Here is a 57,671-nt window from a genome sequence, read left to right as displayed (position 1 = left end):
TTCGTCAGTCGCTAGAAAATGCAGGATTTCATAATACAGGTATCATGAGTTATAGTGCAAAATATGCTTCCTGTTTTTATGGTCCATTTAGGGATGCACTTGATTCAACTCCTGGATTTGGTGATAAAAAAACATATCAGATGGATCCGGCCAATAGAAAAGAAGCCATTAAAGAGGTTCTTTTAGATGTTCACGAAGGTGCTGATATTGTTATGGTTAAGCCTGCTCTGTCTTATCTGGATATTATTCGAGAAGTAAAAAATGCCACTAATATTCCGGTAAGCGCTTATCATGTGAGTGGTGAATATGCAATGATTAAAGCGGCTGCTCAAAAAGGCTGGCTGAATGAAGATCAAGCTATAATGGAAACTACTTTAAGCATAAAAAGAGCAGGTGCAGACCTAATAGCCTCCTATTTCTCTAAAGATATTATTCGCATTTTAAATAATCTATAAAATGAATTTGATTAGTAATAGGCAAAAGAGTGAGGATTTATTTTCTTATGCAAAACTTTCAATTCCAGGCGGGGTAAATTCTCCAGTACGTGCATTTAAAAGTGTAGGCGGGAATCCAGTTTTTATGGAAAAGGCAGAAGGAGCCTACATTTATGATGCTGATGGAAACAGTTACATAGATTATATAAATTCATGGGGTCCTATGATCTTAGGGCATAATCATCCAGTAGTAGTAGAGGCGGTAAAATCACAAGCCACAAAAGCGTTTTCCTTTGGTGCACCAACAGAAATGGAGACAAAGATGGCAGAATTAGTAAAGTCATTGGTGCAAAATGTTGAACTAATCCGTTTTGTCAGCAGTGGAACAGAAGCATGTATGAGTGCTTTACGTTTGGCAAGAGGATATACTGGAAAAAATAAGTTTATCAAGTTTGAAGGTTGCTATCATGGACACGCAGATCCCTTTTTGGTGAAAGCTGGAAGCGGAGTTGCAACATTTGACATACAAACGGTACCAGGCATTCCAGCGGGAGCAGCAATGGATACACTAACCGCAAAGTATAATGACCTGGACGGAGTTATTTCTTTATTTGAACAGAATAAAGATGAAATAGCGGCCGTTATCATAGAACCAGTAGCAGGTAATATGGGTTGTGTGTTACCGAAAGTAGGTTTCTTAGAAGGGTTGAGAAGTTTATGTACAGCTCACAATACAGTGCTCATTTTTGATGAAGTAATGACAGGTTTTAGATTAGCTGCTGGAGGTGCTCAGGAAAAATTAAATATAAAAGCCGACCTTATAACATTTGGTAAAATTATTGGAGGCGGACTTCCTGTTGGGGCATTTGGAGGGAAAAAAGAAATAATGGAATGTTTGGCTCCACTTGGAAAGGTTTACCAGGCGGGCACACTAAGTGGAAACCCTTTGGCTATGGCAGCAGGAATTGCAACGCTATCAATGTTAAAGAGTAACCCTTTGTGTTATAATCAACTTGAAGTCAAAACAATTCAATTAGCTAATGGAATACAAAATACCTTTTCAACAAAAGGAATCCCTGTAGTAGTAAACCAATTGGGGAGCATGATTAGTGTTTTCTTTTCTGAGCATCCAATAAACAACTTTGATGATGCATTAGCAACAGATATCCCTCTTTTTAATCGTTTCTTTCACCATATGCTCAATCAGGGTATCTATCTTCCACCTGCAGCATTTGAAACCTGGTTTGTCTCTACAGCAATCTCAGATTCAGAAATTGACCGAACTATCCTAGCCTTAAAATCATTTTAAATGAAAAAAGACCTTATTGAGTTATTAAATAAATACGACGTTCCGGTACCCAGATACACGAGTTACCCAACGGTACCTTACTGGAATAAACAAGCATTTAATACTGATAAATGGTTAGAAATAATCAAGAAAAGATTTGTAAATGAGCAAAATGAATTATCCCTTTATATTCATTTACCATTTTGTGAAGAGTTATGTACATATTGTGCCTGTAATAAAAGAATCACTAAGAACCATAGTACTGAAGCACCATATATTGAAGCTGTTTTAAAAGAATGGGAAATGTACTTGAACGTGTTCCCAGGCAACCCTATTATTCGTGAGATTCATCTTGGTGGGGGGACACCTACATTTTTTTCACCTGAACATTTGAAAAAATTAATTCAGGGGTTAGTCAAAGATTTTAAGATTTTCAAAGATCATGAATTCAGCATAGAAGTTCATCCTAATTACTCAACATTTGAGCATTTGCAAGCGCTTCGATCCGTTGGTTTCAATCGTATTAGCTTGGGTGTACAGGATTTTAATTATGATGTACAATATATAATCAACCGAATACAAACATTTGAAGAAACGAAAAGAGTAATTGATGAAGCTCGTCAATTGGGTTTTGAAAGTGTAAATCTTGATCTTATTTATGGCTTGCCTAAGCAAACACTTTCCTCAATTGAATATACGATAGAACAAACAAAATTATTAATGCCCGACAGAATAGCTTTTTATTCGTATGCACATGTTCCATGGAAATCTAAAGGACAACGCAGATATAGTGATGAAGATGTACCAGCTGCTGCAGAAAAAATTGCTATGTATAGCTTGGGGAATGCCATGTTGAGTGAAGCAGGTTTCAAAAGCATTGGTATGGATCATTTTGCATTGCCTTCTGACAAATTAGTAAAATCATATAACAATGGCAGCTTACACAGAAACTTTATGGGCTATACTACAACAAATAATAAATTATTAGTTGGCTTAGGCACCTCCAGTATAAGTGATAGTTGGGAAGCATTTGCCCAAAATGATAAAGAAGTTGAGTCTTATCAGGATAAAATTAATTCTGGTAATTGGGCTTTTGTTAGTGGTCATATTTTATCAGACTTAGATATTAAGATTCGCAAACTGATAATAGACATAATGTGTCAGGGGAATTTAGCATTAGATACTTCATTTTTTTCAGAACAGCACCTTTTTTATATACAGAAAAAATGGAATGAAATGGAAGAAGATGGATTAATCAACTGGAATGAATTAAGATTATTCGTACAACCAGAAGGAAGATTATTCATTAGAAATATCACATCAGTTATAGATCAATATCTATTTGAAGCAGGTATATCAAAAAATCAATTCAGTAAAGCTTTGTAATACAATGGGAAAGAAAATTTTATTGCTTGGAAATCTAGGATCCCCTAATACTCCTACTACAGAAGATGTTCGAAGATATCTAGATGAATTTCTGATGGATGAACGAGTAATCGATATTCCATTTCTATTAAGATATATTTTGGTTAAGGGAATAATTGTGCCTTTCCGAGCTCCGAAAAGTGCAAAGAAATATAAAACCATTTGGACAAAAGCAGGTTCACCATTGATAACAATAACCAATCAATTAGCTGCATTAGTTCAAGAAAAAACAAGCATGCCGGTTTATGTTTGTATGCGTTATGCTAATCCAACTCCAAAATTTTCCTTAGATGCCATTCAACGAGAACATCCTGATGCAGAAGAGGTGATTTTTCTCCCCTTATATCCACATTATGCCATGAGTAGCTATGAAACAGCTGTTGAGCACGTTAAAGCAAATCATGAGCAAGGGAGTTATTCTTTTAAGCTTTCAGTTATCAAGCCCTATTACAAAGATGAAAAATATATACATGCTTTAGCTGAATCCATTCGTCCATTCTTGAAAGAAAAATACGACCATATATTATTTAGTTATCATGGCATTCCGGTTCGACATCTCAAAAAAACGGATTCAACAAAAAAACATTGTATTACTTGTGATAATTGTTGTAATACAGCTTCAGAAGCACATGAAGTATGTTATCGTCATCAAGTAAAAGTTACAACTGAACTTGTAGCTCAAAAACTAGGCATAAAAGAAAACGAATTTAGTTTTTCATTTCAATCGCGCCTGGGTAGTGATAAGTGGCTACAGCCTTATACAGCTGAGCAGTTGAAGCAATTTCCCCAAAAAGGAATTAAAAATCTACTTGTTGTTTCACCCGCATTTGTAAGTGATTGTTTGGAGACACTAGAAGAAATACATGTTGAAGGCAAAGAAGAATTTGAAGAAAGTGGAGGAGAACATTTTGTAACTGTTCCTTGTCTCAATACCGATACATTATGGATTGAAGCTATTGATCATTTAATTAAAAAACATCTGTCATGAGCTTTTTTTATATAAAAGCTTTACATATAATTTTTGTAGTCACCTGGTTTAGTGGAATGTTTTATTTATGTAGGCTCTTTATTTATCAGCGTGAAGCAATAGGCAAATCTGAGATAGAAAAAAATATTCTGCTATCTCAATTTGAAATTATGACAAAGAGACTGTTATATGCCATAACATTACCCTCAGCAGTAATTACATTAGTACTTGGCACTTCGCTTCTTTCTTATTATCCTGTAATTCCTGGTTGGCTATGGATTAAAATTTCATTTGTTGTATTACTATTTATTTACCATTTATCGTTACATGTTATTTATAAAAAACATTCAAAAAGAATTTTCATTTATACAAGCCAGCAGTTACGGCTATGGAATGAAGTGCCGACTGTATTATTAATGTCAATAGTTATGCTAGTAGTTGTAAGAGAAAAGATGAGTTTGGTTTATGGGCTAATGGGAATTGTGGGATTAAGTTCAATAATAATTATCACAATTAAGATTTATAAAGTAATAAGAAATTAAACTTGCATAGTATAATTAATAGGACAATGCTATTTCTGCATTAGGTTCTCTTATAATAAGTTGCCAGAATCCATCTTTCCAATGAGGCTTAACAAGTTTATTATTCACTTTACAGATTGAAAAATTACTGGTTGGCAATCTAAATATTACACGCCATCCTGATTTTTTGCTTTTGAATTTATAGGTTAGCCTGTTATTTGTCTTGCTGAAAGAGAATGAAAATACATTACCTCCAACTGGTATATTTTCCAGAGAACCTTGGTTTAATGAATCTGGCAATACAGGAGCAATCCTTATCTCTTTTTTAAATGCCATTGGTTGTAGTCCGAAGAACTGCTTTACAATAGGCACACCATAAGCATAAACATTCCAGGCCTGCGTCATCATGCCATAATCGGGAGAAACTTCATACATGGACCCAGGCAGTGCATAACCAAATGTCTTATCTACTTTTTTCAAAAGCGCATAAGCTTCATTAGGCCTGCCGTAATTATTTTCGGCAATAATCTGAACGGCAGTGGGCAAAGTCATTACGGTACCGGTATAAGTGAAATCATTTTTTCCCACCGCTGCTGCATAGGAATATTCCTGTTCATCCCTTTTTACATTCTTATCAATACCTGTAACATACATGCCAAAGGGATTAGAAAACTGTTTGGCCGTATTCAAAGCTTTTATTGCGATTTCCCTTGGAGCAATCCCTGTTTCCAGAGGCGTGTTTACTACCCAATTATGATGCAATACAAAGCCTTTTGGCAGGTTACTCGTGTCTTGAATTGTCTGGCGCTGAAGTTTTTTCAAAGCATTTACCGCCCAATCATTCCCTAATGTATCTGCCCGAACAATTGCATCTGATATCAAATGCAGTGCTTGTGATTTTGTTGCAATAAAATCTGCATAGGACTGATCTTTCTCTACCCAAAACTGCGCATTGATTTTCTTTTTTATCAAATCCGCTTTTTGCTGATAGTCTTTTGCCAAATCGGTTTTTCTAAGAATTAAAGCCATCTGCGCCGCATCGGAAAATGCTTTCTGCGTATAAGTGGCAACATCTATCATTTCAGAAGTGAGACCGTGAATTTCCATCATGCCGGCTCCATCTGGTAATAAATTATGGTCTGCATCATTTTCGTTCAAAACCCAGTTCAAACCTTTTACTACTGCAGGAAAATATTTCACAAGAAAGGCCATATCGCCAGTCCAGCAAAATACTTCCCAAAGCAGGGAAATAAATTGAGGTGATTCGTTCACATTACCCGGATTGAATACGGCACCATTGGTTGACACTTCATGCACAATTCTTCCATTCCCATTTTGCTTCTGAGAAATGCGCTGTATTAAATCAATGGAACTATACACCAGGTCTTTCTGGCCCATAGCAATCAAAGCCTTTAATGTATAAGCCATATCACCGCCAAACCACCAGGGATAATCGGGTAGTCCGGCTACAATGCCTCTTCCCATTCCATCAACATCTGCTACTAACCAATCGCTATTGTACTTCAACCATTCAAAACTTCGCGTTAATGAAGCGTCATTTAACTGTAGTTTGGCAATCTCATTCATTTTGTGCAGGCGCTTTATTTTGTTTTCCAACAAAACATAAGCAGATCTTTGCAGTGTTTCATAAGCAGCGATGGCACGCTCTTTAGACTGTGCAGATCCTGCAATCACGAAAGGCAAAGAAACCGATTCATTGGGGGCAATGGTCAATTCGTAATTCGTTAAATTTATTGTTGTATTGACTTTTCCAACTACTTGTCTTTTTACTGGAACAGCAGAAATATTGGCAGCACTTCCGAATACCAGCCACCAGAGATTTAATGAATCCTTTACTATCCAGCGCTGTTGATTAACCTCATAAGTAGCCTGATCTTTTGAATTAAGCATACCGGTTCTCTCTCCCAGCCAAACAGGCATTAGGTTGGAAATAGCTTCAAATTCAAAATTCAAACGCTTGGCATTTTTACCTTTATTAGTGATTTTATATTCAATATACAAAGCTCCCAATTGATCAGGAACAAACTGAAAACGCTCCACAATAAGTTCTGAATCATCAATATTAAAAACGTGCTTATTACCAAAGGGATAATTTACAAACAAATTAGCCTTATTAAGAATTACGGATTTCTGACCCATGTATAAAGTAGCCGTAAAACCATCCATCAGTTTAATTGGATGATGCCAGATTCCACCCATTTCTCCCTTAACATGCCAGCCTAGGTCTGGGAAACTGCCATCCTGGTGCCCTATCATATACAATTTATCACCTGCCGTATTGTAAGGAGTTGATAAGAATGCAGGCCTCCCGGCCAGAGAAAATTGGGTTTCAAATAAAGAACTAATTGATTGTACAGCCGGGCTTTTTGCGTTAAGAATTAAACAGCAAAAACACATGGCACTGAATAACAGGATTGACTTTAGAACTGACATAAATAACAGAATTAAGAATACCGTTTAGACGGTATCTTATTAAAATTAATGGAAGTTAGTTTTACTTACTAATTATCTCATCATGAACATAAGAAATTCCGGCAAACTAATCCTGCTCATGCTTTTTACAGCATTAAGCAACCTGACCCTTTCTCAAAAAGGGGAAGTATATATTAGTGAGATGTATAAATACAGAATTCTAAGTGCAAAAGGAATTGTAATAGATGCACCTATGGTAAAGGATAAAGAAACAAAGAAAAAAGTTAGCAAAAGTTTACAGGATGGTTGGGGATATTCTGGATCAGAGGCAAAGAACCTCTTGAATGGGTTAGAAAAAGAATGCCAGCCAGAATGGATTCAGGATGGCATTAATGAAGAAGAGGAAAAAATTATTCAAACCCTAAATGGTTATAGCGTAAGAGCACTAACAGACGAATATCAGGTTTTACTATTTTTTCCATCAGTGAATGGTCATGTACCCGCTGAATATCAATTCAAGAAATCATTTTCTTTAGTGGTAGGGCATTACTATGTTGTTCTAAACAGTTACTATGCTACAATACAAGAAACTGCTGATACCAGTAAGCCAATAAAAAAATTACACGCTTATACAAATTATCCTGTTCAACTAAATAAATTAAACACTTATAAAGAATCAACTTCCTACTATGTTACAAGACCCCCTAATTGGCAATTAAAAGCAGCCAGAATGAAAAGACTTTTTCAAGTGGATTCAACTGGTATTTTAAGAACAGAAAATGCCAACCTCTGGCCGAAAGAATTAACCACTTTATCTTCTGAAAATTTAGCCAAACTAAAAGCCTATTACCTATTTAGTTTCTGGATTAATAAAACAGAGTATTTGTATATCAGAATACCAGGAAAGGAAAACGCATCCATTTTCCCGGAAATGGGATTCTTGCCCAACCATGATTTGTATTATACCATTGAAAATAATAACAATTATATTACCTGGTCAGGTGCAAAACCCCCAAAAGATTTTAGGATAAAGAATATTATAGACCTCATGCAAAAAGGCTTGGTTGCCTATGCCAATCACGACGATTTTAGAGATTTATATAAATCCGGAACAACCTGGGATGTAAATAAAGGCGGATCAATGATTCCTACTGAATTATATGTATTGGAACCAAAAGCAGCTGCACATGTAGTATTTAAAAAAAGCAAACTAAATACTTATCAATTAATGGCGCCGCTAGAAAAAAGTGCAGATCGATTTGATGCCGAACAAACTGCTTATCAATTGGCTTTACAAGTAGCAGCTGAAGCAAAACTCTTTTTGAAACCTAACGGCGAACCCATTGAATTTTACATGAGCGAGCCCAAATCGTTCACTGGTGGCATAATCTATGTGTTACAGTATAAAAACGATACTTTATTAGGCAATAATCAATATCAGGTATTTAGCATCCATAACGTTGACAATGTGGTTTGGTTAAACTATATTTTCAGAAATGAGATTTATGGCTACTGATTCTAACCAATAAAAACACAATCGTGTATATTGTTTCAAATTCCCAAAATGAAGTATGCTGAGTTCAACAGATAAGTGCAATTTTTAAACAAAAGGCAAAAAAGCTTTTGAGGGCTTTTTGCCTTTTGACCAAGTAGTGCGACCTTTTGGTTACTATGACAAAAAATTACACTCAACTTAGTTTGATACAAAGATATCAGATTGAATCGTTCATTACTTCTGGAATGAAACAAAATTGGATAGCGGAGCAACTTGGGGTAAATCCATCTACCATAAGTAGAGAGATCCGCAGGAATACTGCCCAACGCGGAAGGACAGCAGGAACGTATTTGGCGGCCAATGCACAACGCAGAACAGAACAAAGACATCAGCATAAACCCAAGCTGGTGAAGTTTGATTTGTCTATGAAAAAACAAGCTGTTCAATGGTTGTCTGTTGAAAAGTGGAGCCCTGAGTTGATTAGTGTTAAAGGCAAAGAGACAGGCAAATGTCCTTTGAGTATTGAATGGCTTTACCAATGGATTTGGCAATCGAAGCATGGTAATAAGGCGGCAGATAAACCCTACAAAAGAATATATCTGCACCTGAAACACGGTAGACGAAGAAGAAAGCGGGGCAATCAAAAAGATAGCCGTGGTATTATTCCTAACCGAGTGCCTATAGATAAGCGACCTAAAATCGTCAGCAAAAGAATTAGGCCAGGTGATATTGAAGTTGATTTTATGATGGGTAAGAACCATAAAGGTGCATTATTGGTTATGACAGATAGAGCTACTTTACATACTAGTCTTCACAAGCTTCGTAACAGGCGCAGTGAAACAGTGAGTAAAGTCATTATTAAAAAACTTGAGCAAGCAGCTTATCCAATGCATACAGTAACTTTTGATAATGATCTAGGATTTGCTAATCATACAGAAGTTGCAGAAGCGTTGAATGTTGACACCTATTTTACCAGACCTTATACCAGTCAAGATAAAGGAACGGTAGAAAATAGAATCGGACAGATCAGAAGGTTTTTCCCTAAAAAGCTGACCTTAGTATGGTATCAAATTATCAAATAAAACGTGTTGAACAATTATTGAATGATAGACCAGTTAGAAAATTTAATTACTTAACCCCTAATCAAGTGCTGCAACAAAAAATTGCACTTATTACTTGAACTTAGATATATACTATTTGTTGTTTTCTTTATTTCCTTAAAAGGACTGGCTCAATCACCTGTAAGTAAATTAGATAGTTTCTGGACTACGCTTCAACAGCATTGTGGCAAAGCTTATGAAGGAACCATTGTAAGTGGCGCTACTCCTGATTTCAGCAACAAAAAACTAACCATGCATGTAAAAGCCTGTGCAGAAAATAGCATCAGGATACCTTTTAACGTGGGAGATAACCGATCCAGAACCTGGGTGCTTACGCGCAGTAAGAATAATATAACACTAAAGCATGACCATCGACACGAAGATGGTTCTGAAGATAAAGTAACCCAATACGGTGGCACAAGCACCAATCAGGGATTTGAGCACATGCAGATCTTCCCTGCTGATATTCAAACACAAAAAACAATACCTGCAGCCGCTTCCAATGTATGGTGGATTACCATCAATGATAGCAGCTGCACTTATAACCTGCGAAGGATTGGGTCTGACAGACTATTCACTGTTTCCTTTAATCTAAAGCAACCTATAGAAGCGCCATTGGCTCCCTGGGGCTGGAAGGATTAATGCAATACCACAGTTCCACCCATATCTTCCAGCGCAACACCTTTGGTTTCGGGCATCATTTTCCACACATACAATAACTGCAACACCATCATAAAGGCAAAAAATCCAAATATCACCGTACCGGAAACATTGGCGGCAAAATAAGGAAACACCTGTGCAATTAATGCGGCAAAAACCCAGTGCACCAGGCATCCGAACGAAGTACCGCTTGCACGCACAGAATTGGGAAATAACTCAGACAGGAATACCCAGATCACAGCGCCCTGACCCACTGCATGCGCTGCTATAAACATGAATACATAATAGACTACCATGGAATCATCAGTACTATTAAAAGAAATCGCAATCATGGATAGTGAAATGATATATCCAGCAGATCCAATAAACATCAATACCCTTCTTCCAAAACGATCAATCAGGTACCAGCCGGCAATGGTAAAAATCAGATTCATCACGCCAATTCCAACAGTAGATAGCAATGCACCTTCTCTGCCAATCCCTGCCATTTCAAAAACCTTGGGAGCAAAATAGATGATTGCATTGATTCCGGATAATTGATTAAAGAAGGCTATCAAAAACGCCAGTAATAAAGGTTTAAAAAACTTCTTATTAAACAAAGGCTCTGTGGTAGCTTTACCAACCGAAGCCTTAATTTCTGCAATTACCTTGGGTGCATCTTCCCCCGTTAAAGCCAGCACTTTTGCTGCAGCTGCATCGTCTTTTTTAAAGAGCACTAACCATCTGGGTGTTTCAGGTGTAATCACCATTAATAAAGAGAAAAACAAAGAGGGAATTGCCACTACACCCAGCATCCAGCGCCAATCGTTCTCACCTCCAACACCAGCCAATAAATAATTAGAGAAATAGGCAATCAAAATTCCAGCCACTACATTCAGCTGAAAGGAAATCACCATCCTGCCTCTATATTTGGGTGGAGCAATTTCAGAAATGTACACAGGTGCAACTACTGAAGACGCTCCAATGCTCAGTCCACTTACAAAGCGGAAAAACATAAATACATACACATTGGTTGCTAAGGCTGCGCCTATAGAAGTAACTAAAAACAATATACCAATCCAGATAAGGGTTTGCTTTCTTCCGATTTTATTCGCAGGGATATTTCCCAGGGCAGCACCAAAAGCCGTTCCGTACAATGCCATGGCAATCGCCGTTCCATGCATCCAGTCAGACAAAGACCAGAGTTGTTGAATGGCTTGTTCAGCTCCGGATATTACCGCTACATCTAATCCAAAAAGAAATCCTCCCAGGCCAACGGTAATAGACCAGATTGCTAATTTATTATTCATGGCAAGTTTTGTTCAAAGTAATTTATTCAATAAATGAATGCTGAACAAAATAAACCGAAATTTGATGCCATGAAAAAGATATTAGCCATCTGTCTGCTTTTTGCTTTGAATAGCTATGGACAAAATGCTGCAAGCCAGCAACTGACTGCACTAAAAGAGAAAACCCTTTTGATGCTGGATGCCAGTTATGCTGCTGATAAAAAAACAGCTTTGCAGATCTGGGATTATGCAGAGTTGGGGTATAAGGAAACCAAAAGTGCCGCTTTGCATGTACAGAATTTAAAAGAGGCAGGCTTTAGCGTAGAAACAGGCGTAGCAGGCATTCCAACGGCTTTTGTAGCGACCTATGGAACAGGCAGCCCGGTCATCGGTATTCTGGCTGAGTACGATGCACTCCCTGGTTTGGCTCAGGAAGCGGTACCTGAAAAAAAATCAATTGATGGAAAAACAGGAGGCCACGGATGCGGTCATCATTTATTCGGAACCGCTTCTGTATCTGCGGGGATTGCCATTAAAAAATTAATAGAGGAAAAGAAGATAACGGGCACCATCAAAGTATACGGTTGTCCTGCAGAAGAAGGGGGTAGCGGAAAAGTATATATGGTTAGAGAAGGATTGTTCAAGAATGTGGATGCCGTAATTCACTGGCATCCTGCCAATCAGAACAGGGTAATCATGACCAGTTTCATTGCGAATAAATCTGCCAAATTCCGTTTTAACGGAATTGCTTCCCATGCAGCCATGTCTCCTGAAAATGGCCGCTCTGCCTTGGATGCAGTGGAAGCTTTGAACCATATGGCCAATATGATGCGGGAACATATTCCGCAGGAAACCCGCATTCACTATGTAATTACCAATGGAGGGAAAGCACCGAATGTGGTACCGGATTTTGCGGAAGTATATTATTATGTACGTCATCCAAAAAGAGAAGTAGCCGTAGATGTGTTTGACAGAATTACCAAAGCCGCAGAAGGAGCAGCATTGGGTACCGGCACAAAAATGAGTTATGAAATTGTGGGTGGTACACATGACTTACTGATCAATAAAACCCTCGCTGAACTGATGCAAGAAAACCTGGCTAAAACAGGCGGAGTAAGTTATACAGAAGAAGAAAAAGCTTTTGGTAAAAAAATTCAGGCCAGCTTTATTGGAAATGCCCCACCCGTTGAAGAAGCAGCTAGTGTTAAACCATTGCAGAAAGAAGCAGACGCAGGTGGCGGATCCAGCGATGTAAGCGATGTTAGTTATGTGGTTCCTACAGTGGGATTGGAAGCTGCTACCTGGATTCCGGGAACTTCAGCGCATAGCTGGCAGGCAGTTGCTTGTGGTGGCACAGAGATTGGTACCAAGGGCATGTTAGTAGCAGCCAAGACGATAGCATTAACAGCTATTGATTTATTCAACAAGCCTGCTGTAATTCAAAAAGCAAAAGAAGAATTCGTTAAAGGCGTGGGTAGTTATCAGTATAAGCCTTTACTAGGAGATAGAAAGCCTGCTTTAAATTACAGAGATTAATCTTCCATTCAAATCAATAGCCGACTTCTAACAAACGGCTAATTGCTTAATAAATATTCCTTAAAAGAAGCATAGTCCTTTTGCATGGGTATGCTTCTTTTTTGTTTAGTAAATAATTCTATCGCCGTTGGCGGGATGGAAACCTCCTGTCCAGTAGCCCTTTTCACGGCTTCGGGAAACTTAACAGGATGGGCAGTTTCCAGAATATATCCTCTTACACTTTTGTTTTTCTGCTGATACTGCGTTAATGCTGCATAAGCCACCGCCCCGTGCGGATCCAGCAAATACCCATATTGCTGATACACTTTTTGAATGGTAGCTAATGTGGTTTCATCATTAATCGTATAACCGGACATCATTGCTTGTAAACTATCATAATCCTGATTCATCAATTCCATGATACGGATAAAATTGCTGGGATTGCCTACATCCATTGCATTGGACAAGGTTGACACACTGGGTTTCACCTGATAGTCTTTGGTTCGTAAGTAAGCAGGCACCGTATCGTTTACATTACAGGCAGCAATAAAATGTTGAACAGGCAATCCCGTTTTATAAGCCATCATACCAGCACATAAATTCCCAAAGTTTCCACTGGGAACTGAAATGACCGGAGGCTCATCATGCTCCCATTGCTGATGGGCTAAAAAATAATAGATCTGCTGAGAAAGCCAGCGAGCCACATTGATAGAATTGGCAGAACTCAGATTCATAGTGGCAGCAATATCGACATCCATGAACGCTTCTTTCACCAGCGCCTGACAATCATCAAAGCTTCCGTCTATTTCCAACGCAGTAATATTGGATCCGCAGGTAGTTAATTGTAATTCCTGCACTGGACTCACTTTTCCCGAAGGATATAGGATGATCACTTCAATCCCATCAACATCTAAAAATCCATTGGCAACTGCCCCACCCGTATCCCCTGAAGTGGCTACTAATATGGTAGTAGGCTTTGTTTCATTTCTTGAAAAATAGGCCAAACACCTGCTCATAAATCTTGCACCCACATCTTTAAAAGCGAATGTAGGGCCATGATACAATTCTAAAGAGGCAATATGCTCATGGATAGCATACAATGGAAAAGGGAAAGCAATTGTTTCTACAACTATCCGTTGCAATTCATTCTTTGGAATGGTGTTACCAACAAAAGGCTCCATCACCCTGAAAGCAATTTCTTCTTTTGAAAAACTCCGAAGCTGCTCAATGAACGTATTCTCATGGCGGGGAATCTGTTCAGGAAAATACAGACCCTTATCAGGAGCCTGTCCTTTTAAAGTTGCTTCTCTAAAATCTACAGAAGGAGATTGATTATTTAAACTATAGTATCTCATGAAGCTTCACTTAAAAGGATTCCACTTGTATTAATGGTTGTTAAATAAGTATGATACCCCAGTCCAATTTTATCATAAATCTGTTGCATTGCCAACTCCACAGATTTGGCTGTGCTTTCGTTGGTACTTAGCATGAATATAGAAGGACCTGAACCTGAAATACCTCCTCCGAGTGCCCCTAATTCTTTACTCACTTTTTTAATGGCTTCAAATGCAGGAATGAGAATGCTGCGGGTAGGCTCAATCAAAAAATCTTCCAACGATCTTCCAATTAAATCATAATCGCCTTGTTCCAACCCAGCTACTAGGCCCGCAATATTGCCCCATTGTTTAATAGCATCTTTTAATTGTACTTGCTGTTTAAGTATGCTGCGTGCATCGGAGGTCTTTACTTCAATCTGGGGGTGGATAATGGTTACATATAAATCAGGCACATTTAATTTCACAATGTCTAATGGAAAAACAGAACGAATTAAAGTAACGCCGCCATAAATGCAGGGAGCAATATTATCTGCATGCTTAACCCCTGAAGCCAGCTTCTCGCCGTTCATGGCAAATTTCACCAGCTCCTCATTAGAAAAAAGATTGCCCAGCAATGCATTCGCACCCACAACAGCACCAGCAGAACTGGCAGCACTGGAACCCACTCCGCTTCCTGGTTTAATTTGCTTGTTAATCGTCAATTTAAATCCCACCGGCTTTCCATATGCTTCCATTAAGGCAAGTAAAGCCGCACCAGCTACATTTTGCAAAGGGTCTGTTGGTAAATTAAAGTCGTCCTCATTCACAATTACTATACCAAGCTCCTCTGTAATTTCCATATGCATAATATCATAGGGCTCATGCACAGCAAAACCAAGTACATCAAAACCACATACCATATTGGCAACAGTAGCCGGACTATGTATCGTAATTTTTTTACCCATCTAAGCTACCCGTATTATATCTGCAAAAACACCAGAAGCTGTAACTTCTGCACCCGCACCTGCGCCTTTTATTACCAAAGGTTGCTCGGGATACCTCTCCGTATAAAATAAAACAAGATTATCCTTACCATACAAATGATAAAAATCGGAGTGGGCAGGAATTTCCTGTAATCCCACTTTTGCAGCTCCATTATAATACTCGGCAACAAACTTCAATTTGGCATGATTGGCATGAGCAGACGCATACAAATTTTTAAAATGATCTTCCTGCTTTTCCATTTCTGCATAAAAGTCATCTACTGTGCCTTCAAAACAACTGGCGGGCAAGAATGCCTCATTGGCAATCTGATTCATCTCTATCGGCTCTCCTGCTTCTCTGGCAAGAATCATGATTTTACGCATCACATCTGTACCTCCTAAATCCAGTCTGGGATCTGGCTCTGTATATCCTTCATCCTGTGCACGCTTTACTACCTGTGCAAAAGGAATGGTTCCGTTATAATGATTGAATACAAAATTTAAAGTACCCGATAAAACAGCCTGTATTCTGGTGATCTTATCTCCACTTCTCATCAGGTCATTGAGCGTCCCAATAATTGGCAAACCAGCTCCTACATTGGTCTCAAATAAAAAGCGCGTATTGTAGGTTCTGGCCAGATGCTTTAGCTTTTTATAATTTTCATAAGTAGAGGAGCAGGCAATTTTATTGCAAGCAACCACTGCAACACTTTTGGCTAATAAAGTACCATACACAGACGCTACAACTTCATTGGCTGTAACATCAACAAAAACACTGTTGCGGAGGTTCTTTTCTATAATGGCAGTAACAAAACCATGTATATCTGTTTCAGGTGATTCTTCTAAAATCGATCTCCAGTTATTCAAATCAATCCCTGCATCATCCAATATAGCACGTCTGCTATTTGCAATACCTACTACTTGTATTTGCAAACGCATATGATCTTTTAAATACTGCAACTGCTGATTCAACTGCCCCAATAATTTTCCTCCCACATTACCTGCTCCAGCTACAAATACATTCAACTGCTTATAGGTTGTTTCAAAGAAGTCTTCGTGTAAAACATTAATGGATTTTTTAACATCAGTTGCAGCAATTACGGCAGATATATTTTTCTCAGAAGATCCTTGAGCAATGGCTCTTACATTTATGCCGTTTCTGCCCAAACCGCCAAACATTCTTCCACTGATACCTGGTAAGCTTTTCATTTGTTCTCCTACTACTGCTACAATACTTAACCCAGTTTCTACTGATACAGGATTTACTTTCCCATTTTCAATTTCATAGGCAAAAAAAGCGTCAATTGCCTGTTGGGCAGTATTTGCATCTGCTTCATTTATGGCAACACAGATAGAATACTCAGAGGAACTTTGGGTAATTAAAATAACATTGATTCTATTCAATGCCAACACTTCAAACAATCGCTTACTAAATCCGGGTATACCAATCATACCACTTCCCTCCAAACTCAACAAAGCAATTCGGTTAATGCTGGATATACCCCTTACTACATCAGAGTTGGCAACCGCATGTTGTTGAATAACTGTGCCTGCTGCATCTGGTTCAAAAGTATTCTTCACCCAAACAGGAATGTTTTTTTTCATCACCGGCTGAATGGTGGGCGGATAAATTATTTTAGCCCCAAAATGAGACAGCTCCATGGCTTCCTCATAAGAAATAGCTTCGATAGGTCTTGGATTCAAAACCAAACGAGGGTCTGCCGTCATCATCCCAGTAACATCCGTCCAAATTTCAAGTGCAGTGGCATTGGTTGCGGCAGCAAAAATGGCTCCTGTATAATCCGAACCGCCCCTACCCAATGTAGTGGTATATCCTTTTTCATTGGTAGCAATAAACCCAGGAGCAACATACAAAGAAGCGGAATTATTTTGTATAAAGGAAAGAATCCGTTGATTGGTCTTTTCAAATTGCACACTTGCATTTCCATAGAAATCATTGGTAACAATGAGATGTCTGGAATCGGTCCAGACAGGATGTGTATTCAATTCCTTCAATGCAGCAGTAATGATATAAGAAGAAAGTAACTCTCCATAACTTACCAGCCTATCCTGTATTCTGGCAGACAATTCTCCCAATAAAAAAATACCATCACAAATCCTTTCCAGTTCATTTAGTTGCTGTTTCACCCAACTTAAAGTTCCACTTTGATTTTGTATTGGCAATAACCCTCGTACTGCTTCCAGGTGTTTTACTTCAAGCTCCTTGATTTGATCTTTATAACTTTCGTCACCACCAGCAGCTTTTGCGCCAATTGCAATTAATTGATCCGTTACCCCTCCCAAGGCAGATACGACTAAAACAACAGGCTCTTTTTCTACAGCCTTTGCCACTATGGCTATTACCTTGCTGATATTAACAGCATTGGCAACAGAACTTCCTCCAAACTTTAATACCTGCATAACCTTATATTAAATTAAGTACCCAAATAAATTATCATTCTTGTTGATGGGAGTAAAATTGATATGATAGCGTTGCATATTTTCCAGCAAATGCTGATAATGTGCCTTATCCTGCATTTCAATACCTACCAATGCAGGACCAGTTTCTTTGTTATGCTTTTGTATATATTCAAAGCGAACAATATCATCCGTTGGTCCCAAAACATGATTCACAAATTCTTTTAATGCCCCCGGCCGCTGCGCAAAACGGATTAGGAAAAAATGTTTCAGCCCTTCAAACTGCAAGGACCTTTCTTTAATCTCCTGCATACGATCAATATCATTGTTGCTTCCGCTCACAATACAAACCACTTTCTTTCCCTTGATGGCTTCACAAAAATTATCAAGTGCAGCCACAGACAAAGCACCTGCAGGCTCCACCACAATAGCATCTTCATTGTATAATTTCAAAATGGTTGAACAGACTTTTCCTTCATTTACCAGAACCATCTTATCAATGACTTCTTTACAAATTTCAAAAGGATAATCCCCAACCCGCTTTACGGCTGCACCATCTACAAAGGGATCAATGCTGTCCAACTTCACAGGCTTCCCATATTTCAAAGCTTCTGACATGGAAGGTGCGCCTTCTGGTTCCACCCCAATAATTTGGGTATTGGGTGATACAGTATTAAAATAAGCTCCCACTCCTGCAATTAAACCTCCCCCTCCAACAGGGGCAAAAACATAGTCAATATCTTGCAAATCTTCCAGCACTTCAACACCAACGGTTGCCTGACCCTCAATTATTTTTAGATGGTCAAAAGGTGGAATAAAATTTAACCCATTTTCTTCAGTAAATGCTTTTGCTGCTGTAGCACAGTCATCAAAAGTATCTCCAACCAATCTTATCTCTACATTTCCATCCCCAAACATTTTAGTTTGTCTAACTTTTTGGTTAGGAGTAATGATGGGCATAAAAACAACCCCTTTAATATTAAGTACTTTGCAGCTATAAGCGAAACCCTGCGCATGGTTGCCGGCACTGGCACATACCACCCCTTTGGCCCTCTGTTCTTCAGGCAAACTACTGATTAAATTATACGCGCCTCTCAGTTTATAAGATCTTACTATTTGTAAATCTTCTCGTTTTAAATAAATAGTACAATCATATTTTTTTGACAGTGAGGCATTGTAGGTTAGGGGTGTATGCTTTACTACATCCCTCAATTTTTTAACAGCCGCATCAATATCTAATTCAAACAATACTTGTGCAGATTGACTGTCAACTGTAGATTGATTCCCTGTCGTTGTATGATTCGCCATTTGTTTAATCCTTCTTACTGATTGGTTGCGATGGTTTTCATATCGGTCATCGCTTGTCTTAATTTTTCTCCTACTATTTCTACAGGATGGTATCTAATCACTGCATTCACTGCAATCAGGGTTTTATTGTCTACGCCATTGTCTTTTCCGTCATTGAAGTTTTTCCCAATCACATCTGTATCAATATGGCTCATAAAATCTGCTAATAATGGCTTACAGGCATGATCAAATAAATAACAGCCATACTCAGCCGTATCAGAAATTACGCGGTTCATCTCGTATAATTTCTTTCGTGCTATAGTATTAGCAATCAAAGGAGTTTCGTGCAATGATTCGTAATATGCTGACTCTTCTTTAATACCAGCCTCGACCATGGTTTCAAAAGCTAACTCTACACCAGACCTTACAAAAGCAACCATTAATAACCCGTTATCAAAAAATTCTTGCTCGGTAATCTTCATATTACCTGGAGCTGTTTTTTCAAAAGCCGTAGCACCAGTTGCTTCTCTCCAGGTCAATAATTTTTTATCGCCATTGGCCCAGTCTTCCATCATGCCTGAAGAAAACGCACCACTCATAATATCGTCCTGGTGCTTCTGAAATAAGGGGCGCATAATTTCTTTCAATTCTTCTGAAAGTTCAAAGGCTTTCAGCTTCGCAGGATTAGACAAGCGGTCCATCATTGCAGTGATACCACCCTGTTTTAAAGCTTCTGTAATCACTTCCCATCCGTACTGAATTAATTTAGCAGCATAGCCTGCATTGATTCCTTTTTCAATCATTTTATTGAAAGACAAAATAGAACCAGTCTGTAGCAAGCCGCATAATATTGTCTGCTCACCCATTAAATCTGATTTTACTTCAGCAACAAAAGAAGATTTCAATACACCTGCTCTATGACCACCTGTTGCTACACAATAAGCTTTAGCATAATCCCATCCCTTTCCTTCTGGATCATTTTCAGGATGAACCGCAATTAGCGTAGGAACTCCAAAGCCACGCTTGTATTCTTCACGCACTTCTGTACCCGGACATTTGGGAGCAACCATGATCACCGTAATGTCTTTTCTGATCTGCATGCCTTCTTCTACAATATTAAAACCATGGGAATAAGAAAGTGTAGCGCCTTTTTTCATCAAGGGCATAACAGCTGCTATTACCGAACTATGTTGTTTATCCGGAGTCAGGTTGATTACTACATCAGCCGTTGGAATCAATTCTTCATAGGTTCCCACTCTAAAATTATTCTCTGTTGCATTTACATAGGAAGCCCTTTTTTGATCAATCGCTTCCTTTCGTAACGCATAGGAAATATCTAGTCCGGAATCGCGCATATTTAATCCCTGATTCAAACCCTGTGCTCCGCATCCAATAATCACCAGTTTTTTGCCAACCAAGGCATTTATGCCATCCGCAAAAGCAGCTTTGTCCATGAATTCACAAACACCCAGCTGATTTAGTTGCTCACGTAAGGGAAGAGAATTGAAATAATTTGCCATAATATATTTTTTGAAAGCGTTTTTAAAATTGTTTTGATTAATTATAAAGAGTACTCAAATTGTATTTTGATAAATAGGATAATTCATTACATGGTAAAAACGGCCTGTCCTTGATTAAGGAATTCGTTCTCAATTAATTCTTCTGCAGGCTCTACTGCTTCAAATTCTTTAATCTTTTCATGAAAACCGCTACTGGCTTTGATGATAGCAATTCTGGCAGTGCGGACAAATTCAATTAAGCCATATGGTTCCAGAAAATGAATCAGTCGATCAGTCTCTTCCCTATGACCTGTTGTTTCAAAAATGGTATAGTCTTTTCTAATCACTACTGCTCTTGCACCATATTCACGAAGCAATCTTTCTACTTTTAGTTTTTCAGCTACTGCATCCGTTGGAACTTTGTAGAGTGCCATTTCCTGCCAGATGATTTCATCATTGGTATTAAAATAGGCTTTCAATACTTCAACTTGTTTCTCAATCTGGAAGCAGAGTTTTCGCACTACTTCTTCTGTTTCGTTTATAACAATTGTAAAACGATGAATGGATTCCACTTCAGAAGGAGAAACATTGAGGCTATCAATATTGATTTTTCTTCTGCTGAAAATAATCGCAATACGATTCAGCAGACCAACCTGATTTTCTGTATAAACCGTTATCGTAAATTCTTTTTTCATTGCCTGTTATTTTAATCGGATTTCTGAAACACTGCAACCCTGTGGCACCATTGGGAATACATTGTTTTCTTTTCCCACCATTACTTCCAGCAAATAAGAACCGTCTGATGCCAACATGGAAAACAAAGCAGATCTTAAATCATTTCTATCAGACACACTGGATCCGGCAATGCCATAGGCTTTGGCCAGCTGAACATAATCGGGGCTTTGTATGTCTACAAAAGAATAGCGTTTGTCGTTGAACAATTCCTGCCACTGACGAACCATGCCTAAGAATCGGTTGTTCAGGATCAGGATTTTTACATTCAGTCCTGTTTGCATAATGGTTCCGAGCTCCTGTAAGGTCATCTGAAATCCACCATCTCCAATAATGGCAACCACCGTTCTTTCCGGTGCGCCAAGTTTGGCGCCAATAGCGGCTGGCAAAGCAAAACCCATGGTACCCAATCCACCCGATGTAATATTACATTTAGAAGCATTGAATTTGGCATACCTGCAAGCAACCATCTGGTGTTGTCCCACATCGGTTACAATGATTGCCTCTCCACTGGTTAGTTCATTCAATTGCTGAATTACTTCACCCATGGTCATTTCACCTGACTTCGGAAATAATTCCGCATCCATCACGGCTGCTTTCTCTTCGGCAGTATACTGGTTAAATAAAGACAGCCATTCCTTGTGTTGCTTTGCTTCAACCATCTGGGTAAGCATTGGTAGTGTTTCCTTGCAATCCCCCCAAACCGGTACCGTTACTTTTACATTCTTATTTATCTCTGCAGGATCAATATCCAGATGAATAATTTGAGCCTGCTTGGCATACTTGTCTAACCTGCCAGTAACACGATCGTCAAAACGCATCCCTACGGCTATTAAAACATCACAGTCATTGGTTAATACATTGGGTCCGTAATTGCCGTGCATGCCCAACATCCCTACATTCTGCGGATGATCCGTTGGCAAAGCACTTAAACCCAGTATGGTCCAGGCTGCAGGCAAGCCTGCTTTTTCAATAAAGGCTTTGAATTCTTTTTCCGCCTTACCCAAAATAACGCCCTGCCCAAAAATCACAAAGGGCTTCTTCGCTTCATTAATCAGTTTTGCAGCTGCTTCTAAATATTCTTTTCTAACAATCGGCTTGGGACGATAACTGCGGATATGGTTACAACGCGTATATCCCTCGTAATTGAATTTCTGAATCTGTGCATTCTTACTAATATCAATTAATACCGGACCCGGCCTACCGGAGCGGGCAATGTAAAAGGCTTTTGCCAAAACATGCGGTATTTCTGTAGCATCGGTAATCTGGTAATTCCACTTGGTTACGGGTGTAGTAATATTCACTACATCTGTTTCCTGAAAAGCATCCGTACCCAACAAATGCGCAAACACCTGCCCTGTAATGCAAACCAGCGGCGTGCTGTCTATCATGGCATCTGCCAACCCGGTTACTAAGTTGGTAGCACCAGGTCCACTGGTAGCAAATACTACGCCTACTTTACCGCTGCTTCTTGCATATCCCTGACCGGCATGAATACCACCCTGTTCATGTCTTACCAATATATGTTTCAGCTTGTCGTGGTAATCGTACAAGGCATCATAGATGGGCATGATAGCACCACCAGGATAACCGAAAATGGTATCTACCCCTTCAACAATACAGGCTTCCAAAACTGCTTGTGATCCGGACAATTCACGAACAGGCTTTGTTTCAACAGCTAGTGTTTCTTTTTCAATAGTTGGGTTCAGTGTAGTACTCATAAAAATATTTTAAGCTTCATCGGTTACACAACCCTGAGAAGCGTCTTTAACAGATTTGGCGTATTTAAACAATAGACCTTTGGTGGCTTTCAAAGCAGGTTTACTCCATTTTTTTCTCCGCGCTTCAATAATATCTTCTGCTACTTTCAGTGTCATTTTTTTGGTGGCAACATTCAATTCAATGATATCGTCGTCTTCTACCAATCCAATTAATCCGCCATTCACCGCTTCCGGTGTAATATGCCCCACTACAAACCCATGCGTACCGCCACTGAATCGGCCATCGGTAATTAAGGCAACTGACTTCCCTAATCCGGCCCCAATAATGGCAGAAGTAGGTTTCAGCATTTCAGGCATACCGGGAGCTCCCACCGGACCTACATTTTTAATGACAACCACATCACCCGGTTGAATTTTTCCGCTATTGATTCCTTCAATCAACGCATGTTCGCCATCAAATACCCTGGCAGGACCTTCAAACAATTCTCCTTCCTTGCCACTGATTTTGGCTACGCTTCCACCGGTTGCGAGATTGCCATATAGAATCTGTAAATGCCCGGTAGCTTTTACGGGTGATTCTATTGGAAGTATAATTTTCTGTTGATCAAAATCCAGATCCGGAACTGAAACCAGATTCTCTGCCAATGTTTTACCAGTGACCGTTAAGCAGTCCCCATGCAAGAATCCTTTCTGCAATAAATATTTCATTACAGCAGGTACACCGCCATACTGATGTAAATCCTGCATTAAATATTTTCCGCTCGGTTTAAAATCTGCCAACACAGGAACCCGGTCGGATAGGGTTTGAAAATCATCCTGTGTTAATGCAACTCCCACACTCTTTGCCATGGCAATCATATGCAATACGGCATTGGTACTTCCGCCCAGCGCCATGATAATCGTAATGGCATTTTCAAATGCTTTACGGGTCATGATATCTGAAGGAAGAATATTTTTTTCCATTAATACTTTAATGGCTTTACCTGCTGCCAAACATTCGTCTTTCTTCTCAGCACTCAAAGCCGGATTGGACGAAGAGAAGGGCAAACTCATGCCCAATGCTTCAATGGCAGATGCCATGGTATTGGCCGTGTACATACCACCACAAGCTCCGGCTCCGGGACATGCATGCTTGATGATTCCTTTGAAATCATTTTCATCCAATTGTCCTGCCAGTTTTTGCCCCAAGGCTTCAAAGGCGGAAACAATATTTAAATCCTGTCCCTTATAATGACCTGGCGCAATGGTTCCACCATACACCATAATCGCAGGCCGGTTTAAACGTCCCATGGCAATTAAGGCACCAGGCATATTTTTATCACAACCAGGAATGGCGATGAGTGAATCATAATACTGCGCACCACAAACCGCTTCTATGGAATCAGCAATCACATCCCTGCTCACCAAAGAATAGCGCATTCCATCGGTACCATTGCTCATTCCATCACTTACCCCGATGGTATTAAAGATCAATCCTACTAAATCATTTTCCCAAACACCCTGCTTTACCAGCTTAGCCAGATCATTCAAATGCATATTACAAGTGTTGCCATCATAACCCATACTCACTACTCCCACTTGTGCTTTCTGCAAATCTTCATCGGTTAAACCAATCCCATAAAACATGGCCTGCGCAGCGGGCTGCGTAGGATCCTGGGTAATGGTTTTACTGTATTTGTTCAATTCCATTGTATCGTTTTAAAAACTAATTAGTCAAAGGTTTAACCACCAGTTGCTTGTAAGCCTGCTGTACCTGAAAGCTTTTGGTTTCCGAAAAAGGTTTGGGAAAAATATATTCGTCCAGCGATTGCCATCCAATAACCTCAGCCGCAGTGCCACAGAAAAAAGCAGCATCGGCAGCTTTAATATCCTGCATTGTATACGTCCCTTCTCTTACTTCAATACCCAATTGAGCACAGATTTCTAAAACAGTAGCCCTGGTTATACCAGCCAGAATATGTCCGGGTTGGGGCGTGAACAAGACACCGTCTTTTTCAAAAAACAAATTGGCTCCCGGACCTTCTGCCAAATGATCATTCATATCCAGCAAAAAAGCTTCATCGTAACCTTTGTCTTTTGCTTCCTGACTGGCTAAAATGGAATTCACATAATGCCCGGCTGCTTTTGCATGAATCTTAAAAGCTTTTGGATTGGGGCGCTGAAAAGAAGAAGTCATCATGCGCAATAATTTATCCCCTAAAAAAGGGGCCATTTCCCAGGCTTCAATAAAAACAAAGGATTCGGTATTGCGTGCAAAACTCATATTGGCAGGCGCATACACAACAGGACGTATATAGGCATCTCCCAGATTGTTTTGTTTCAATACTTCGTAGGTAGCATCAATTAAGGTTTGCGTGTCAAAATCATAAGGAAGATTAATGGCTTCCGCAGAAATCTTCAAACGTTCAAAATGTTCAACTGCCTTAAAGATTGCAGTAGAACCGTCCGTTGTTTTGTAGGAGCGAATTCCCTCAAAAACAGAATAGCCGTAATGAAGCGACTGGCTGTATAAATCCATCTTCGCTTCCGCTGCTTTTACAAATTCGCCATTATGATAAATAATGGTATTCGATTGGTAATAATTCATTTCAATAGATTTAAACAAAAAAGCCCCGCTGATGAGGCGAGGCTTTATATTAAGTTATTCAATACTTAGTTAAGTCCACCTCCTTGCAGAGCGGTAATAATAATAATGACAATAGCAATCGTGTTATAGATTGTATTGGTTTTTGTTATTATCGTATTTCCTTTATTCTGCATGGAGCATTTACTATTCTTCCGAAGGTAAGTCTATGCAAGAATAAAAACAAAGAACTTTCTAAATTTTTTTTATTTAGATTATGGTCGACGCATTCAAAGCAGCATTATTTCCTTGTTGGGTCTCATGCTTTTTATGAATAAAGTCTGTGAGTAAATCCCCAATGGCTTCTGTTCCGTAATTGTTAATTGGATCAATATCGCGGGTAACAAAAGCATGGGTCAAAGTCCAGTCAACCGCTTCTCTTACTGCGTTTGCTTCCGCAGCCAATCCAAAATGATCCAGCATCATGGCAGCAGAAAGAACAGAACCAATGGGATTGGCAATGTCTTTACCAGCAGCCTGCGGATAAGAACCATGAATAGGTTCAAACATGGCAGCGGTTTTACCAATAGAAGCAGAAGGAAGTAAACCCAATGAACCACTCAGCACACTGGCTTCATCGCTGATGATATCGCCAAACATGTTTTCCGTAAGAATTACATCAAACTGGGCAGGATTCACAATAATCTGCATGGCAGCATTGTCTACAAACATATAATCCACTGCAACTTCAGGAAACTGCATGGCCATAGCCTGCACAATACGGCGCCACAAGCGGGAAGTCTCCAACACATTGGCTTTGTCAATCAGGGTCAATTTTTTTCTACGTTGCTGGGCATACTGAAATGCCATTTTAGCAACGCGCACAACTTCCAGTTCATGATAAGCACACTCATCTGTAGCATAGGTCTTATCTTCTGTTACTGTTCTTTTACCAAAATAAATTCCGCCGGTGAGCTCTCTGAAAATGACACAATCTACTCCTTCCAGCTGCTTTGCTTTTAAGGGAGACAGATGATGCAAAGAACGATAGGTAGTAATGGGTCGGATATTGGCAAACAGCCCCAGTTCCTTCCGCAGTTGTAATAAACCTTGTTCAGGCCTTACTTTGGCAGAGGGGTCATTGTCAAACTTTGGATGTCCTATTGCACCAAACAATATAGCGTCACTTTCTTTACAAACCGCCAGTGTTTCATCAGGCAAAGCTGATCCGGTTGCATCAATGGATACTGCACCCATTAATGCATGCGTATAACTGAACTGATGTCCAAACTCTTCTGCAATGGCATTAAGCACTTTAATTGACTGTGCGGTAACTTCAGGTCCAATTCCATCGCCATTAATGACGGCTATTTTCTTTTCCATATTATGCTTTTGCTGATTCAAATTGTTCAATCGCAGATTTACGACTGATGAGAAAATCTATATCATCGTACCCGTTTAGTAAACAGGTTTTCTTGTAAGGGTTCAATTCAAAAGATTCCTGCTCTCCGGTTTTCTCAATGGTAATGGTTTGTGCTGTTACATCAATATGCAATGCATCGGCAGGCGAAAGCGAAAAAGTTTTCTGCAGAAAAGACTCAGAAACAATAACAGGTAAAACCCCATTGTTCAAGGCATTGTTCTTAAATATATCCGCAAAAAAACTGGAGACAACGGCTTTGAATCCATAATCTAAAAGTGCCCAGGCAGCATGTTCTCTGGAAGATCCGCAACCAAAATTTTTACCAGCCACCAATATGGTTCCGCTGAACTGCGGTTGATTCAAAACAAAATCAGCTTTGGGTCTTGTTTCATCATCATTTTCATATCGCCAGTCGCGAAAAAGATTTTTCCCAAATCCATCGCGGGTAGTGGCTTTTAAAAAACGGGCAGGAATAATCTGATCCGTATCCACATTCTCTGCGGGCAGAGGAACAAATGAACTATGTATTTCTTTTAATGCTTGCATGATTGCGCTAACTGTTTATTGCCATTATTTAATCAATTCTCTTACATCTGTTACTACTCCGGTTATGGCTGCAGCGGCAGCGGTTAAAGGACTTGCCAGTAAGGTTCTGGCACCAGCGCCCTGTCTTCCCTCAAAATTTCTATTAGAAGTACTAATACAATATTCACCCGCGGGCACTTTGTCTTCATTCATTCCCAGGCATGCACTACAGCCAGCCTGACGAATCTGAAAACCCGCTTCGGTAAATATTTTATCCAACCCCTCTGCATGCACTTGTTTGGCAACCTGCTGCGATCCGGGTACAATCATCACTTTAACAGAATCATGTTTTTTTCTTCCTTTCACCAGATTTGCAACCAAACGCAGGTCCTCAATTCTTGAATTGGTACAGCTTCCAATAAAAACATGTTGTACAGGCATACCTAATAAGGACGCGCCACTTTGTAAATCCATGTAACGAAGTGCCTGTTCCATATTCTTTCTCTCTCCTTCATTAGCAATGCTTTCTAACACTGGCATATGAGCCTGAACAGGAATACCCAATCCAGGATTGGTTCCATAAGTAATCATGGGCTCAATTGCACTGGCATCAATATGCAATTCGGCATCAAAGACGGCATCTGCATCGGAGTACAATTGCTTCCATTCGGAAATTTTTTGCTCCCATGCATTTCCCTTAGGTGCGTATACTCTTCCTTTTAGATAATCAAATGTCACTTGGTCTGGTGCAATCATTCCACCTCTTGCGCCCATTTCAATACTCATATTGCAAATGGTCATTCTGGCTTCCATGGAAAGCGAACGAATGGTACTTCCTGCGTACTCAACAAAATAACCCGTAGCACCACTTGCAGAAATTTTGGCAATGATGTAAAGAATAATATCCTTGGAAACCACACCTGGCTGCAAAGCACCTTCAATATTGATGCGCATGGTTTTAGGTTGGGTCTGCAGTACGCATTGTGAAGCAAAAACCATTTCTACTTCGCTGGTTCCAATCCCAAAAGCAATGGTTCCAAAAGCCCCATGGGTGCTGGTATGGCTGTCCCCACAAACAATCGTCATGCCCGGTTGGGTAATCCCCAATTCCGGTCCAATCACGTGTACAATCCCCTGGTAAGGATGTCCCAATCCATATAACGCTACTCCATGTTTTTCACAGTTCTCAATCAACTGATCTACCTGCATCTTACTCAACTGATCCTTGATAGGCAAATGCTGATTTAATGTAGGCACATTATGGTCAGCCGTTGCAATGGTTTGCTTGGGTCTGAACAAAGAAAGGCCTCGCTTTTCAATTCCTTTAAATGCCTGTGGGCTAGTTACTTCGTGAATAAAATGCCTGTCAATATACAAAACAGAAGGACCGTCTTCTATTTTCTCCACTACGTGTGCATCCCAGATTTTATTGAATAATGTTTTACCCATAATATTTCATTAAGCAATTGCTCTCTGTTTTTTATATTGATTAGCTAAAAGATGTAAATCGGATTCTTCCACTTCTTTCTTGCTATCAGCAACCAGCAAGAAATCTTCGTACAAAACATCTATATCGTCTCTGTTAAAATCATATCCCAGTTTCTGTAAGCGGTGAGCCAATGCACTTCTGCCGCTTCTGGCAGTTAAAACAATTTTACTTCCCTCTGCACCTACCAGTTCCGGATTAATGATTTCATAGGTTTCTGCAGACTTTAAGAAGCCATCCTGATGAATGCCGGAAGAATGAGAAAACGCATTGGAACCTACAATGGCTTTATTGGGCTGAACCGGCATGCGCATTACTTCAGAAACTTCTCTGCTCAAAGGATTAAGCAATTGGGTTTTGATATTGGTGTATAAATCCAGTTGCTTGTGCTGAGCAATAATCATGACTACTTCTTCCAAAGAAGTATTGCCGGCACGCTCACCCAAACCATTGATGGTACATTCAATTTGTCTGGCACCATTAATGACACCACTAATAGAGTTGGCTGTAGCCAAACCCAAATCGTTGTGACAGTGACAGGAAATAATGGCTTTGTCTATATTGGATACATTGTTTTTCAGGAAAGCAATTTTCTCGCCGTACTGATGGGGCAGGCAATAACCGGTGGTGTCCGGAATATTCACTACAGAAGCACCTGCTGCAATCACCGCTTCAATTACCCTTGCCAGGTATTCATTCTCTGTTCTGCCTGCATCTTCTGCATAGAATTCTATATCATCTGTAAAATTGCGGGCCCACTTAACACATTGAACAGCTCTGGCAAGTATCTCTTCTCTGGTAGAATTGAACTTTGCTTTGATGTGAAAATCGGAAGTACCAATACCCGTGTGTATTCTGGGGCGAACCGCATACTTCAGGGCCTGTGCAGCCACTTCAATATCTTTTTGTACTGCTCTGGTTAAACCGCATACGGTAGCGTGCTTAATGGTTCTTGCAATTTGAGAGACAGACTCAAAGTCTCCGGGACTGGACACAGGAAATCCAGCTTCAATAATGTCTACGCCCAATTCTTCCAATTGCACGGCCAGTGACAGTTTCTCTTTTGTGTTGAGTTTACAGCCAGGCACTTGTTCTCCATCACGAAGGGTAGTATCAAAAATGTGAATCTTATCGGCCATTGTCTTGGTTTTTATAGATAAAAAGACAGGCGCGTATCCATTGCTATTGATTGCCTTAAATAACAACAGTACGGCCTGTCGTATTCGAATTTAGATTGCCTTATCTTTAGTGTGGAAACAAAATAGCACTGGTTTTACAATGCGTAACCGCAGTTGAAAACCATGAAACCCAATACAGTATTGAATTCTAGCTTAATATTTTTACGATGCCCAACCGGAATACAGACCCGCTTCACCAATTGATTCATTCCCTGGAAAGGGCAGAGAAGCGCAATTTTAAATTGTATATCACCCGGAATTCTGCATCAGGTAACTTAAAAGTGGTTCAGTTATTTGATGCGCTCGATAAAATGAGTCATTACGATGAAGCACAACTCCTGAAAAAAAATCCGGCTTTTCAAAAACAACAGCTGTCTAATTTAAAAGCCCATTTATACCAGGAAATACTAGCGAGCGTTCGTTTGTTACAACAAAACGAGAATATTGATTTGCAGTTGAACGAACAGCTCGACTTTGCCAGAATACTCTACAACAAAGGCTTAAATATCCAGAGTTTAAAAGTACTGGACAGAGTAAAAGAACTGGCTAAAGCCAATAACCAGGTTACTTATATTCAACAAGTTTTGTTTCTGGAGAAAAAAATTGAAGCCCTCTATATTACCCGAAGTATGCAGGACCGGGCGGCAAAACTTTGCAAGGAGTCGGACGAGACCAATCTGCGGTTGAGCAATATCAGTACCCTTTCGAATTTATCCTTACTCTTATACGAATGGTATATACGGCACGGACATGCCCGAAACGAATCGGACAAAAAAGCCCTGGCTGTTTATTTTAATCACCCGCTGTTGCACGAAAATGAACAGGAGAAAGGGTTCTATGAAAAATTATATGCTTACCAATGTTATTGCTGGTATGCATTTATTACACAGGACTTTCTGATGTATTATCGCTATTGCAGCAAATGGACGGAACTGTTTAAGGCAGAGCCTAAAATGATGGAAATTGAAACAGCCCACTACATAAAAGGTATGCACAATTTGCTGGGGGCACATTTTGATTTAAGAAATTACCGGAAATTCAATGAGACCATAAAAGAACTAGAAGCATTCATGGAAATGCCTTTTGTACAAAACAATATGAACCATACGGTACAATGTTTTACCTATCTGTATACCGCAAAGCTGAACAGGCATTTCATGGAAGGCAGTTTTACCAGGGGATTACAACTGATACCAGAGATAGAGGAAAAACTGGAGGCATACGAAGATTATCTGGACCGGCACAGAACCCTGGTATTCTATTATAAGATTGCTTCCTTGTATTTCGGAAGCGGTGATCCTGCCAGTAGTATTGACTACTTAAATAAAATCATCAATCTTAAAGTAGACCTTAGAAGCGACTTGCAATGTTATGCCCGATTGCTGCACCTGATTGCGCATTACGAGTTGGGCAATAATGATTACCTGAAGTACCTGTTGAAATCGGTATATCGATTCATGGGTAAAATGCAACACCTGAGTGCCGCAGAAGAAGCCATTTTTAAATTCTTAAAACAAAGTTTTCATAGTCTCCCCAATGAGACCAAACCCTTGTTTGAGCAATTACTGGCTACATTAAAAGATATGGCAGACGACAAAATGGAGACTAGGGCATTTATGTACCTGGATGTAATCTCCTGGCTGGAAAGTAAGATTCAGCGGAAGCCGGTACAGACCATTATCCGTCAAAAATTTCTGTCGGCCAAGAAAAGACTTAGTGACGCATGATTGCCTGCGTAATAGGGAAACTCATATGCATGGCGCAACCTGCAGTGGGAGCCGTATGAATACTGATGGTTCCGTTAAACAATTCAACACGGCTGGTAATATTGTACAAACCAATTCCCTTCTTCTGAACAGAGGCGTCGAAGCCTACTCCATTGTCGTAAATAGACAAGTAAATGCTGTTTTGGTTTCTCCCCAATTCTACTTTTAAGGTACTGGCCTGTGCATGTTTCAAAACATTGTTTACCTGTTCCTGCACAATACGGAATAGACTCAGTTTAAAATCGTAATGAATATCGTCTTCAAAAAAAGTATCGAATAAAAACTCAATCTTCATTTCCTTAACTGCCTGCACATCTTCCAGTACACTTTCAATGGCTTTTACCAAACCAAAGTCTTTAATCAACGGGGTTACCAAACCCTTGGATAATCTTCTGATTTCTTCAATGGCATGCAAAATATAATCGGCAGATTGTCTTAATTGTTCTGAACCAGGCACCTGCTTTTTTTCAGCAGAAGCAATGTACATCATGGCAACGGTGAGTTGCTGGTTAACATTGTCGTGCAGTTCTCTGCTGATATCGTGCCGCTCGGTTTCCTGGGTATTGATAACTGCTTCTGCAATTTCTTTTTGTTTGATCAGTCTTTCCTCTTCCAGTTTTTTCTCCAGCAATAATTTGGCAGTTACGTTCTGTGCAATGGCCATCACCGCATCTTTACCATTGTATTGAAGACGGTGCGAGTAAACATTCATGAAAATGCGTTCACCGGTTTTGGTCATATGCTCCCAGGTACCTCCGGAATCCATATCAAGCGCACTAGCAATATGCTCAATAAACTGTTTTAGTTTGGCATAATGCTCAGGGGATCTTAAATCCCAAAGCGTCAATTGTAAAAACTCTTCCCTGCTATAACCATATTCCTTCACTGCCATATCGTTCACTTCCAGAATGTGCTGGGTTTGCAGATCCCAGATAAAAATGGCCATGGGATTATAATAGAATAAACTACGATAGCGCTTTTCTGAAAGCAGAATTTTTTCTGCACTTTCCTTTCGCTCTGTTATATCCTGCATGGCACCAATCATTCTAATTGGCCGATCGTTCTCATAAAGAATATAGCCCCGATCTAATACGTAGGCATAGGAACCATCTGCTTTTAAAAAACGATACTCTTCTTTCCAGTAAGGACTACCTGTTTTAGAGTATGCATCGGTAATACTGGTCTGCACTCTTTCTCTGTCTTCCGGATGAATTTTTTGTACCCAATCGGCAGCATCCACATATACATCTACCAAATCATAGCCGAAGGTTTTCTTGAAATTATCTCCCACCCATAATACCGACTGATTATCCAAATTCATTTCCCAAACCGCATCGCTTGTGGCTTGCACTACAATATTGTATCGCTCATTGCTAACGCGCATATTTTCAAGATTGCGCTTACGTTCAATACTATACTGAATAGATTTGGAAAGTAGTTTCTCGTCAAACTCACCTTTCACCAGATAATCCTGCGCTCCGGCTGCCATGGTTTCCAAAGCGGTTTCCATATCAGACAAACCTGTTAATACAATAATTGGAATGGCTGGAGCCACTTGATTAATATGCAAGAAGGAATCAATACCAACACTATCAGGCAAGGAAAGGTCGAGTAATATTAAACCGGGTTTTTCTTTTTTCAACCAGGCATCTGCTTCAGCATTGCTGCTGGCACGCATGATCTGATGAATGGGCAATCGGGTTTTCCACAATAAGCCCTCTAAAACAACCTGATCAGCGGGGTTATCTTCTACCACTAAAATGCGCAACAAGGCGTTAGGCTCAGGCATAGATTCTTTCTATGGCGTCTTTGAATTTCTCGTTCACCACTTTTCTTTTCAGGCTCAACTTGGGTGTCATTTCGCCTGTGTCTACCGTCCATTCGTTGGGCAGCAGTTCAAACTTTTTAATTTGTTCTACGTGGTTAAAGAACTTATTGAAACTCTCTACCAGTTCACGATAGAGCTCCAGCACTTTCGGATGATGAATTACATCTTCATTGGTAGTGAAAGGAATCTCCTTCTCTCTCATCCACTCTTTTAAGGTAGCAAAGGAAGGGACAATTAAAGCACCCACAAACTTACGCTCAGAGCCAACTACCATCACCTGTTCTACAAAAGGACTCTCTTTTAATTTATTCTCAATTGGCTGAGGAGCTACATATTTTCCTCCGCTGGTTTTAAACAACTCTTTCTTACGATCGGTAATCTTCAGGAATTTATCTTCATCCCAAACGCCAATATCACCCGTTAACAGCCAACCATCCAACATGGTTTCAGCCGTTAAATCCGGACGTTTATAATAACCTTTCATAACACAAGGGCCGGTTACCATAATTTCCCCATCTTCTGCCAGTTTCACCTGAATGCCTTCAATAGCAGGGCCCACCGTTCCAAACTTGGTACCGCCTTTTTCCTGACGGTTCACGCAAATTACCGGACTGTTTTCAGTTGGGCCATAGCCCTCATATATCGGAACTCCTGCTGCATTAAAAATGCGCAACAGCTTTACCTGACAGGCAGCTCCACCGGTAATGATGAAAGAGATATTGCCTCCCAGGGCTTCACGCCATTTGGAGAAAATTAATTTATTGGCAATGGCCAGCTGAATATTGTACCAGAGACCACCACTGATTCTGTTATCGTATTTCTCAGCAAGGTCAACTGCCCAGAAGAACAGTTTTCTTTTGGTACCCGTTAACTCATTGCCCTTGGCCATGATTTTTTCAAATACTTTTTCCAGCAAACGAGGTACCGTAGTGAAACCGTTTGGTTTAATTTCTTTCAGGTTGTCTCCAATGGTTTCCAGGCTTTCCGCATAATAAATACTAATGCCACTGTACAAATAAATATAGGTACAGGTTTTTTCAAAAATATGATTCAACGGAAGAAAGCTCAGCACTTTAGATTCCGGTGCATCATGGAAAGGAAAACTCTTTTTGCTGAATTGCACATTGGTATAAATATTCGAGTGCGACAACATTACGCCCTTAGGTGTTCCGGTGGTACCGGAAGTATAAATAATGGTAGCCAGATGCTCAACAGGCACGGTTGCTTTAACGCTTTCAACATCCGCCAACAAAGCTGGTGTGGCCAATTCTGTTACTTCGGACCAATGTTGTGCTCCTGCTATGGTGTCAAAAGTATAGACTCCACGAATGGAAGAAACTTTATCCAAAATGCTATTGACTTTGGCCAGCAATTCTTCGTTGCTGACAAAAATATATTTAACGGCAGCATCATTTAAAATGAAAGCCAGTTCGTTGGGATTGGTGGTTGGATAAACTGGAACCAGGATAGCGCCAATTTGTTGCACAGCCAAGTCGGTAAAAACCCATTCAGGACGATTGTTACTAATGATGGCAATTTTATCGCTGCCTTCCGGTGTAAATCCATTGGCATGCACGCCCAGGGAAAGCAATCCAGCACTAAAGCGGTTTACGGTTTCGGCTACTTCCTGTGTACTATAGGATTTCCATTGTCCATTTATTTTAGCCGACAACATGTCCTGCTTTGGAAAATGTTCAAGCTGGTAATTAACGGCATCAAAAAGTCGCTTAATAGTCATAACGCAATCGTTTAAAGTGAATTCACTTTATTTGAACGGTCAAATTAGGCAAATAACCACAAAAAAAAAGCCAGTTTGCACTGGCTTAACAACTTAAAGGGATATACTTAATTTAAATAATATTGACCGCCCGGCTGTCGGTACACCCGGCTCCGCTGAAACTCCTTGAATTTATTGGCTTCATCCGCATGGGTTTCCTGCCATTTTTGATAGGCATCTGCATCGTAAACAGCTCCGAATAACCATTGATTGTAGGCTTCAAAAATGTCTTCCCGAATCATATGTTGCCAATGTTGAAACAACTGATACGGAAAAGCAGTAGCATTCTCAGTCATCCACTCGGTAAGCAATCGGGTTCTTATACTGCCAATATGATCAATGGTTAAGCCATCTGCTACCATGGGTCTTGTTTTTTCGTAAATGGCCAGTTGCTTTTGCTCAAAAGCTGAATATTTGGGAACCAGGTGATAAGGCGTTTTCACAATAGGACGCAATACATTTCGGTAGGCATCCCAAAGGGCTTTTTTCACGTCTTCTGTTCGGGTGGAATAGCTTTCGAGGTTTACAAAAAGTTCCCCATGAATCAAGACCCGGATCCAGTTCATTTCCTTGTAATAGTATTTAGCCGCGTGATAGTAATTACCACTGTAAGAAGGGGCCAGTTCAATTCCTTTTTCCCAGGCAGCAATGGCTTCTTCCTTTTTATTCTCTTGCATTAAACTCTCTCCGTACTCACTGTAAATAACGCCTCCGTCAGGAAATTTTTTCAGGGCGCGTTTGTATATTTTGTTTGCTGCTGCATAATCCGCGATGGATTTATAAGACATGCCCAGTATCTGAAAACTTTGCTGATCGGCATTGGGATGTTCAATAGCAATTTTCCCGGCATCAATGGCCTGTGCAAATTCTCTTTGCAGGAAATAGCAGAAAGAAATATTCTTCAGGACTTCCAGGTTTTGCGGCTCCTGTGCTTTTGCTTTTTCCAGTGCCACCATGGCATTGGTAAAATCTCCCTGTTGCATCAGCGCCATGGCAGATTCCTGCAATTGCTTAACAGTGGGGGTTTGCGCAGATAGCTGCAAGGCCAACAAAAATCCACAGCATCCTAAAAATATTTTTTTCATATTCATGCTATATTGAATTGCATTAATCATTAATCATTAATCAAGTGCGTTAAGAGACCATCTCTCAACTTGGGTTCAAACCAGGTACTTTTAGGAGGCATTACATTTCCGCTGTCTGCAATGGCAAACAACTGATCAATCGTAACCGGATACAAGCTAATGGCAGCAGCCATTTCACCGCTATCCACTCTTTGTTCCAAAGCAGACAAGCCTCTGATACCACCTACAAAATCAATGCGCTTGTCGGTGCGTTGATCTAAGATACCTAAAATGGGACCCAATATTTTTTCTTGTAAAACCGACACATCCAATACACCAATCGGATCGTTGGAATAAGTGCCAGGCTTTGCCGTTAGCAAAAACCACTCACCACCCACATATAATCCCATGGTATGCAATTGCTCAGGCTTCACCATTTGTTTACCCATCGAAACCACATCGAAAGAACTAGCCAATGCCGCTAAAAAGTCAGCCTTGCTCAACCCATTCAAATCTTTTACCACTCTATTATAATCCATGATATAGAGTTGATTCGAAGGGAACAAAGTCGTTAGAAAATAATTGGCTCCTTCTGGTACTTCGCCACTGATTTGCTTGCGCACTTTTGCAGCAGAAGCTGCACGGTGATGTCCGTCTGCTATATAGGTACAGGGAATTTCTTTTTCAAAAACTGCAGTGATAGAAGCAACGGCATCTGAATCGTTCACGATCCAAATGCTATGCTGAATCCCATCTTCCGCAATAAAATCATACACAGGAGATTTGGCCTGCTTCCACTTCTCAATAATAGCATCAACAGCAGCATGGTTGCGATACGCTAAAAACACATTGCCCGTTTGCGCACCCGTTGTTTTAATATGATTGATGCGATCCTGTTCTTTTTCCGGACGGGTAAACTCGTGTTTTTTAATCAGGTCATTTTCATAATCATCCACACTGCTCACGCAAACCAGACCTGTCTGGCTTCTGCCATTCATAATAAGCTGGTAGATATAATAGCAGGGTTTGGATTCTCTGAACAACACATCACGTTTAATGAATGCATCTAAATTGTCTTTAGCCTGTGCGTACACTTCTGCACTATGAATATCTATTTTATCAGATAAGTCAATTTCACTTTTGGTGATATGTAAAAAAGTATGCGAATTGCCTTGTGCAGCAATTTTTGCTTCTGCACTGTTCAATACATCATAAGGTAAGCTGGCTACTTGCTTGGCCAGTTGTGGTTGGGGCCTGAGCGCCCTGAAAGGTTTGATTATTGCCATTCGGCAAATATCGGTGAATATTTACAAATGAAAAGTTAGGATAATACCCTACTATCCGTGCTTCTGCGCAAAATAATGCAACAGGTTACAAAATTCAGTAACACTATCCAGTGGCAAAGCATTGTACATGCTAACCCGAATACCTCCCACGGTTCTGTATCCCTTTACGCCTACCATGCCTTCCTGTTTGCAAAGTGCTAAGAAAGATTCCTCCAGTGAAGCATCCTTTAAAAAGAAAATCGCATTCATTTCACTCCTGTCTTCTTTGGCCACAGGCGCATCAAAAAGCGGAATGGAATCAATGGTATCATATAAAAGAGAAGACTTTCTGGCATTGCGCATGCCCATGGCATCCAAACCGCCTTCCTGAATAATCCAGCGAAGCGTAAGCATGCTCACATACACAGCAAACACAGGAGGCGTATTCATTAGAGAACCCGCTTCAATATGTTTCTGGTAATTCATAATGGTAGGAATCTTTCTTGCAATTTTTCCGAGCAAATCTTTTTTCACCACCACCAGATTCACACCAGCAGCGCCCATATTTTTTTGAGCCCCTGCATAAATAAGAGAGAGTGTATTATAAGGAGCAGGTCTGCTGAAAATATCGCTGCTCATATCTGCCACCAGTGGCACAGAAGTTTCAGGATACTGATGCCATTGGGTACCTTCTACGGTATTGTTCGAAGTAAAATGCAAATAAGCGGCATCATTGGGTACTTCAATATTTTTAGGGATGGATCGGTACTGGCTGCCGGATCCGTCAGACACTATATCCACTTTACCGAACAGGCTGGCTTCCTTCCAGGCTTTGTTACCCCAAACGCCGTTATCGCAATAAGCCGCCATGGCATGGCTGTCCAGTAAATTCATAGGTACCTGCATAAACTGCGTGGTTGCTCCCCCATGCAAAAACAACACTTCATACGAATCATCTAATTGCATGAGTTCTTTCACTGCATTTCTGGCTTCGTCTAGAATTTCCAGAAACCAGGGCGTTCTATGACCAATTTCCAATAAGGAAAGACCCGTGTTTTTATAATTCAACACCGCTTCAGCAGCCTGCTTTAGTACAGGCGCCGGCAAAATAGAAGGACCAGAATTAAAATTATGCAGCTTCATACACAAAAGGTAAAGCACAAAGTAAACCGATTATCTTTACAAAATGCAACTCCCTTCCACCTTATTAGAAAATGCAGTAGCACAATTTGCCAAGCTACCGGGCATTGGAAAAAAGACCGCGCTCAGACTGGTCTTACATTTATTGAAGCAGGATGTAAATGAAGTCGCTTTATTTGGAGACACTTTAACCAAAATGCGAAAGGAGATACAGTTTTGCAAGCGATGCAACAATATCAGTGACGGAGAAATCTGCAGTATCTGCAGCAATACTGCGCGCAATCAGCATATTGTTTGTGTGGTAGAAAATATACGGGATGTGATTGCCATTGAAAGTACCCAGCAATTCAATGGAACTTATCATGTGCTCGGGGGGATTATATCGCCGTTGGATGGCATAGGCCCCGACCAACTAACAATTGAGCTGCTGGTGAACCGGATTACGCAGGAACGGGTAGAGGAACTGGTATTTGCCCTGAGTCCGAATATACAGGGAGACACCACCATCTATTTTATTCAGAAAAAAATTGCCCATTTGTCCTGCAAAATCACCACCATCGCCCGTGGCATAGCATTTGGAGGAGAACTGGAATATGCAGACGAAATGACGCTGGCCCGAAGCATTGCCAACCGACTGCCCGTACAACAGTATGTGCAATAAGATTTCGGGAAATTTGACAACAAATTCATAATTTCGTTGTTTAAACATTAAAATAGGTCCGTTATGAAAAAATGGGTTAAAATCATATTGATACTTGGATTGGCAGGAGCCATTACCGGGGGGATTGTAGTCTACAAAATATTGACCAAGCCGCACAGGGATGTAACCACCGAAAAAGCAATCGCGATAAAGGCACAGGCATTGTTTGAAGCTTTCAAAAACGATGAAGCTGCAGCCAATGCACAATACCTCGACAAAGCCATTGAGATTGAAGGAGAGATTGTTGATTTCAGTACCAACCAGGATGGCCAGGTAGTGGTGAATTTTAAAACAGACGATCCGTTCTTTGTGATCAACTGTACGTTTAAAACCAATCCGGGTGAGCTGAAAGCCGGCAGTACCATACGTTTCAAAGGAATATGCACCGGTTATATTCCGGACGCTAACGTGGTGATTAACGAAGGAGTATTAATTCCTTAGGCAAAAAAAGTTCGCAGAATAATTAACGTAAAATCTCATTTTGTAAAAAATAATTCAATGAAAAAGTTTCTATTCATAGCGCTATTAACCTTCGCATTTACACAAACACAAGCACAAAAAATATACGGCACGCGCAATGCCAAAGTAAGCTTTATCGCTACCAACGATGAAGACGTTAAAGCCGTAAACAATGAAGTAGCCAGCCGCTTATCCGATAAAGGAGAGATCAGCTTTAGCTTGCTCATCAAAGGGTTTAAGTTTGAATACGCAGAAATGCAGGAAAAGTTCAACAACGACTATGCAGAGAGCAACAAATTTCCCAGAGCAGAATTCAAGGGCACTATCAGCAATATCAAGGATATCAATTTTACCAAGGATGGTAATTACAAAGCAGTGGTAAAAGGAAATTTAACCTTACATGGCGTAAGCAAACCCGTTACGGTAAATGGTACCATCTCTGTTAAAGGGGGCAAAGTATCCGCCACTGGCAAGTTCCCAATCGTAATGAAAGACTTCAAAATTGACGCATCTGCTGTTACAGAAAAAGTGAACGCAGAAATCAATGCGGTTTATCAATAGCACTCCAACCGCTTTCGCGGCTATATTTTGACGGAATACAATATGGGTGTATCTTTGCACCGACTTTGGTGGATTTGTTTATTGTTCAGCCAAAGTCCTGGCCATAGTGGTTATGTACCCTTATGGCTTGCCAACTAGAACTAATAAACGTTGAAGTGCTACTCCCCCACATTCCTTCGTTTATTGGTTCATTCAATCACCAGCGGTGTAAGAACCAATACTATGTTACTAAAAGAAGAACTACAAAAAAGAATTCTGGTAATTGATGGAGCCATGGGCACCATGATACAGAAGCATCATTTAACCGAAGCCGATTACAGAGGCGAGCGATTCAAAGATTGGCATGTAGACGTAAAAGGCAATAACGATTTGCTTTGCATTACGCAGCCACAAATCATCAAAGGCATACACTTACTGTATTTAGAAGCAGGTGCAGATATCATTGAAACCAATACCTTCAGTAGTACGGTCATTGCCATGGCAGACTACGATATGCAAAGTTTGGCTTATGAGTTGAACGTAGCCGCCGCTAAATGTGCTCGCGAAGCAGTAGGGGAATACCAGCAAAAACATCCGGAAGCAGGCCCCCAATTTGTGGCCGGTGCCATTGGCCCATTGAATAAAACCTTGAGTCTGTCGCCAGATGTAAACAATCCAGGATACAGAGCAGTCAGTTTTGATGAAGTAGCCAATGCCTATTACGAACAAATTGATGGATTGGTAAATGGTGGCGTAGACATCCTATTAATCGAAACCATTTTTGATACCCTGAATGCAAAAGGCGCTATTTATGCAGCCAAAAAATATTTCAGAGACAAAGGCATTCCAGAATTGCCCATCATGATCAGCGGAACTATTACCGATGCGTCGGGTAGAACCCTGAGTGGCCAAACTTTAGAAGCATTTTATACTTCCGTAATGCATGCGAACCCTATCAGCATTGGATTGAACTGTGCATTGGGCGCTGCTGAAATGCGCAGTCATATAGAAGAGTTATCTCAAATAGCTGCCTGCTATACTTCGGCCTATCCCAATGCAGGATTACCGAATGCCATGGGCGAGTATGATGAAGCACCCCACCAAACCGCACACTTTATAGAAGAGTGGGCAAAGGAAGGATTTGTCAATATCGTAGGTGGCTGTTGCGGAACCACACCCGACCATATTAAACATATTGCAGACAACGTAAGAAAAATGCAACCCAGACCCTTACCGGTGGTTGAAACAACTATTTAAGCAATGAGTACCATCAAACCCTTTTTAAGGCTTTCCGGATTAGAGCCTTTAGTCATAAGACCAGAGACCAATTTTGTAAACGTAGGCGAAAGAACCAATGTAACTGGTTCTAAGAAATTCGCACGTTTGATTAGAGAGAACAAATACGAAGAGGCTTTATCGGTTGCCAGACAACAGGTAGAAAGCGGAGCGCAAATTTTAGACGTGAACATGGACGATGCATTACTAGATGGAGTAAAAGCCATGACAACGTTTTTAAATCTATTACAAAGCGAACCCGATATCGCGCGCATTCCCATCATGATAGATAGTTCCAAATTTGAAATCATAGAAGCGGGATTAAAATGTGTGCAGGGGAAATGCATTGTGAACTCTATCTCCATGAAAGAAGGAGAAGAAAAATTCATTGAGCAGGCATTTATCTGTAAATCTTTTGGTGCAGCGGTGATTGTAATGGCCTTTGATGAAATTGGCCAGGCAGATACCAAAGAGAGAAAAGTAGAAATTTGTCATCGTGCTTATAAAATATTAACGGAGCAAGTAGGTTTTGCTCCACAGGATATCATTTTTGACCCGAATATTTTTGCCATTGCAACGGGAATAGAAGAACACAACAATTATGCAGTAGATTTTATAGAAGCCACCAGAGAAATCAAGCGATTGATGCCATTGGCAAAAGTTTCAGGAGGGGTATCGAATGTATCATTTTCATTTAGAGGCAACGACCATGTAAGAGAAGCCATCCACTCTGTATTCTTATTACACGCCATTAAAGCGGGTATGGATATGGGGATTGTAAACGCTGGGCAGTTGGTGGTGTACGACGAAATAGAACCCACCCTAAGGGAACTATGCGAAGATGTTATCTTGAATAGAAACAACGACAACAACGAAGCCACAGAAAAATTAATCCAACACGCAGAAACGGTAAAAGCGAAAGGAAAAGTTGAAGTAAAAGACGAAGCCTGGAGAAAAGAACCTGTTGAAAAAAGATTGGCGCATTCCTTAATCAATGGCATCACCGATTATATAGACCAAGACACAGAAGAAGCCAGACAAAAATATCCAAGACCATTGGATGTAATTGAAGGACCATTGATGGATGGCATGAATATCGTTGGCGATTTATTTGGAGCAGGAAAAATGTTCTTACCACAGGTGGTAAAAAGTGCCCGTGTAATGAAAAAAAGTGTGGCTATTCTTACCCCTTATATTGAACAAGAAAAAGAAGACAGAAAGCAAGCGCATTTAGCCGCAGGAACCGTAAATGAAGAAACAGCAGGTGCTGCCAAAATTTTGTTAGCAACCGTAAAAGGGGACGTACACGATATTGGAAAAAATATTGTGGGCGTAGTACTAGGCTGTAATGGCTATGATATAGTAGACATGGGGGTGATGGTACCTGCCGATAAAATATTAGACGCAGCAGAAAGAGAGCAAGCAGATATTATTGGATTGAGTGGATTGATTACGCCTTCCTTAGATGAAATGGTGCATATCGCACGCGAAATGAAACGCAGGAATATGAAGCAGCCCTTATTGATTGGAGGGGCTACCACTTCCAGAATGCATACGGCTGTAAAAATTGCGCCGGAATATGTAAATGGCGTAGTGCATGTTCTGGATGCATCCAGAAGTGTAACTGTTGCAGGATCATTATTGAACAAAGAACAAAAAGACCCCTTCTTGCAAGAAATTTCCCAAGAGTATAGCAAACTCAAAGAAGGATTTGATAACAAAAAATCCGTGAAGCAATACCTGCCCTATGCAGAAGCTTTGCAAAATAAGGTGGCTATTGATTGGGACAGTTATACTCCCCCTACGCCCAGCTTTACAGGCACCAAAGTATTTGACCAGTACGATTTGAATGAGTTAAGAACTTTCATTGATTGGAAACCATTTTTCATCACTTGGGAAATGCATGGAAATTTTCCAGCCATCTTAACCGATGAAGTGGTAGGCGCAGAAGCAACGAAATTATACAATGATGCCAATGCTTTGTTGGATAAAATCATTGCAGAGAAATGGTTGACCGCCAAAGGGGTGATAGGATTTTGGGAAGCAGTCAGCAATAACGATGATGTAGAAGTAAGTACTGGAAACAATAAAGTGCAATTGTGTTTTCATCGCCAACAAATCAAGAAAGCACCCGGACAACCCAATTTATCATTAGCCGATTTTATCACCCCCGCAACTGCCAATAAAAAAGATCATATAGGTGCATTTGCCGTAAGCATCCATGGCATTGAACCCCATCTAGAAAAATTTGAAGCGGCACACGACGACTACAATAAAATTATGTTGCAAGCATTGGCCGATCGCTTTGCTGAAGCATTTGCAGAAGCATTGCACTTGCATGTGCGTAAAGAATATTGGGGATATGATGCACAAGAGCAATTGAGCCCAGAAGAATTAATTAAGGAACAATACAAGGGTATTCGCCCCGCACCAGGCTATCCAGCTTGCCCTGATCATACAGAGAAATATAAATTATTTGATTTGCTGAGTGCACAAGACAAGGCGGGCATTTCCTTAACGGAAAGCCTGGCTATGTATCCAGCAGCTTCTGTTTGTGGTTGGTATTTTTCGCATCCGCAGAGTCAGTATTTTGGAATTGGCAAAATTGAGCAAGACCAATTTACAAACTATGCTGCCCGCAAAGGGATGGACGAAGCAACAGCAGAGAAATGGTTGAGGCCGATATTGTAGGTTTATGTAATTTTTTTTGATAATAATCGGAAATTATCCGATTATTGCATAATAATTATACATAAATGGATTTTATTTATGCCCTCAAGGAATTTGAAGAAGAGCCAATCACTAGACAATTGGTAATGGACTTACTTAAGGAGTATAAGAGACCCAATGATAAAATCAATGAATTGGTTAAGCAAAATATATTGACCTCCATTAAAAGAGGGCTATATATGCCTGGGCCCAATAGTCATTTAAATCCACCAGATCCATTTTTAATCGCGAATCATTTATGGGGGCCGAGTTATATTTCACTTGAATCTGCCTTGTCTTATTGGGGAATAATTCCAGAACGAGTATATGAAATCAGTTCTGTTACCCTAAAGCCAACCAAAATATTTAAAACAGCAATTGGGCGTTTTAATTATGTACATGCCAAAGCACCGTATTATACATTTGGCATTCAAAGCATCGCGCTAAGTGCTAAACAAATGGTAATGATCGCATCCCCTGAAAAAGCATTGTTCGATAAAATCATCATGACTTCAGGCATTGTAATTAGGAGTACAAGCCAAGCAAGAGAATTACTGATAGAAGATTATAGAATGGAGGAGAACCTTCTAAAAAAATTAAACTTAGCAATGATGAAAAGCTGGATAGTTGACTCACCTAAGCGGAGCAGTTTAGCTATACTAATAAAAATGATCGAACAATTATGATTAAAGAGTGGCTAGAACAATACCAACCTAAAAACAGAATCGAAGCTGAATCTGCATTACGCGAGATAATGCAAGATGTTGCTTTGGCGGGATTAAACCGCAGTGGTTTTTTTGAGAAAGCTGCATTTTATGGCGGTACAGCTTTAAGAATTTTTCATGGATTAGATCGATATTCTGAAGACTTAGATTTTTCATTATTAGCAATAAACCAATTTTTTTCCTTGGAGCCATATTTTGAAGGAATGTTACAGGAATTCGAAGCAGTAGGTATGAAAGTGAGTGTGCAGGAAAAAATAAAAACAAAGGCTACCAATATTGACTCCGCATTTCTAAAGTCAGAAACTATTTGGACAGAACTGGTACTTGAAAAAATGATTCCTCAACTTGGTTTAGACCTATCGCCAAGAATTAAAATCAAAATTGAAGTTGACACTAACCCACCCTTAGGATTTGAAACAGAAGAAAAACTGCTTTTACGTCCTTATTCATTTTACGTAAAATGCTTTACCCTTCCTCATTTATTTGCAGGTAAAATGCACGCATTATTATTTAGACAATGGAAGCAAAGAGTGAAAGGAAGAGACTGGTACGATTTAGAATGGTATATTAAAAAAGGCGTGCCATTAAATCTTTCACATTTTGCATTAAGAGCAAATGATTCAGGTGATTGGACAAAACCTAGTATTAAAGAAAAAGAAATTAAAGAACTGCTGCTATCAAAAATCAACACTGTTTCATTTGAAGCCATAAAGGAAGACATTATTCGCTTTATACCAGACGATACAGGTCTTAAGATTTGGGGGCCAGATTATTTTAAAGAATTGGTGGAAAAATTGAAGTTTATTTAAATTTATTTTGTCGTCTGTATTCGACAATTTGAACACTATTTTGTCGTTTGCAGTCGACAAATAAACTAGGGGTTTAGGCTTATTTATCTATCTCAATTCCGTTATTGTTAACGTTGAATTTTATATTTAATAGCAAATTACGATGCGTTTCTATTTGATACCCTGAATTAAAGCATTCCGCATTGATTGAGTCTATAAAGTATTTACCAGTATGAACATCTTTATTATACATATAATCATACTTGTAAATTATTTTATCTGATATCAATTTTGTAACACGATTTGCATTCCATGTTTTAGTATGAAATAAATTGGTTGTGACTCTATTAAGAGATTCAACTTTCATTTCCCAGATATACATCAATCTAATAATTGAATAATCTAATTCTTTTATCCTGATTTCTCCTTTCAGGTACCCTCTTGCTAATCCTCCGACAGTTCGACCTAAAAATGAATCTTTAAAAGATTTATTTGGTATGAAACTTACAATATAAACAAGACCATATTTATCATCTTTGTATTGGGATATAAGTTTAAAGTCTAATCCTTTATTATTATTTCCGTCAATTGGTAACCCTTTTCGGAGCATATCAAACCATGGAATAATATCACCTGTACATAATTGGGGAACTCCAATAAAATTGGTGAAAAATTTATCCTGATATAAAGTGTCTTTAATCCAATTTGGAGTTTTCATGCTTTTATCAGCATTTCGATAATATACCTTTACAAATTCTTCAGCCTTTTCTTTTAAAGTGTCGTAATTATAAATTACGGAGGAAAACTTTAAATTTTGATTAAAAGAAAATTTTCCATAGTTATCCTCAAAGCGATTGGCTACGTTTTTAATTATTGCGTTTGCGCTCTTTGTTTTCTTTGCCTTACTTCTAACGATAATTTCAGGCAATAAGCTCTTTAATGGCTTTAAAAACAACCGATTAACATGAAACAAATAAAACAGTTGTTCTTCATAACCAACTGCTGAAATTTTGACCTTTTTGGGGAAGCTTGAATTTGGAATAGAAAATGAGCCATCTTCATTTGAAACAATAGACATTTTATTTGTGTCATTCTCAATAAAAATGATTGTTGCAAATGGAATAGTTTCCTTTGAAATAGAATCAATGATTTTAAAGTAAATAAGACTATCCTGTAATACATAACTTTTATTATAAACAGGATTATTGTTTACATAGATGGGATTCCCCTTTACAGCTAATTGTGGGAATATTGAATTAAGTAGTAAAATAAATAGAATAGAAATATCAAGTCTTAATTCATAATTAGTTTTATTTAACATAGTAGTTTTTGATGAGAGCAAAAATTATAAATTAAGGTCATATTTAATTGTCAGATAAGTATCGGCTAAACAAGAATTATTTTAAATTTTTTGTCAGTGCCTCCATTAATGAATTATTTCCTTGTGTTCCTTCATAACGCATTAATATAGTGCCATCTTTCCCAATAAGTAGTTTGGCTGGAATTGGTTGAATACTATATAGTTTACCTAAATCATATACGGTTCCTGCACCTTGTAAAATATGTCGCCAAGCTCCAGTTTTGTCATTTTGAATAGCTTTTTTCCATGCTTCCTTTCTTTCATCATCATTGGCTATGCTTATAATTTCAAGCCCTTTTGATTTAAATTTTGTATGTAACTCTATTAAAAAGGGAGATTCATCTCTGCAGGGTTTACACCAAGTAGCCCAAAAGTCTAACAATACATAATTTTTACCTTTAAACTGCTCTACAGAGATAGAGTCTCCGTTGATGTCGATGGTATTGAAATTTTTAGCTTTAGAACCCGGACTACCTCCTTGAATCGCTCTTATATTGGCTGCGATTCTTTGGCCATAATAACTATTTTGAATTTCAATAGAAAATGAATTAAATATTTTTATTACTGTGTCAAGTGGAAGTCGATAAAGAAGAACTTGCAAATAAAAGGCACTATAGTAAGAGTTAATATTTTCATTGACAAATTTTTCAGTTCGCATATTAATATCACGATAATATGGTTCTAATTGCTGTCTGATTTCTTTTGCCCTATCCTTAAATTGAATTTTTGTTGGATCATATTTATATGCCAAATCAAAATAAAAAATTCGTTTATCCAAAGAATCTACTATTTTCTTGTGGATATAAGTATTATTAAGAGAATCAATTTGATTTTGTGTGTTTGAGCCGCTAAGTTTTAAATCTTTGAATTTATCTTTTTCCAAAACAAGGTGCATGATACCAGGTTCTATGAAAATGGAATTAGAATTAATGTCACTGGTATTTTTGAAAGCCCTATCACCATAAATATCTGCATTTATAGGATGTGGGATATACCCTTTGAAAATAAAAGACTCGTTAATAACCTCAGCACTGTCTGTTATATATTCGCCCTCATAATTTATATATTCTAATTTAATAAAACCTGAAGATTGATTTTTTATTATACCGTATATAGTAAATTGCTTGGGGGATAATTGAGCTACTAAGTCAGAAGTAAATAATACAAATAAAAAAGAAAGAAGTGCTTTCATTTGATACATTTTAACTAAGATTTATTCAATACGATACTTATTCGATAGTTTAAGAGGGCAGTTTATTTTAAAAAGTGGTGACTAAGCTAAAATTTATTTAATCTCGTTCCTTATAGTTTCTTCAAGGGAGGAATTAAATCCTGTAAATGTATTGATGAGTTGTTTTTGTGAATTATAAAGATAGCTTTTAGGAATGGCGTTTATTGCATAGTGCTCATTTAACTGCATACGAGAACTATCGATAGCCAATAACTGCTGCCAGTTCATTTTTTCAAACGCTAATGCAGCTAACCAATCCTGTTTATTACCATCTATAGAAATACTTGTTATTGCTAGTCCTGCATCTGAATATTTAGCAAGAATTTTTTTGAGTTCGGGGATTTCCTTTCTACAAGGAAGACACCAACTCGCCCAGTAGACAATTAAGTGTACCGATTGATTATTTGTACTTACTTTTTCCTTTTCGCCTTTTGCATTTTCAAATTTGATGAAAGAGGGATATTTAGTATCATATAATTTATTATCAACCAAGTAGTTTTGTAATGACTGATACAAATCATACTGTTTAACTGCCGGATTAAAGTAACTAAGCAATTTTTTAATCTCCTCAGGAGCAAAAAATTGTTTGTAGCTGTAAAGCTGCTTTAGTATCAAATAAGAATCTGGGTAAGACTGTATAATTTTCGTATTGTGTTCATGTATCTTTGTATCAAAGGGATTACTCGCTTCTGGATAGTTTAAAACTAAATCTTTAAAATAAGGAGCATTTTGCTTACTACCATTAAACCAGGACTTTTCTAATTTTGCTGTATCAAATACTACTATTTCAGTAGATGTCTCATCAGCATAAAATAGTGAATAAACATGATTCTGTGTAGAAAGTTCTGAACAAAATCCAATCGGCCGCAAACCTTTAAAACCGTTGTAAACATCATAATGCTTAATGCTAAGGAATAAAGGATTCAAATTTAACCGTTGAATCTTAGTGAATTGCAGTTCTGGCTTATCCACTAATACCGAATCTAATGTAGCTTTACTTTGCACATCTATCAAATAAAGATACTTACCCTCTAGCTGTTTAAATCCGCTTTTTGGTAATTTGATATGTATATCGCCATAAAATTTTGAGTTGTTATTAGTAGTGCATTTTAATGATAGTAAAACAAGTATAAGTACAAAGTATCGCTTCATAGTAAAATTTAAACTATGATAAGACGCAATAATGGGAGAATTCCATAAACTTAATTTGTATTCTAATAAATATTTGGAGTTTGAATCCTATTTTGTTGTAAGTACTTTATTTTATTCTTGTTTAGATAAAAGGATTCCCTTTGAATTAATTACTAAACCCAACAACTGGAATGGTTATTTGATTCCCGACTTTTTTAGACTGAAATGGATTTTGTTTTGTGTAAACTACTATATGTGCAGTTATACCCGCATTTGCAGATGTTAAAAAACTTCCACCCTCGTTTAATCCACGGAATGAACCTCTTATGAATTTTATATAAGCAATGTCTTCCATAGACTCAGGAACAGGTTTATTCAAAACCTCATCAACAATTACTTCAACTGTTCCAAAACGATATTTAAGCGCTTTTGATCTTGCATCAATACTGACTCCAGCAATATGCTTCAATATATATAGATTGAAATTATTGAAATAAGTATATGCTAAAGGATCATCTTCAACAATAATATCCGTACTGTTAATATTTTTAAACATGAAGTTTTTTACATACCGCTCTTCCATTTCTTCTTTTCGAGATTTGAGTTTACTCTTAACAACAACAGAAGGCAAATAGATACTATCGCTTAAAATAGAATCTTTAAGATTGCTTCTAATACCTTTGTATGGCTTTAAGGAATCAGACAGTGAACTGTCTGGTGGCGATTGATTTAGTTGTGCATTATAAGGAGCATTCATTAATTCAGATTCAATTATTTGATCTTGATGCTTCGCATTTAAGTAGAATACGACCGAAGCTTTACCAAGAAAACTACAACGAGGTATAAGAATATAATGAGCAGGATTTACTTGCACTTCACCAATATCAATAATGGCGTTCAATGAATCAATAATTTGATAACTAACTTTCTCTCCAAGGGGTATTGAAGTTTTAAATCTCAATGGAAAATAAGGTGAGGTATTAAATTGGCTTGAATCATCTAAAAATAATCTTAAACTAATTGCAGCAGTTGGATAGTATTCACTTAACCAGTACAACTTACTTGAAAGTGCTGAATCATTATGGTTGACTAATTTAAATAACAAGGCGCGTCCTTTGAATTGACTTAAGTTCATTTGGGTTTCTATGATTCCAACATCATGTTGAAACTGTAACAGCGTCTCATTAATTAAAGTACTATCATAATAAACTTTTAAAATAGGATTCAAATAAGTCTCTGCTTCCGCTTTGTTAATTGAAATAGAGACTGTTTCTGAACCGGAACAATGCGTTGAAAAACCTAGATTTCTATAATCCTTAAATAGTGTACTTACACAATTTTCTGCAATTACCTCAAAACCTTCGCCTTGTTGATTGGGTATTTCAATCAATGCAACGCCATACTCGTTTGTTTTACCTTTTGCAATGAGCAGCCCATTTACAGTTTTTACAAAGAAATTTCTTGATAATGGGGATGACTGCTCACTTAATATCCGCACAATAAACTTATTGGTAAAGTTTTGTAACGCAAATTTAGATTCTGGCATTACTTCAATCATCCCTTTTTCAATAAAATTGTCTTGATTGGAATTTGCTTTTCCATAGTAAAAAGCAATACGACTCATATTTTTATAAGAATCTTTTATATCACTAAACCCATAGACTTTGCAAAAATATTTTCCTTGCTTACATGAATCCGGCAAAAACAAGTTTAAAGTAGTTGTTAAATCATTCAGTACATACTTCGCTTCAAAGACTGTTTTTGAATTTGAATCTGTAATTTGAAGGTTACAAGCAACTGAAGATTCCAAAGATTGGGAACCTAAAACATGTAAATTGAATGATATTGGTGTGTTTATATCGTAAAATTCTTTTGCAGAAGTAATAACAATGACATTAGGGTCTGCATAACCATAATTAAATGAAATTAACAGAAAGTAAATTAGCAAGTAACGCCTTTTCATTCAAAGTTTTTTACTTAAATCGTTTATCAATTACTAATCTAATAGGGCTGCTCATTACACATATCGTCCCAACAATTAAAAAAAGAATTTCGAATGCTACTTTCACAATTATCATTCATTATTATACCAGTATTCATAAAATGTTGCATGGAATTCATACAACCAGGATAACTATAAAAATAGTTATCATAACAAATTGCAGCGGCAGCACAACCGCCAATAACTTTCCTTAATTTTTCTTTTGGCAACAGAAATCCTAAATGAGATACCTTCTGATACATAAATATGTGTTTTGATGAAAATCAAATTTGATAATTTTTTATGACATTATTGAAATTGTTCGGGGGGTATTTTTACCCCCCGAGATTAACGAGCAAATAAGCCTCTCCATTGATACAATAACCGATCGGCTAAACTTGCTTCAGCTGTAATGATATCTGCAGTTCCAGTCAAACTATTACTAAAATGAATGGTCTTTTGATAATTTGTTTGCAAGCCGTTGTTGAGTTTAACCTTTATCAAAAAACTGGTGTCTTTATAGGGTACTTGTGGTATATTAATGATAGTTCCTTTTAACACACCAAATTCATTTCGTTGATAACTATTAAGTGCAATATTCACCTGTTGACCTTGCTTTAATTTTCCAAAATTTTGTTGAGATGCAATCAGCTCTGCAAAATAGGTGGGTTGCTTTGGAATAATATAAAAGAGTTCTTGACCCGTTTTGATCCAACTATTCTCTTGAAAGTAACTGGCAAACTGCAAAGTACCTGTTTCACTGGCAACTAATATGTATCGATTTGTCCATTCGGTCAACGAACTTTTGGCATTAAAGAGAGCTGCAATAAAATTTAGTTGGATATCCGCAGCATCAACTTGCACCAATTGTTGTTTTTTGGATAATATTGTTGATTTATCCTTAATTAAATCAAGCGGTGCAATCACTTTTTCATTAGCCAGTTTTTCATTAATGGCCAATAATCCTTGTTGCATTGCTAAATCTTGAAGAATCAATTGCTTTTGATTATTCGCATTCTCCTTAGACAGATTAATCAGCCTAATATCTTGAGCAATGGCATCACGCTTTTGGTTAAAGTACCCTTTAGTCTTTGCCCAAGAGAGCTGATAGATTTGTTGGGCAATATCTTGATAATTTTTTTGTAAATCTCCTAATTGATTGAGTGTTCCTAACTGGTTAATCGAATTCCAATTATTTCCTTTTAAATCAAGTTCAGTTTGATCAATCCATTTTTTAAACAACAGCACTTGTTTGTAATCTGCATTACTTTGTAAAATGGCTAAAACATCACCAGCAATTACTTTTTTATTTTCAAGTGCATTTAAATAAACAATTCGTCCTTCAGATTTACTTATAATTTGCTTGGGTAAATTATCCCCAACAATCTTTACTGGTGCTTTAACGATATCTGGGTATTGAATAAAAAAAGTTAACGTAAATAACAAACCAATAATGACAAAAAACATTGCAATGCCATTTCTTACTATCCATACAGGTTTACTGCTAATGATTTCACGAACCTCATGGCTATAAATACGATCTGCTTCATCTAAGCGTTCAATATTAGCCGCTTCAAGCATTGCATCTAAACTATATGATTCTTCTTGTTGAGGCATAATTCGTCTTTAATCACCTAATTCTAATTGATTTTTAACCAAAGTAAAATATTCACCCTTCATTGCTGTTAATTCAGCATGTGTTCCTTGCTCAGTAATCACCCCATTGTGCAACACCACTATTTGATCAGCATTACGAACAGTGCTTAAGCGGTGTGCTACCACTACAACTGTTTTACCTTCAAAAAACAGGTTTAAGTTTTTTAAAATAGTACTTTCATTATTGGAATCTAAAGCGTTGGTAGCTTCATCTAGTAAAATTAAATCCGGGTTTTTGTAAACAGCTCTAGCAATTAGGATTCGTTGTCTTTGCCCTGCGCTTACCCCCGTGCCTTCTGCACCAATTTTTGTATTATAGCCCAATGGCAAACTTTCAATAAACGAAGTGATATTGGCAATTTTTGCAGCATATCTTAACCTTGCCTTATCGGGATAATCTTCCCCGACAGCTATATTCTTGGCAATACTATCAGAAAAAATAAAGCTGTCTTGCATTACTACTCCACACTGTTTACGCCAGGCACGATGGCTAATATTTGACAAGTTCAAACCTGCTGATTCTGCTTGATCACCAATATATATATCCCCAGACTTCGCCTCATAAAATTTAAGCAATAACTTTAGTAAGGTGGTTTTACCACTACCACTAGACCCTACAATTGCTGTTATTTTTCCTTGTGGTATTTGCATGGAAATATTCTTAAGCACAGGCTCATTGCCAGCACCTGGATAGGTAAAGCTGATATTATGAAGATGTATAGATCTATTTTCTGGAAGCTCAGTAACCATGACTGATGGAGCATCACTGTTCAAATTGACCGGTTCTTCATCGGCCAATTGATGAATTTCATTCAATCTTTCCAGACTGATTTTAGCCAATTGCCAATTTTGAACGAACCCAATCATTTGCTCAATTGGGGAGTTTAATTGCCCAATAATGTATTGAATCGCAAGCATTGCGCCAAGGGTTATTTGTCCTTGGATCACTGCTGTTGCTGCCACAAATGTGATGAATATATTTTTGCCCTCGTTAATAAAGAAAGCACCCGCCTGTTGCCATTGATTTAGAGCAAGCCCTTTCATTCCTACCCTAAATAGTGATGCTTGCAAGTGTTCCCATTGCCATCGCTGTTGTTTTTCGCTGCCATGCAACTTAATCTCCTGCATGCCTTGTACCAATTGAATGGTACTACTCTGTTCTGCAGCTGCAATATCAAACTGCTGGTAATCAAGCTCTTTTCTTTTCTTTAAGAAAATTAAAATCCATAAAATGTATAGCACACTCGCAGCTGTAAATACGCCAAAAATGAGTACACTATAATTAAGCAACACAACAGAAAATACTAATAAATTGAATAGAGAAAACAAAGTGCTAAGTGAAGTACCAGTCAAGAAATTTTGAATGCGTTTATGGTCATTCATTCTTTGAAGTATATCCCCTGTTTTTTTGCTATCAAAATAAGCCAATGGCAACTTCATCAGCTTTATCAAAAAACCCGTAAGAATAGAAATATTGATTCGACTACTGATATGGTATAAAATCCAACTGCGAATAAATTCTACACCCAAACGCCCAATAAACAAAGCCAGTTGGGCTAATAAAACAATATAGACAAATTGAATGTTTTGAGTGTTGATACCTACATCAACTACACTTTGTGTGAGAAAAGGAAATACCAATTGCAGTAAACTGCCGAGCATAACCCCTAGAAAGAGTTGGAAAACCAGTTTTTTATGTGGCTTTATATAACCCCATAGTTGGTAAGCATGGTTGTTTGTTAACTCATTAAAATCATGTCCGTAATTGGCATTGTAAAAATTTTGGCCAGGTTCCAGAATTAAGGCAATACCGGTAGACTCTCCATCCTCATTTTTATCACTTATCCATTTTTGTAAGAACAGCTCTTTGCGGATGGTAATAATTCCTTTAGCGGGATCAGCTATTGTTATGTTTTTTGGCTTTGAAAAAAAAACCCTCTTTTGTGGTGGTAAAACAATGAAATGATTTTGACCCCAATGAAGTATGGCGGGTTTTGGTGCTTCTTCAATTAATTTTTCAAAACTCAACTTTAACCCAGAGGTTTGAAAACCTATCTTTTCGGCGGCATCACTTATACCTAATAAATTAACCCCCTCCTTACCTATCTCTGTTAACTCCCTTAACTTCTCTAAAGCAAACACACGACCATAATACCTGCTTATCATATACAAACAAGTAGGACCGCAATCCATTTGGTTTTGTTGAGGGTGGAAAGAGAAATTAGTTTTAATAGTAAATAAGTTAGACATTTAATAATTAATCAACTCCATAGATAATCAAAAGAGTGTTTTTTTATATTCTTGCAACTTATTTTCATACTTTTTTAAATCACTAACTAATAGATTTTTATTTCTTTTGAGAATATCTATTGCCAATTGTTCAGATTCTATTGCCTTCAGGGGTTCATTTGCCCGAATATGCCAATCTGCTTTAATATGATAAAATTTAGGCGCTAAGTCAATAAATTGCTCTGGAACAATTTTACTAATTTTCATTTCGTACGCTTCAGTTCCTAGATTGTAAATCTTAGGGAGAAGAGTAAGTTTATCTGAATACCAATCAATTTGATCAATTATAACATAATATGCCGGTTCATCAAAGATTTTATTCTGTAGAAGTTCTTTGCCAAATTTATAAGCCAGTTCTTGATCTTTTCTAAGTAAAGCTTTAAATGTGTTTGAACCTATTAATGGAGCATATTTTAATCTTGGCTCAATTTTGATAATGTCATTGATTGCAGAAATTACTGAGTCTGGATTTCCCAAAACAATTTTATTTTGATAATCTACATATTCAGAATATTTTAATAGTTCAAACCTTAGTGAATCATCTAACATTGCAAGATACTTATCATCATTTCTTTTTTTCAGAGCTTCCTTGATATTCCATGTTTTGTTCAGCACTTTTGTTAATACAGAATCTAACCCTCCTCTTGGGTGACCAATCCATGCAATCTTTCCTTCATCATTTACTATAAAAGTGACAGGAATACCTTGTCCACCAGAAGCGTCTAGCCATTCTGACTCCATATGGTTACTTTCTTGCAATGCAACATTATAATCCATTTTGCTTCCCATACTATCAACAAATGCCTGAACTTGATTATCAGTTTTTTTAGACATCTGTTCGTAAACATTAATTGCCAAAAAAGTAACTACATTTTTATATTTACGAGATAATATAGAAAGGTGCGGCATTGCAGCAATACATGGTTTACACCATGTTGCCCAAAATTCTATCACATAGAAATTTCCTTTTTCGAATTTTTTAACATTATTACCTTTCAATATTTTTCCCAAATACAGTGGAGGTGCAATGTCTCCAAAATTTAACTTAGGTACTTGATAATTTTGCGCATTAATATTATTGCAAAAAAATGAAAAGTATAAACTAATTAAAACTATCAACTTTACCATTGGCATTAATTTTAAAAGAAATATTATGCTTGCTTTTACATGTATTTTGTTACGCTATGAAAATAAAGTCAAGTAATCTGATGTAATAATTACAAAAGATTACTTGATAAAAGTTCAAATTAAAAATATATTCTAGCAACCTGATACACAAAAACATTTTGTAAATGTTGAACTCCATTTACAATGACCAGTTACGTTTGTGCCATTACATTTTACAGTACATGATGTAGATGCTGAACATGTTTCACTACCAAGGCCGCTGCAACTTCCGCCTTCTCCATCATCACCTATTGAACCACCAACAAGTTTCTTCTGAGCATCTCTGCTCAATGCTGTACCTAAATTTAATAACTTACTTTTCATGATAATAGTTTTAGCTATTCACTTATAATGAATAACGGTTAATTAAAATTGTTTCTGCAGCTTTAAGCATCAGCAGATTATTGGCTTGCCAAACCACTCATTCGCGATTAAGTCTAGTACCATTTGGCTTTTCTTTTCGGGTACTAGTCGAGAAGAAATATGTTTATTCTTTCTCATGAAAGAAAATAATTAATGTCCTTTATTTGATATCCTTTTGGTAATTGATACCCATTTATAAAAATGGTTGGCGTGAATTCAA

44 protein-coding genes and 1 pseudogene (1 of these 45 cut by a window edge) are annotated in these 57,671 nt (G+C 38.4%); 17 read left to right on the top strand and 28 right to left on the bottom strand.

Annotated features, from left to right (window positions below):
• The 5 genes in view from hemB to P767_RS0112765 are tightly spaced (at most 4 nt apart) and all read left to right on the top strand, a layout consistent with a single transcriptional unit that may run on beyond the window.
• On the top strand, nucleotides 1-455 hold the final stretch of the coding sequence (hemB, locus tag P767_RS0112785) for a porphobilinogen synthase (RefSeq protein ID WP_026764833.1). 520 nt of this gene lie to the left of the window's left edge; 455 of the gene's 975 nt are visible here — the last part of the coding sequence; the start codon falls outside the window, past its left edge; its stop codon occupies nucleotides 453-455.
• Between the two features lies 1 nt (nucleotide 456).
• Nucleotides 457-1,743 (top strand): glutamate-1-semialdehyde 2,1-aminomutase, encoded by a 1,287-nt coding sequence (gene hemL, locus P767_RS0112780; RefSeq protein ID WP_037351832.1) that lies wholly within the window; start codon nucleotides 457-459, stop codon nucleotides 1,741-1,743.
• Complete coding sequence (gene hemN / locus P767_RS0112775; protein WP_026750369.1) at nucleotides 1,744-3,108, top strand: oxygen-independent coproporphyrinogen III oxidase; 1,365 nt, start codon at nucleotides 1,744-1,746, stop codon at nucleotides 3,106-3,108.
• A 4-nt stretch (nucleotides 3,109-3,112) separates the two neighbouring features.
• Nucleotides 3,113-4,135 carry a ferrochelatase gene (hemH, locus tag P767_RS0112770; protein WP_026764831.1) on the top strand — a complete coding sequence of 341 codons (1,023 nt, stop codon included), beginning with the start codon at nucleotides 3,113-3,115 and terminating at the stop codon, nucleotides 4,133-4,135.
• A complete protein-coding gene (locus tag P767_RS0112765; RefSeq protein WP_026750371.1) occupies nucleotides 4,132-4,656 on the top strand; it encodes a CopD family protein in 525 nt (174 codons plus the stop codon). Before hemH ends, P767_RS0112765 begins: the two co-directional genes overlap by 4 nt.
• A gap of 15 nt (nucleotides 4,657-4,671) precedes the next feature.
• On the opposite strand, the gene P767_RS17040 is transcribed toward P767_RS0112765, so the two are convergent.
• The gene (locus tag P767_RS17040) at nucleotides 4,672-7,089 is read right to left on the bottom strand and encodes an alpha-L-rhamnosidase-related protein (RefSeq protein WP_037351829.1); all 2,418 of its coding nucleotides are present in this window, start codon (nucleotides 7,087-7,089) and stop codon (nucleotides 4,672-4,674) included.
• A gap of 82 nt (nucleotides 7,090-7,171) precedes the next feature.
• Here P767_RS17040 and P767_RS0112755 point away from each other — a divergent pair, with 82 nt between their 5' ends.
• The 3 genes and pseudogenes from P767_RS0112755 to P767_RS0112745 all read left to right on the top strand — a co-directional run bounded on the left by P767_RS0112755 (nucleotide 7,172) and on the right by P767_RS0112745 (nucleotide 10,305).
• Nucleotides 7,172-8,584: a hypothetical protein gene (locus tag P767_RS0112755; protein ID WP_026764830.1), complete on the top strand. Its 1,413-nt coding sequence runs from the start codon at nucleotides 7,172-7,174 to the stop codon at nucleotides 8,582-8,584.
• Between the two features lie 155 nt (nucleotides 8,585-8,739).
• Nucleotides 8,740-9,743, top strand: a pseudogene (locus P767_RS0112750) (IS30 family transposase).
• Nucleotides 9,727-10,305 (top strand): hypothetical protein, encoded by a 579-nt coding sequence (locus P767_RS0112745; protein WP_026764829.1) that lies wholly within the window; start codon nucleotides 9,727-9,729, stop codon nucleotides 10,303-10,305. Before P767_RS0112750 ends, P767_RS0112745 begins: the two are co-directional and overlap by 17 nt.
• On the opposite strand, the gene P767_RS0112740 is transcribed toward P767_RS0112745, so the two are convergent.
• Entirely contained in the window at nucleotides 10,302-11,612 is a 1,311-nt protein-coding gene (locus tag P767_RS0112740; protein ID WP_026764828.1) for a sugar porter family MFS transporter, read from the bottom strand. The genes P767_RS0112745 and P767_RS0112740 overlap by 4 nt on opposite strands.
• Nucleotides 11,613-11,681: 69 nt before the next feature.
• On the opposite strand from P767_RS0112740, the gene P767_RS0112735 reads away from it, so the two are divergent.
• Nucleotides 11,682-13,127 (top strand): amidohydrolase, encoded by a 1,446-nt coding sequence (locus P767_RS0112735; RefSeq protein ID WP_026764827.1) that lies wholly within the window; start codon nucleotides 11,682-11,684, stop codon nucleotides 13,125-13,127.
• Nucleotides 13,128-13,165: 38 nt separating this feature from the next.
• Here the strand turns inward: P767_RS0112735 and thrC are convergent, their stop codons facing one another.
• The 13 genes from thrC to P767_RS17035 all read right to left on the bottom strand — a co-directional run bounded on the left by thrC (nucleotide 13,166) and on the right by P767_RS17035 (nucleotide 30,198).
• Complete coding sequence (gene thrC, locus P767_RS0112730) at nucleotides 13,166-14,461, bottom strand: threonine synthase (protein WP_026764826.1); 1,296 nt, start codon at nucleotides 14,459-14,461, stop codon at nucleotides 13,166-13,168.
• Entirely contained in the window at nucleotides 14,458-15,387 is a 930-nt protein-coding gene (locus P767_RS0112725; protein WP_026764825.1) for a homoserine kinase, read from the bottom strand. Before P767_RS0112725 ends, thrC begins: the two co-directional genes overlap by 4 nt.
• On the bottom strand, nucleotides 15,388-17,826 hold the full coding sequence (thrA, locus tag P767_RS0112720; RefSeq protein WP_026764824.1) for a bifunctional aspartate kinase/homoserine dehydrogenase I: 2,439 nt from the start codon (nucleotides 17,824-17,826) through the stop codon (nucleotides 15,388-15,390).
• Between the two features lie 9 nt (nucleotides 17,827-17,835).
• A complete protein-coding gene (gene ilvA, locus P767_RS0112715) occupies nucleotides 17,836-19,131 on the bottom strand; it encodes a threonine ammonia-lyase (RefSeq protein WP_084799943.1) in 1,296 nt (431 codons plus the stop codon).
• Between the two features lie 14 nt (nucleotides 19,132-19,145).
• Nucleotides 19,146-20,630, bottom strand: coding sequence for a ketol-acid reductoisomerase (gene ilvC, locus P767_RS0112710; protein ID WP_026764822.1), 1,485 nt, complete (start codon nucleotides 20,628-20,630; stop codon nucleotides 19,146-19,148).
• 86 nt (nucleotides 20,631-20,716) lie between these two features.
• Entirely contained in the window at nucleotides 20,717-21,304 is a 588-nt protein-coding gene (gene ilvN, locus P767_RS0112705) for an acetolactate synthase small subunit (RefSeq protein WP_026764821.1), read from the bottom strand.
• A gap of 6 nt (nucleotides 21,305-21,310) precedes the next feature.
• Nucleotides 21,311-23,062: a biosynthetic-type acetolactate synthase large subunit gene (gene ilvB, locus P767_RS0112700; RefSeq protein WP_037351827.1), complete on the bottom strand. Its 1,752-nt coding sequence runs from the start codon at nucleotides 23,060-23,062 to the stop codon at nucleotides 21,311-21,313.
• Between the two features lie 9 nt (nucleotides 23,063-23,071).
• Nucleotides 23,072-24,751, bottom strand: coding sequence for a dihydroxy-acid dehydratase (gene ilvD, locus P767_RS0112695; RefSeq protein ID WP_026750383.1), 1,680 nt, complete (start codon nucleotides 24,749-24,751; stop codon nucleotides 23,072-23,074).
• A gap of 16 nt (nucleotides 24,752-24,767) precedes the next feature.
• Nucleotides 24,768-25,649, bottom strand: coding sequence for a branched-chain-amino-acid transaminase (ilvE, locus tag P767_RS0112690; RefSeq protein WP_026764819.1), 882 nt, complete (start codon nucleotides 25,647-25,649; stop codon nucleotides 24,768-24,770).
• Between the two features lie 246 nt (nucleotides 25,650-25,895).
• Complete coding sequence (gene leuB, locus P767_RS0112685; RefSeq protein WP_026764818.1) at nucleotides 25,896-27,008, bottom strand: 3-isopropylmalate dehydrogenase; 1,113 nt, start codon at nucleotides 27,006-27,008, stop codon at nucleotides 25,896-25,898.
• 1 nt (nucleotide 27,009) lies between these two features.
• Complete coding sequence (leuD, locus tag P767_RS0112680; protein WP_026764817.1) at nucleotides 27,010-27,594, bottom strand: 3-isopropylmalate dehydratase small subunit; 585 nt, start codon at nucleotides 27,592-27,594, stop codon at nucleotides 27,010-27,012.
• A 24-nt stretch (nucleotides 27,595-27,618) separates the two neighbouring features.
• On the bottom strand, nucleotides 27,619-29,022 hold the full coding sequence (leuC, locus tag P767_RS0112675; RefSeq protein ID WP_026764816.1) for a 3-isopropylmalate dehydratase large subunit: 1,404 nt from the start codon (nucleotides 29,020-29,022) through the stop codon (nucleotides 27,619-27,621).
• A gap of 9 nt (nucleotides 29,023-29,031) precedes the next feature.
• A complete protein-coding gene (locus P767_RS17035; protein ID WP_051417346.1) occupies nucleotides 29,032-30,198 on the bottom strand; it encodes a 2-isopropylmalate synthase in 1,167 nt (388 codons plus the stop codon).
• Nucleotides 30,199-30,404: 206 nt separating this feature from the next.
• On the opposite strand from P767_RS17035, the gene P767_RS0112665 reads away from it, so the two are divergent.
• Entirely contained in the window at nucleotides 30,405-31,964 is a 1,560-nt protein-coding gene (locus P767_RS0112665) for a hypothetical protein (RefSeq protein ID WP_026764815.1), read from the top strand.
• Here the strand turns inward: P767_RS0112665 and P767_RS0112660 are convergent.
• The 5 genes from P767_RS0112660 to serC form a co-directional block, all read right to left on the bottom strand.
• A complete protein-coding gene (locus P767_RS0112660; protein WP_026764814.1) occupies nucleotides 31,951-33,792 on the bottom strand; it encodes a PAS domain S-box protein in 1,842 nt (613 codons plus the stop codon). The two genes, P767_RS0112665 and P767_RS0112660, sit on opposite strands and share 14 nt — an antisense overlap.
• The gene (locus P767_RS0112655) at nucleotides 33,785-35,569 is read right to left on the bottom strand and encodes an AMP-dependent synthetase/ligase (protein ID WP_026764813.1); all 1,785 of its coding nucleotides are present in this window, start codon (nucleotides 35,567-35,569) and stop codon (nucleotides 33,785-33,787) included. Before P767_RS0112655 ends, P767_RS0112660 begins: the two co-directional genes overlap by 8 nt.
• Before the next feature lie 107 nt (nucleotides 35,570-35,676).
• Entirely contained in the window at nucleotides 35,677-36,693 is a 1,017-nt protein-coding gene (locus P767_RS0112650; protein ID WP_172637548.1) for a tetratricopeptide repeat protein, read from the bottom strand.
• Nucleotides 36,694-36,722: 29 nt separating this feature from the next.
• Nucleotides 36,723-37,958 (bottom strand): DUF1015 domain-containing protein, encoded by a 1,236-nt coding sequence (locus P767_RS0112645; protein WP_026764811.1) that lies wholly within the window; start codon nucleotides 37,956-37,958, stop codon nucleotides 36,723-36,725.
• A 51-nt stretch (nucleotides 37,959-38,009) separates the two neighbouring features.
• The gene (gene serC / locus P767_RS0112640) at nucleotides 38,010-39,080 is read right to left on the bottom strand and encodes a 3-phosphoserine/phosphohydroxythreonine transaminase (protein ID WP_026764810.1); all 1,071 of its coding nucleotides are present in this window, start codon (nucleotides 39,078-39,080) and stop codon (nucleotides 38,010-38,012) included.
• A 43-nt stretch (nucleotides 39,081-39,123) separates the two neighbouring features.
• On the opposite strand from serC, the gene recR reads away from it, so the two are divergent.
• The 7 genes from recR to P767_RS0112605 all read left to right on the top strand — a co-directional run bounded on the left by recR (nucleotide 39,124) and on the right by P767_RS0112605 (nucleotide 46,294).
• The gene (gene recR / locus P767_RS0112635) at nucleotides 39,124-39,738 is read left to right on the top strand and encodes a recombination mediator RecR (protein ID WP_026764809.1); all 615 of its coding nucleotides are present in this window, start codon (nucleotides 39,124-39,126) and stop codon (nucleotides 39,736-39,738) included.
• A 63-nt stretch (nucleotides 39,739-39,801) separates the two neighbouring features.
• Complete coding sequence (locus tag P767_RS0112630) at nucleotides 39,802-40,218, top strand: OB-fold protein (protein WP_026764808.1); 417 nt, start codon at nucleotides 39,802-39,804, stop codon at nucleotides 40,216-40,218.
• Between the two features lie 57 nt (nucleotides 40,219-40,275).
• Complete coding sequence (locus P767_RS0112625; RefSeq protein ID WP_026764807.1) at nucleotides 40,276-40,797, top strand: YceI family protein; 522 nt, start codon at nucleotides 40,276-40,278, stop codon at nucleotides 40,795-40,797.
• Nucleotides 40,798-41,019: 222 nt separating this feature from the next.
• Entirely contained in the window at nucleotides 41,020-42,033 is a 1,014-nt protein-coding gene (locus P767_RS18710) for a homocysteine S-methyltransferase family protein (RefSeq protein WP_026764806.1), read from the top strand.
• A gap of 3 nt (nucleotides 42,034-42,036) precedes the next feature.
• Nucleotides 42,037-44,742, top strand: a complete 2,706-nt coding sequence (metH, locus tag P767_RS0112615; RefSeq protein WP_026764805.1) for a methionine synthase — start codon at nucleotides 42,037-42,039, stop codon at nucleotides 44,740-44,742.
• A 65-nt stretch (nucleotides 44,743-44,807) separates the two neighbouring features.
• Nucleotides 44,808-45,446 carry a type IV toxin-antitoxin system AbiEi family antitoxin domain-containing protein gene (locus P767_RS0112610; protein WP_026764804.1) on the top strand — a complete coding sequence of 213 codons (639 nt, stop codon included), beginning with the start codon at nucleotides 44,808-44,810 and terminating at the stop codon, nucleotides 45,444-45,446.
• Complete coding sequence (locus tag P767_RS0112605) at nucleotides 45,443-46,294, top strand: nucleotidyl transferase AbiEii/AbiGii toxin family protein (RefSeq protein ID WP_026764803.1); 852 nt, start codon at nucleotides 45,443-45,445, stop codon at nucleotides 46,292-46,294. The genes P767_RS0112610 and P767_RS0112605 overlap by 4 nt, the downstream gene beginning before the upstream one ends.
• Before the next feature lie 79 nt (nucleotides 46,295-46,373).
• On the opposite strand, the gene P767_RS0112600 is transcribed toward P767_RS0112605, so the two are convergent.
• The 8 genes from P767_RS0112600 to P767_RS18385 all read right to left on the bottom strand — a co-directional run bounded on the left by P767_RS0112600 (nucleotide 46,374) and on the right by P767_RS18385 (nucleotide 57,412).
• The gene (locus P767_RS0112600) at nucleotides 46,374-47,594 is read right to left on the bottom strand and encodes a peptidase associated/transthyretin-like domain-containing protein (protein ID WP_026764802.1); all 1,221 of its coding nucleotides are present in this window, start codon (nucleotides 47,592-47,594) and stop codon (nucleotides 46,374-46,376) included.
• A 76-nt stretch (nucleotides 47,595-47,670) separates the two neighbouring features.
• Nucleotides 47,671-48,825: a TlpA disulfide reductase family protein gene (locus tag P767_RS0112595; protein WP_172637547.1), complete on the bottom strand. Its 1,155-nt coding sequence runs from the start codon at nucleotides 48,823-48,825 to the stop codon at nucleotides 47,671-47,673.
• 93 nt (nucleotides 48,826-48,918) lie between these two features.
• Nucleotides 48,919-50,016 carry a TlpA family protein disulfide reductase gene (locus tag P767_RS17765; protein WP_051417345.1) on the bottom strand — a complete coding sequence of 366 codons (1,098 nt, stop codon included), beginning with the start codon at nucleotides 50,014-50,016 and terminating at the stop codon, nucleotides 48,919-48,921.
• A gap of 145 nt (nucleotides 50,017-50,161) precedes the next feature.
• Nucleotides 50,162-51,958, bottom strand: coding sequence for a hypothetical protein (locus tag P767_RS0112580; RefSeq protein ID WP_026764800.1), 1,797 nt, complete (start codon nucleotides 51,956-51,958; stop codon nucleotides 50,162-50,164).
• A 366-nt stretch (nucleotides 51,959-52,324) separates the two neighbouring features.
• Complete coding sequence (locus P767_RS0112570; protein ID WP_026764798.1) at nucleotides 52,325-53,593, bottom strand: HlyD family efflux transporter periplasmic adaptor subunit; 1,269 nt, start codon at nucleotides 53,591-53,593, stop codon at nucleotides 52,325-52,327.
• A gap of 9 nt (nucleotides 53,594-53,602) precedes the next feature.
• Nucleotides 53,603-55,882 (bottom strand): peptidase domain-containing ABC transporter, encoded by a 2,280-nt coding sequence (locus tag P767_RS0112565; RefSeq protein ID WP_071840088.1) that lies wholly within the window; start codon nucleotides 55,880-55,882, stop codon nucleotides 53,603-53,605.
• Between the two features lie 27 nt (nucleotides 55,883-55,909).
• Nucleotides 55,910-57,049 (bottom strand): TlpA family protein disulfide reductase, encoded by a 1,140-nt coding sequence (locus P767_RS17760; protein ID WP_172637546.1) that lies wholly within the window; start codon nucleotides 57,047-57,049, stop codon nucleotides 55,910-55,912.
• Nucleotides 57,050-57,181: 132 nt separating this feature from the next.
• Nucleotides 57,182-57,412: a hypothetical protein gene (locus tag P767_RS18385; RefSeq protein ID WP_157611532.1), complete on the bottom strand. Its 231-nt coding sequence runs from the start codon at nucleotides 57,410-57,412 to the stop codon at nucleotides 57,182-57,184.
• Nucleotides 57,413-57,671 lie beyond the last annotated feature (259 nt).

Source organism: Sediminibacterium salmoneum NBRC 103935, assembly GCF_000511175.1.
In the GTDB taxonomy this organism is placed as follows: domain Bacteria; phylum Bacteroidota; class Bacteroidia; order Chitinophagales; family Chitinophagaceae; genus Sediminibacterium; species Sediminibacterium salmoneum.
This window is presented reverse-complemented; position numbering and strand designations above follow the sequence as displayed.

Excerpts from the sequence above, each read along its gene's own strand:
- P767_RS0112665 (WP_026764815.1), top strand. The coding sequence starts at position 30,405 with ATGCCCAACCGGAATACAGACCCGCTTCACCAATTGATTCATTCCCTG.
- hemN (WP_026750369.1), top strand. The coding sequence starts at position 1,744 with ATGAAAAAAGACCTTATTGAGTTATTAAATAAATACGACGTTCCGGTA.
- P767_RS18385 (WP_157611532.1), bottom strand. The coding sequence starts at position 57,412 with ATGAAAAGTAAGTTATTAAATTTAGGTACAGCATTGAGCAGAGATGCT.
- P767_RS0112735 (WP_026764827.1), top strand. The coding sequence starts at position 11,682 with ATGAAAAAGATATTAGCCATCTGTCTGCTTTTTGCTTTGAATAGCTAT.
- P767_RS0112600 (WP_026764802.1), bottom strand. The coding sequence starts at position 47,594 with ATGTTAAATAAAACTAATTATGAATTAAGACTTGATATTTCTATTCTA.
- P767_RS18710 (WP_026764806.1), top strand. The coding sequence starts at position 41,020 with ATGTTACTAAAAGAAGAACTACAAAAAAGAATTCTGGTAATTGATGGA.
- P767_RS0112740 (WP_026764828.1), bottom strand. The coding sequence starts at position 11,612 with ATGAATAATAAATTAGCAATCTGGTCTATTACCGTTGGCCTGGGAGGA.
- P767_RS17760 (WP_172637546.1), bottom strand. The coding sequence starts at position 57,049 with ATGGTAAAGTTGATAGTTTTAATTAGTTTATACTTTTCATTTTTTTGC.
- P767_RS0112605 (WP_026764803.1), top strand. The coding sequence starts at position 45,443 with ATGATTAAAGAGTGGCTAGAACAATACCAACCTAAAAACAGAATCGAA.
- P767_RS0112570 (WP_026764798.1), bottom strand. The coding sequence starts at position 53,593 with ATGCCTCAACAAGAAGAATCATATAGTTTAGATGCAATGCTTGAAGCG.
- hemH (WP_026764831.1), top strand. The coding sequence starts at position 3,113 with ATGGGAAAGAAAATTTTATTGCTTGGAAATCTAGGATCCCCTAATACT.
- P767_RS0112650 (WP_172637548.1), bottom strand. The coding sequence starts at position 36,693 with ATGAAAAAAATATTTTTAGGATGCTGTGGATTTTTGTTGGCCTTGCAG.
- P767_RS0112655 (WP_026764813.1), bottom strand. The coding sequence starts at position 35,569 with ATGACTATTAAGCGACTTTTTGATGCCGTTAATTACCAGCTTGAACAT.
- recR (WP_026764809.1), top strand. The coding sequence starts at position 39,124 with ATGCAACTCCCTTCCACCTTATTAGAAAATGCAGTAGCACAATTTGCC.
- P767_RS0112595 (WP_172637547.1), bottom strand. The coding sequence starts at position 48,825 with ATGAAAGCACTTCTTTCTTTTTTATTTGTATTATTTACTTCTGACTTA.
- leuB (WP_026764818.1), bottom strand. The coding sequence starts at position 27,008 with ATGGAAAAGAAAATAGCCGTCATTAATGGCGATGGAATTGGACCTGAA.
- P767_RS0112645 (WP_026764811.1), bottom strand. The coding sequence starts at position 37,958 with ATGGCAATAATCAAACCTTTCAGGGCGCTCAGGCCCCAACCACAACTG.
- ilvE (WP_026764819.1), bottom strand. The coding sequence starts at position 25,649 with ATGAATTATTACCAATCGAATACCATTATTTATCATAATGGCGAATTT.
- P767_RS0112755 (WP_026764830.1), top strand. The coding sequence starts at position 7,172 with ATGAACATAAGAAATTCCGGCAAACTAATCCTGCTCATGCTTTTTACA.
- thrC (WP_026764826.1), bottom strand. The coding sequence starts at position 14,461 with ATGAGATACTATAGTTTAAATAATCAATCTCCTTCTGTAGATTTTAGA.
- P767_RS0112765 (WP_026750371.1), top strand. The coding sequence starts at position 4,132 with ATGAGCTTTTTTTATATAAAAGCTTTACATATAATTTTTGTAGTCACC.
- hemL (WP_037351832.1), top strand. The coding sequence starts at position 457 with ATGAATTTGATTAGTAATAGGCAAAAGAGTGAGGATTTATTTTCTTAT.
- P767_RS17765 (WP_051417345.1), bottom strand. The coding sequence starts at position 50,016 with ATGAAGCGATACTTTGTACTTATACTTGTTTTACTATCATTAAAATGC.
- leuC (WP_026764816.1), bottom strand. The coding sequence starts at position 29,022 with ATGGGTAAAACATTATTCAATAAAATCTGGGATGCACACGTAGTGGAG.
- thrA (WP_026764824.1), bottom strand. The coding sequence starts at position 17,826 with ATGCAGGTATTAAAGTTTGGAGGAAGTTCTGTTGCCAATGCTGTTAAT.
- ilvC (WP_026764822.1), bottom strand. The coding sequence starts at position 20,630 with ATGGCAAATTATTTCAATTCTCTTCCCTTACGTGAGCAACTAAATCAG.
- P767_RS0112625 (WP_026764807.1), top strand. The coding sequence starts at position 40,276 with ATGAAAAAGTTTCTATTCATAGCGCTATTAACCTTCGCATTTACACAA.
- ilvB (WP_037351827.1), bottom strand. The coding sequence starts at position 23,062 with ATGAGTACTACACTGAACCCAACTATTGAAAAAGAAACACTAGCTGTT.
- P767_RS0112580 (WP_026764800.1), bottom strand. The coding sequence starts at position 51,958 with ATGAAAAGGCGTTACTTGCTAATTTACTTTCTGTTAATTTCATTTAAT.
- P767_RS0112610 (WP_026764804.1), top strand. The coding sequence starts at position 44,808 with ATGGATTTTATTTATGCCCTCAAGGAATTTGAAGAAGAGCCAATCACT.
- ilvA (WP_084799943.1), bottom strand. The coding sequence starts at position 19,131 with ATGGCGAATCATACAACGACAGGGAATCAATCTACAGTTGACAGTCAA.
- P767_RS17035 (WP_051417346.1), bottom strand. The coding sequence starts at position 30,198 with ATGGCCGATAAGATTCACATTTTTGATACTACCCTTCGTGATGGAGAA.
- P767_RS0112630 (WP_026764808.1), top strand. The coding sequence starts at position 39,802 with ATGAAAAAATGGGTTAAAATCATATTGATACTTGGATTGGCAGGAGCC.
- metH (WP_026764805.1), top strand. The coding sequence starts at position 42,037 with ATGAGTACCATCAAACCCTTTTTAAGGCTTTCCGGATTAGAGCCTTTA.
- leuD (WP_026764817.1), bottom strand. The coding sequence starts at position 27,594 with ATGCAAGCATTAAAAGAAATACATAGTTCATTTGTTCCTCTGCCCGCA.
- P767_RS0112565 (WP_071840088.1), bottom strand. The coding sequence starts at position 55,882 with ATGTCTAACTTATTTACTATTAAAACTAATTTCTCTTTCCACCCTCAA.
- ilvN (WP_026764821.1), bottom strand. The coding sequence starts at position 21,304 with ATGAAAAAAGAATTTACGATAACGGTTTATACAGAAAATCAGGTTGGT.
- P767_RS17040 (WP_037351829.1), bottom strand. The coding sequence starts at position 7,089 with ATGTCAGTTCTAAAGTCAATCCTGTTATTCAGTGCCATGTGTTTTTGC.
- serC (WP_026764810.1), bottom strand. The coding sequence starts at position 39,080 with ATGAAGCTGCATAATTTTAATTCTGGTCCTTCTATTTTGCCGGCGCCT.
- P767_RS0112725 (WP_026764825.1), bottom strand. The coding sequence starts at position 15,387 with ATGGGTAAAAAAATTACGATACATAGTCCGGCTACTGTTGCCAATATG.
- ilvD (WP_026750383.1), bottom strand. The coding sequence starts at position 24,751 with ATGGAATTGAACAAATACAGTAAAACCATTACCCAGGATCCTACGCAG.
- P767_RS0112660 (WP_026764814.1), bottom strand. The coding sequence starts at position 33,792 with ATGCCTGAGCCTAACGCCTTGTTGCGCATTTTAGTGGTAGAAGATAAC.